This window comes from Martelella mediterranea DSM 17316 (assembly GCF_002043005.1).
GTDB classification, from domain to species: Bacteria; Pseudomonadota; Alphaproteobacteria; order Rhizobiales; family Rhizobiaceae; genus Martelella; species Martelella mediterranea.
Genome location: NZ_CP020331.1, coordinates 400604 through 456919 on the forward strand (window position 1 = coordinate 400604; position 56316 = coordinate 456919).

At 63.0% G+C, this 56316-nt stretch carries 55 protein-coding genes (2 of these 55 only partly in view); 33 read left to right on the forward strand and 22 right to left on the reverse strand.

The features are described 5' to 3' along the window. The 5 genes from Mame_RS23585 to Mame_RS23605 form a co-directional block, all read left to right on the forward strand. On the forward strand, positions 1-158 hold the 3' portion of the coding sequence (locus Mame_RS23585) for a sugar ABC transporter ATP-binding protein (protein ID WP_018064015.1). The gene continues 1354 nt to the left of window position 1, outside the view; only the last 158 of its 1512 coding nucleotides appear in the window; the start codon falls outside the window, past its left edge; its stop codon occupies positions 156-158. Next, complete coding sequence (locus Mame_RS23590) at positions 155-1138, forward strand: ABC transporter permease (protein ID WP_026173346.1); 984 nt, start codon at positions 155-157, stop codon at positions 1136-1138. Before Mame_RS23585 ends, Mame_RS23590 begins: the two co-directional genes overlap by 4 nt. Further along, a complete protein-coding gene (locus tag Mame_RS23595) occupies positions 1135-2145 on the forward strand; it encodes an ABC transporter permease (RefSeq protein WP_018064017.1) in 1011 nt (336 codons plus the stop codon). Before Mame_RS23590 ends, Mame_RS23595 begins: the two co-directional genes overlap by 4 nt. After that, positions 2142-3521 carry an FGGY-family carbohydrate kinase gene (locus Mame_RS23600; protein ID WP_018064018.1) on the forward strand — a complete coding sequence of 460 codons (1380 nt, stop codon included), beginning with the start codon at positions 2142-2144 and terminating at the stop codon, positions 3519-3521. Before Mame_RS23595 ends, Mame_RS23600 begins: the two co-directional genes overlap by 4 nt. 121 nt (positions 3522-3642) lie before the next feature. Continuing rightward, the gene (locus Mame_RS23605) at positions 3643-4605 is read left to right on the forward strand and encodes an aldo/keto reductase (protein ID WP_018064019.1); all 963 of its coding nucleotides are present in this window, start codon (positions 3643-3645) and stop codon (positions 4603-4605) included. A gap of 3 nt (positions 4606-4608) precedes the next feature. On the opposite strand, the gene Mame_RS23610 is transcribed toward Mame_RS23605, so the two are convergent. Beyond that, on the reverse strand, positions 4609-5301 hold the full coding sequence (locus Mame_RS23610) for a GntR family transcriptional regulator (RefSeq protein WP_018064020.1): 693 nt from the start codon (positions 5299-5301) through the stop codon (positions 4609-4611). A 77-nt stretch (positions 5302-5378) separates the two neighbouring features. Between Mame_RS23610 and Mame_RS23615 the strand changes: the two genes are divergently transcribed. The 13 genes from Mame_RS23615 (at position 5379) to Mame_RS23675 (ending at position 19735) form a co-directional block, all read left to right on the forward strand. Continuing rightward, entirely contained in the window at positions 5379-6533 is a 1155-nt protein-coding gene (locus Mame_RS23615; protein WP_033409798.1) for a mandelate racemase/muconate lactonizing enzyme family protein, read from the forward strand. 70 nt (positions 6534-6603) lie between these two features. Continuing rightward, entirely contained in the window at positions 6604-7845 is a 1242-nt protein-coding gene (locus tag Mame_RS23620) for an ABC transporter substrate-binding protein (RefSeq protein WP_210162236.1), read from the forward strand. A gap of 85 nt (positions 7846-7930) precedes the next feature. After that, a complete protein-coding gene (locus Mame_RS23625; protein WP_018064023.1) occupies positions 7931-8830 on the forward strand; it encodes a carbohydrate ABC transporter permease in 900 nt (299 codons plus the stop codon). Between the two features lie 17 nt (positions 8831-8847). After that, a complete protein-coding gene (locus tag Mame_RS23630; RefSeq protein WP_018064024.1) occupies positions 8848-9681 on the forward strand; it encodes a carbohydrate ABC transporter permease in 834 nt (277 codons plus the stop codon). Positions 9682-9685: 4 nt separating this feature from the next. Then, positions 9686-10747 (forward strand): ABC transporter ATP-binding protein, encoded by a 1062-nt coding sequence (locus tag Mame_RS23635; protein WP_018064025.1) that lies wholly within the window; start codon positions 9686-9688, stop codon positions 10745-10747. Between the two features lie 363 nt (positions 10748-11110). Continuing rightward, a complete protein-coding gene (locus Mame_RS23640) occupies positions 11111-12292 on the forward strand; it encodes an aldose 1-epimerase family protein (RefSeq protein ID WP_018064026.1) in 1182 nt (393 codons plus the stop codon). Continuing rightward, positions 12289-13050 (forward strand): SDR family NAD(P)-dependent oxidoreductase, encoded by a 762-nt coding sequence (locus Mame_RS23645; protein ID WP_018064027.1) that lies wholly within the window; start codon positions 12289-12291, stop codon positions 13048-13050. The genes Mame_RS23640 and Mame_RS23645 overlap by 4 nt, the downstream gene beginning before the upstream one ends. 5 nt (positions 13051-13055) lie before the next feature. Then, positions 13056-14249 (forward strand): CaiB/BaiF CoA transferase family protein, encoded by a 1194-nt coding sequence (locus Mame_RS23650; RefSeq protein ID WP_018064028.1) that lies wholly within the window; start codon positions 13056-13058, stop codon positions 14247-14249. A gap of 58 nt (positions 14250-14307) precedes the next feature. After that, the gene (locus tag Mame_RS23655) at positions 14308-15087 is read left to right on the forward strand and encodes an enoyl-CoA hydratase/isomerase family protein (protein ID WP_018064029.1); all 780 of its coding nucleotides are present in this window, start codon (positions 14308-14310) and stop codon (positions 15085-15087) included. Positions 15088-15094: 7 nt separating this feature from the next. Beyond that, on the forward strand, positions 15095-16042 hold the full coding sequence (locus Mame_RS23660; RefSeq protein ID WP_018064030.1) for an ABC transporter permease: 948 nt from the start codon (positions 15095-15097) through the stop codon (positions 16040-16042). 41 nt (positions 16043-16083) lie between these two features. Then, on the forward strand, positions 16084-17049 hold the full coding sequence (locus Mame_RS23665; protein WP_018064031.1) for a sugar ABC transporter substrate-binding protein: 966 nt from the start codon (positions 16084-16086) through the stop codon (positions 17047-17049). After that, a complete protein-coding gene (locus Mame_RS23670) occupies positions 17046-18593 on the forward strand; it encodes a sugar ABC transporter ATP-binding protein (protein ID WP_018064032.1) in 1548 nt (515 codons plus the stop codon). The genes Mame_RS23665 and Mame_RS23670 overlap by 4 nt, the downstream gene beginning before the upstream one ends. Beyond that, a complete protein-coding gene (locus Mame_RS23675; protein WP_018064033.1) occupies positions 18590-19735 on the forward strand; it encodes a fumarylacetoacetate hydrolase family protein in 1146 nt (381 codons plus the stop codon). The genes Mame_RS23670 and Mame_RS23675 overlap by 4 nt, the downstream gene beginning before the upstream one ends. 30 nt (positions 19736-19765) lie before the next feature. Here Mame_RS23675 and Mame_RS23680 read toward each other — a convergent pair whose 3' ends face one another. The 5 genes from Mame_RS23680 to Mame_RS23700 all read right to left on the reverse strand — a co-directional run bounded on the left by Mame_RS23680 (position 19766) and on the right by Mame_RS23700 (position 24740). Beyond that, positions 19766-20773 carry a LacI family DNA-binding transcriptional regulator gene (locus tag Mame_RS23680; protein ID WP_018064034.1) on the reverse strand — a complete coding sequence of 336 codons (1008 nt, stop codon included), beginning with the start codon at positions 20771-20773 and terminating at the stop codon, positions 19766-19768. Between the two features lie 169 nt (positions 20774-20942). After that, complete coding sequence (locus Mame_RS23685; protein WP_018064035.1) at positions 20943-21389, reverse strand: MaoC/PaaZ C-terminal domain-containing protein; 447 nt, start codon at positions 21387-21389, stop codon at positions 20943-20945. Continuing rightward, on the reverse strand, positions 21389-22498 hold the full coding sequence (locus tag Mame_RS23690) for an ABC transporter substrate-binding protein (RefSeq protein WP_018064036.1): 1110 nt from the start codon (positions 22496-22498) through the stop codon (positions 21389-21391). The genes Mame_RS23685 and Mame_RS23690 overlap by 1 nt, the downstream gene beginning before the upstream one ends. Before the next feature lie 17 nt (positions 22499-22515). Next, entirely contained in the window at positions 22516-23679 is a 1164-nt protein-coding gene (locus Mame_RS23695) for a CaiB/BaiF CoA transferase family protein (RefSeq protein WP_018064037.1), read from the reverse strand. Continuing rightward, positions 23676-24740, reverse strand: coding sequence for a Gfo/Idh/MocA family protein (locus Mame_RS23700; protein WP_018064038.1), 1065 nt, complete (start codon positions 24738-24740; stop codon positions 23676-23678). Before Mame_RS23700 ends, Mame_RS23695 begins: the two co-directional genes overlap by 4 nt. Before the next feature lie 261 nt (positions 24741-25001). On the opposite strand from Mame_RS23700, the gene Mame_RS23705 reads away from it, so the two are divergent. After that, positions 25002-25334, forward strand: coding sequence for a zinc ribbon domain-containing protein YjdM (locus Mame_RS23705; protein ID WP_018064039.1), 333 nt, complete (start codon positions 25002-25004; stop codon positions 25332-25334). A gap of 30 nt (positions 25335-25364) precedes the next feature. Here Mame_RS23705 and Mame_RS23710 read toward each other — a convergent pair whose 3' ends face one another. The 3 genes from Mame_RS23710 to Mame_RS23720 are packed head-to-tail and all read right to left on the reverse strand — an operon-like array spanning position 25365 to position 27345. Beyond that, positions 25365-25694, reverse strand: coding sequence for an L-rhamnose mutarotase (locus Mame_RS23710; RefSeq protein WP_026173349.1), 330 nt, complete (start codon positions 25692-25694; stop codon positions 25365-25367). A 24-nt stretch (positions 25695-25718) separates the two neighbouring features. Continuing rightward, positions 25719-26543 carry an amidohydrolase family protein gene (locus Mame_RS23715; protein ID WP_018064041.1) on the reverse strand — a complete coding sequence of 275 codons (825 nt, stop codon included), beginning with the start codon at positions 26541-26543 and terminating at the stop codon, positions 25719-25721. 46 nt (positions 26544-26589) lie between these two features. Next, the gene (locus Mame_RS23720) at positions 26590-27345 is read right to left on the reverse strand and encodes an IclR family transcriptional regulator (protein WP_018064042.1); all 756 of its coding nucleotides are present in this window, start codon (positions 27343-27345) and stop codon (positions 26590-26592) included. A gap of 187 nt (positions 27346-27532) precedes the next feature. On the opposite strand from Mame_RS23720, the gene Mame_RS23725 reads away from it, so the two are divergent. The 8 genes from Mame_RS23725 to Mame_RS23760 all read left to right on the forward strand — a co-directional run bounded on the left by Mame_RS23725 (position 27533) and on the right by Mame_RS23760 (position 35849). Beyond that, positions 27533-28855 (forward strand): extracellular solute-binding protein, encoded by a 1323-nt coding sequence (locus tag Mame_RS23725; protein WP_018064043.1) that lies wholly within the window; start codon positions 27533-27535, stop codon positions 28853-28855. 97 nt (positions 28856-28952) lie between these two features. After that, a complete protein-coding gene (locus Mame_RS23730; RefSeq protein WP_018064044.1) occupies positions 28953-29855 on the forward strand; it encodes a carbohydrate ABC transporter permease in 903 nt (300 codons plus the stop codon). Positions 29856-29872: 17 nt separating this feature from the next. After that, complete coding sequence (locus Mame_RS23735; protein WP_018064045.1) at positions 29873-30727, forward strand: carbohydrate ABC transporter permease; 855 nt, start codon at positions 29873-29875, stop codon at positions 30725-30727. Positions 30728-30731: 4 nt separating this feature from the next. Beyond that, positions 30732-31823: an ABC transporter ATP-binding protein gene (locus Mame_RS23740; RefSeq protein WP_018064046.1), complete on the forward strand. Its 1092-nt coding sequence runs from the start codon at positions 30732-30734 to the stop codon at positions 31821-31823. 1 nt (position 31824) lies between these two features. Then, positions 31825-32931 (forward strand): mandelate racemase/muconate lactonizing enzyme family protein, encoded by a 1107-nt coding sequence (locus tag Mame_RS23745; RefSeq protein ID WP_018064047.1) that lies wholly within the window; start codon positions 31825-31827, stop codon positions 32929-32931. An 11-nt stretch (positions 32932-32942) separates the two neighbouring features. After that, entirely contained in the window at positions 32943-33674 is a 732-nt protein-coding gene (locus Mame_RS23750) for an SDR family oxidoreductase (protein ID WP_018064048.1), read from the forward strand. A gap of 25 nt (positions 33675-33699) precedes the next feature. Beyond that, positions 33700-34977 carry an L-fuconate dehydratase gene (locus tag Mame_RS23755; RefSeq protein WP_018064049.1) on the forward strand — a complete coding sequence of 426 codons (1278 nt, stop codon included), beginning with the start codon at positions 33700-33702 and terminating at the stop codon, positions 34975-34977. Between the two features lie 20 nt (positions 34978-34997). Further along, on the forward strand, positions 34998-35849 hold the full coding sequence (locus tag Mame_RS23760; protein WP_018064050.1) for a fumarylacetoacetate hydrolase family protein: 852 nt from the start codon (positions 34998-35000) through the stop codon (positions 35847-35849). Positions 35850-36192: 343 nt separating this feature from the next. On the opposite strand, the gene Mame_RS23770 is transcribed toward Mame_RS23760, so the two are convergent. Beyond that, the gene (locus Mame_RS23770) at positions 36193-37023 is read right to left on the reverse strand and encodes a phosphogluconate dehydrogenase C-terminal domain-containing protein (protein WP_018064053.1); all 831 of its coding nucleotides are present in this window, start codon (positions 37021-37023) and stop codon (positions 36193-36195) included. Between the two features lie 117 nt (positions 37024-37140). Between Mame_RS23770 and Mame_RS23775 the strand changes: the two genes are divergently transcribed. Then, a complete protein-coding gene (locus Mame_RS23775) occupies positions 37141-38505 on the forward strand; it encodes a four-carbon acid sugar kinase family protein (protein ID WP_026173351.1) in 1365 nt (454 codons plus the stop codon). Between the two features lie 10 nt (positions 38506-38515). On the opposite strand, the gene nanR is transcribed toward Mame_RS23775, so the two are convergent. The 7 genes from nanR to Mame_RS23810 all read right to left on the reverse strand — a co-directional run bounded on the left by nanR (position 38516) and on the right by Mame_RS23810 (position 46384). After that, positions 38516-39232, reverse strand: a complete 717-nt coding sequence (gene nanR, locus Mame_RS23780; RefSeq protein ID WP_018064055.1) for a transcriptional regulator NanR — start codon at positions 39230-39232, stop codon at positions 38516-38518. A gap of 132 nt (positions 39233-39364) precedes the next feature. Then, positions 39365-41098: a D-apionate lactonase family protein gene (locus Mame_RS23785; protein ID WP_018064056.1), complete on the reverse strand. Its 1734-nt coding sequence runs from the start codon at positions 41096-41098 to the stop codon at positions 39365-39367. Beyond that, positions 41095-42114, reverse strand: coding sequence for a Gfo/Idh/MocA family protein (locus Mame_RS23790; protein WP_018064057.1), 1020 nt, complete (start codon positions 42112-42114; stop codon positions 41095-41097). Before Mame_RS23790 ends, Mame_RS23785 begins: the two co-directional genes overlap by 4 nt. Before the next feature lie 11 nt (positions 42115-42125). Beyond that, positions 42126-43187, reverse strand: a complete 1062-nt coding sequence (locus Mame_RS23795; RefSeq protein WP_018064058.1) for an ABC transporter permease — start codon at positions 43185-43187, stop codon at positions 42126-42128. Then, positions 43187-44743 (reverse strand): sugar ABC transporter ATP-binding protein, encoded by a 1557-nt coding sequence (locus tag Mame_RS23800; protein ID WP_018064059.1) that lies wholly within the window; start codon positions 44741-44743, stop codon positions 43187-43189. The genes Mame_RS23795 and Mame_RS23800 overlap by 1 nt, the downstream gene beginning before the upstream one ends. Further along, on the reverse strand, positions 44740-45378 hold the full coding sequence (locus Mame_RS23805; RefSeq protein WP_018064060.1) for a DUF2291 family protein: 639 nt from the start codon (positions 45376-45378) through the stop codon (positions 44740-44742). The genes Mame_RS23800 and Mame_RS23805 overlap by 4 nt, the downstream gene beginning before the upstream one ends. A gap of 70 nt (positions 45379-45448) precedes the next feature. Beyond that, positions 45449-46384, reverse strand: a complete 936-nt coding sequence (locus Mame_RS23810; RefSeq protein ID WP_018064061.1) for a D-ribose ABC transporter substrate-binding protein — start codon at positions 46382-46384, stop codon at positions 45449-45451. A gap of 169 nt (positions 46385-46553) precedes the next feature. Between Mame_RS23810 and oiaX the strand changes: the two genes are divergently transcribed. Further along, positions 46554-47801, forward strand: coding sequence for a 3-oxo-isoapionate-4-phosphate decarboxylase OiaX (gene oiaX, locus Mame_RS23815; protein ID WP_018064062.1), 1248 nt, complete (start codon positions 46554-46556; stop codon positions 47799-47801). 734 nt (positions 47802-48535) lie between these two features. On the opposite strand, the gene Mame_RS23825 is transcribed toward oiaX, so the two are convergent. After that, the gene (locus tag Mame_RS23825) at positions 48536-49432 is read right to left on the reverse strand and encodes a LysR family transcriptional regulator (protein WP_018064064.1); all 897 of its coding nucleotides are present in this window, start codon (positions 49430-49432) and stop codon (positions 48536-48538) included. 103 nt (positions 49433-49535) lie between these two features. Between Mame_RS23825 and Mame_RS23830 the strand changes: the two genes are divergently transcribed. The 3 genes from Mame_RS23830 (at position 49536) to Mame_RS23840 (ending at position 51634) form a co-directional block, all read left to right on the forward strand. Continuing rightward, positions 49536-50399, forward strand: coding sequence for an SDR family oxidoreductase (locus tag Mame_RS23830; RefSeq protein ID WP_018064065.1), 864 nt, complete (start codon positions 49536-49538; stop codon positions 50397-50399). 24 nt (positions 50400-50423) lie between these two features. After that, complete coding sequence (locus Mame_RS23835) at positions 50424-50897, forward strand: AtaL-like protein (protein ID WP_018064066.1); 474 nt, start codon at positions 50424-50426, stop codon at positions 50895-50897. A gap of 68 nt (positions 50898-50965) precedes the next feature. Further along, the gene (locus Mame_RS23840; RefSeq protein WP_018064067.1) at positions 50966-51634 is read left to right on the forward strand and encodes an NAD(P)-dependent oxidoreductase; all 669 of its coding nucleotides are present in this window, start codon (positions 50966-50968) and stop codon (positions 51632-51634) included. A 75-nt stretch (positions 51635-51709) separates the two neighbouring features. On the opposite strand, the gene Mame_RS23845 is transcribed toward Mame_RS23840, so the two are convergent. The 4 genes from Mame_RS23845 to Mame_RS23860 form a co-directional block, all read right to left on the reverse strand. Continuing rightward, positions 51710-52513: a DeoR/GlpR family DNA-binding transcription regulator gene (locus Mame_RS23845; RefSeq protein WP_018064068.1), complete on the reverse strand. Its 804-nt coding sequence runs from the start codon at positions 52511-52513 to the stop codon at positions 51710-51712. 47 nt (positions 52514-52560) lie between these two features. Continuing rightward, positions 52561-53865 (reverse strand): TRAP transporter large permease, encoded by a 1305-nt coding sequence (locus Mame_RS23850; RefSeq protein WP_018064069.1) that lies wholly within the window; start codon positions 53863-53865, stop codon positions 52561-52563. A 16-nt stretch (positions 53866-53881) separates the two neighbouring features. Then, a complete protein-coding gene (locus Mame_RS23855; RefSeq protein WP_018064070.1) occupies positions 53882-54448 on the reverse strand; it encodes a TRAP transporter small permease in 567 nt (188 codons plus the stop codon). A gap of 110 nt (positions 54449-54558) precedes the next feature. Beyond that, the gene (locus tag Mame_RS23860; RefSeq protein WP_018064071.1) at positions 54559-55575 is read right to left on the reverse strand and encodes a TRAP transporter substrate-binding protein; all 1017 of its coding nucleotides are present in this window, start codon (positions 55573-55575) and stop codon (positions 54559-54561) included. A 303-nt stretch (positions 55576-55878) separates the two neighbouring features. Here Mame_RS23860 and Mame_RS23865 point away from each other — a divergent pair, with 303 nt between their 5' ends. Then, positions 55879-56316 carry the 5' portion of an SDR family NAD(P)-dependent oxidoreductase gene (locus tag Mame_RS23865; protein ID WP_018064072.1) on the forward strand. The gene runs 279 nt beyond the window's last position, so the window shows 438 of its 717 coding nt (coding positions 1-438); it begins with the start codon at positions 55879-55881; its stop codon lies beyond the right edge, outside the window.

Consider the following 56316-nt stretch of genomic DNA (forward strand, 5'->3'; position numbering starts at 1 on the left):
CCATCATCATGGTCTCATCTGAAATTCCGGAGATTCTCGGCATGTCCGACCGGGTCATCGTCATGCGCGAGGGGCGGATCGTCGCCGAGTTTCCGCGCGAACACATGTCGGCGGAAAAGCTGGTGCGCGCGGCCGCCGGCATCGGGGCGGCGGCATGATGGCGCGCATTTTCAAACATCGCGAGGCGTTGCTCTTCGTCGCCATCCTGCTGCTTGTCGGCGCCATCGAATTGCGCTTTCCCGGCTTCGTCGCCCCGCGCAATCTCGTCTCGATCTATAACGATACGGCGATCCTGATCATTCTGGCGCTCGGCCAGGCCGCCGTTATCCTCGCGCGCGGTATCGATCTTTCCATCGCCGCCAATCTGGCGCTTTCGGGCACGATTGCCGCCCTTCTGAATGTCGCCTTTCCAGACCTGCCGGTGATCTTTTTGCTGGTGGCCGCTACCTTCAGCGGCGCGGTGCTCGGCGCCATCAACGGGCTTCTGGTCTGGCGCCTGTCGATCCCGCCGATCGTGGTGACGCTCGGCACGATGACGATTTATCGCGGCACGATCTTTCTTCTGACGGGCGGAGCGTGGGTGAACGCCCATGAGATGACCGATGCTTTCAAGGCCGTGCCGCGCGCCGTTTTTCTCGGCATTCCGGTGCTTGCCTGGTTCTCGCTCGCCGTCATCGTGTTGATGATGGTGGTGCTGGTCATGACCCGGCTCGGCCGCGCCTTCTATGCCGTCGGCGGCAATCCCCATGCGGCTGTCTATACCGGCATTTCAGTCGGTCGAACGCATTTCTTCGCCTATCTGATTGCCGGCGCGCTGGCCGGTCTTGCCGGCTATCTCTGGACCGCGCGCTATGCCGTCGCCTATGTCGACATCGCCAACGGCTTCGAGCTTGATGTGGTCGCGGCCTGCGTCATCGGCGGCATTTCGATTGCCGGCGGGGCGGGAACGGCGATCGGCGCGGTGCTGGGCGCGCTGTTCCTCGGCATCATCAAGAATGCGCTGCCGGTCATCGATGTCTCGCCCTTCTGGCAGATGGCGATTTCGGGCACGGTCATCATCATCGCGGTCGCCGTCAATGCGCGTTCCTCGCGCGTCAAGGGCCGCGTCATCCTGAAAAAAGCGGAGCATGCGCGATGAGTGTCAACGACAAGCGCTTTGTACCAGACCGCCTCCACGGCCGAGGCTACCGCATGGCGCGAAGCTGGGAGAGCCTGCTGATCGTGGTGGTCATCGCGATCTTCATCATCAACAGTTTCGCCTCGCCTTACTTCCTGGATGCGTGGAATCTGTCGGACGCGACCTTCAACTTCACCGAAAAGGCGCTGATTGCCTTTGCCATGGCTTTGGTCATCATTTCCGGCGAGATCGACCTTTCGGTTGCCGCCATCATCGCGCTCGCCTCCACCGCCATGGGCTATGCCGCTCAGTTCGGCGCGGGTACGCCGGAACTGGCGGCGATCGGGCTTGGCGTCGGCCTGTTGTGCGGCGCCTTCAACGGCTTCCTGATCACCGGTCTCGGCCTGCCGTCGATCGTCGTCACCATCGGTACGATGAGCCTGTTTCGCGGGCTGTCCTATGTTTTCCTCGGCGACAAGGCCTTTACAGGTTATCCATCGGATTTCGCCTGGTTCGGGCAGGGCTATGTGTTCTGGGTAATCTCCTTCGAATTCGTGCTGTTTGCGGTCATGGCAGTGCTTTTCGGCATCCTGCTGCATCTCACGAGCTTCGGCCGCATGGTCTATGCCGTCGGCAACAATGCCACCGCCGCGCGGTTTTCCGGCATCAGGGTCGGGCGGGTGAAATTCCTGCTTTTCCTGATGACCGGCGTGATGTCGGGCATGGCGGCGATCTGCCTTACCTCGCGGCTCGGTTCGACGCGGCCGTCGATCGCGTTTGGCTGGGAACTCGAGATCGTCACCATGGTGGTGCTGGGCGGGATCAACATTCTCGGCGGCGCCGGCACGATCATCGGCGTCGTGCTGGCAGCCTTCATCATGGGGCTGGTCACCTTCGGTTTCGGGCTGATGAATGTGCCGGGTATCGTCATGTCGATCTTCATCGGCCTGTTGCTGATCGGCGTCATTGCCCTGCCTGTGCTTTATACGCGGATCGTCCGGCGGTTCACGCGGGAACAAGTGCAATGAGCGCAATCCGCAAGGTCGCGGTCATCGACATCGGCAAGACCAATGCCAAGGTCATCCTCTATGATCTGGAGGAAGGCCGCGAAATCGATATGCGCTCGAAACGCAACGAGGTGACGGGGTATTCGCCCTATCCGCATTTTGCGGTGGATGACCTTTTCGATTTCATCCTGGAAGCGCTCGCCGCGTTTCAGCAGGCGCATGGCGTCGACGCGATCTCGGTGACCACGCACGGTGCCACGGCGGCTCTTCTGAAACGGGACGGTACGCTGGCGCTGCCAGTGCTCGACTACGAGTATGCCGGCCCGGACGAGACCCGCGCCGACTATGAAAGCATCCGCCCGTCCTTTGCCGAGACAGGCTCACCGCGGCTTGCCATGGGGCTGAATATCGGCGCGCAGCTTTTCTGGCAGAAGTCCCGGTTTCCCGAGGCATTCGCCGAGATCGATTGCGTGCTGCCCTATCCGCAATATTGGGGCTTCCGGCTGACCGGTCGTCGCGCCAGCGAGGCGACGAGCTGGGGCTGCCACACCGATCTGTGGTCGCCGCGCTCCGGACGTTTTTCCTCGCTGGTGAGTGAACTCGGTCTCTGCGGCAAGATGGGAGAGCTTGTCAAAGCCGATGACAGGCTCGGCGAGGTTCTGCCGGAAATCGCGAAGAAGACGGGGCTTGTACCCGATTGCCCGGTCTTTGCCGGCATTCACGATTCCAATGCCTCGCTGCTGCCGCATCTCTGGTCGCGCGCCCAGCCCTTTTGCGTGGTCTCAACAGGTACATGGGTTGTCGCAATGGCGGTCGGCGGCGATACGCCGGCGCTCGATGAAAGCCGGGACACGCTGATCAACGTCAATGCCTATGGCGATCCGGTGCCCTCGGCCCGGTTCATGGGCGGTCGCGTGTTCGAGTTCGCCGCGCCCGGCGGGGATGTGACCGTCAGCGAGGCGGATCGCAAGGCGATGCTGAAAAACCGGATCATGATGATGCCGTCCGTGTTCGGCGACACCGGGCCTTTCCAGGGCGTCATCGGCGGCTGGACGGTGGACGAGCATCACCTGACGTCCGGCATGCGGCTTCTGGGCGTGTCATGGTATCTGGCGCTGATGACGGCGGTCTGCCTTGACCTGGTGGGCGGTTCGGGACCGGTGATCGTCGAGGGGCCATTTGCCGAAAACCATGATTACCTCTCCATGCTGTCGGCCGCCACCGGCAGGCAGGTGGAAAAAAGTCCCGGCAGCGGCACCAGCGCGGGTGCGGCCGGTCTTGCCGTGGGCGGCGTCAAATTCTCCGCCTTCACGCCTCATCCCGAGCCTCTTGCGGGCCTTGCCGAACTCAACCGCTATGCGCATATCTGGCGGGAGCGACTGCCTGAGGCGGCGTGATCTGGAGCATTTCCGGTGATCCGGTTTTCACCGGAAATGCTTTAACCAGTTCTGCGCGATCCTTGTCATTTTCCCATGATAGATATATCAGATTGGAAAATTGATCTCTAAGGAGGCGACTTTGGCGAAAGAAGGACATAAGGCGCGGATCGCTTTCGGCTGTGCGGCCATTGCCGGACTTTATGAACCGGTTTCAATGGACGATTCCCGCGATGTGCTGGAGGCGGCATGGGACGCCGGGATCCGGCGTTTCGACACCGCGCCGTTCTATGGTCTTGGCCTTTCGGAGCAGCGCGTCGGCGATTTTCTGCGGGAGAAGCCGCGCGTCTCCTTTACCCTTTCCAGCAAGGTTGGCAGGCTGCTCGAACCGCTCGATGACGATGCGCCCGATCCGCCGCTCGGCCATCTCAGGCACAAGGTGCGCTTCGATTACAGTCATGACGGCATTATGCGCTCCTATGAGCGGAGCCTCGCCCGGCTCGGGCTGGACCGGATCGATATCCTTTATGTGCATGACATTGGCGAGTTTGCCCATGGGCCCGAAGAGAACCAGCGCCATATGCGCGATCTCACCGGTTCCGGCCTCAGAGCGCTTGAGCGGCTGAAGGCGGAAGGCGCGATCGCGGGCTTCGGCCTTGGCGTCAACGAGACGGCGGTCTGTCTCGATCTGATGGACCATGCGCATTTCGACGAGATCCTGCTTGCCGGGCGCTACACCTTGCTCGACCGCTCGGCCGAGGCGGCGCTTCTGCCGCGCGCAGAAGCCGCAGGAACGCGGCTTGTCATCGGCGGGGTGTTCAATTCCGGCATTCTGGCGACAGGGCCGGGGCCTGACGCCCATTTCAACTATGAGCCGGCAACGCCCGAAATTCAGGAGAAGGTCGCCGCGATTGGCGAAATTGCCGGGCGCTACGGCCTAGCCCTGCCGGAGGCCGCGATCAATTTTCCGGCGGCGCATCCAACCGTCTCGCACATCCTGATCGGGACCGGGAAACGCAAAAGCCTGTTGCGCAATCTGGAACAGTTCGGCACGACGCTGCCGCGGCAACTCCTCGACGAGGTCCAGCCGCTGACGATCCGCTGACCCTCAGTAGAGCCCCATATGCCGACGGAGCGCGGCATCGAAATGGGCCTTGACCGCCTCTTCGGCGGCATCCGCGTCGCGCGCCTTGCACGCCTTGAGGATCGCCACATGTTCCTGCAGCGAGCGCTGGGCGAGCGGCGGCGTCATTTTCCGTTCGAGCCGCACCAGCCGCAGATAGTGATGCATGCGCTTGTAGCCGGAATTGATCAGCGGATTTCCCAGCGCGCCGATGATGGAATCATGCAGCGCCGCCTCCAGATGCTCGATCTCCGCCAGCGCCTCGGCATCAAGCCCGGTCCGGCCGATCTTCTCCGACAGCGCCTCGTGCTCGGCGAGCAGCGCGGCAATCTCGTCATCGCTCGCCGTTTCGGCAAACACCTTCACCGCCGCGCATTCGAGGATGGTGCGGTACTGATAGGTCGAGCGCGTCAGTTCCAGCCCGGGTTTCACGAATTCGATGCCGGAGCGCGGATGGATCGTCAGCACGCCTTCGACTTCCAGAACCCGCAATGCATCGCGCAGCGGCGCGACCGGTATATCGAGCATCTCGACAAGCTGGTTCTGCGAGACGAACGCGCCGGCCGGCAGCTTCTTCGCGAAAAGATGCTCGAGAATACGCTCATAGGCAACGTCGCTGAGGCGTTTTGCGCCATGCGGCTCGGCAGCGCCGGATCTTGTCTTTTTGGAAGAAACCACTTGTCTGCTTCCCTCTTTGTCTATATTACAACTCCAATCTGATATATCAACTATCGGGAATAGTCTACCAGATGCCCATGCCTATAGCGAGCTTTCGTATCACGCGCTACCAGTTTCGTCGCCATCGTCCGATCGGCGACAGCCAGGTGCGGGCCGATGAGGTGAACGTTGCCGCGCTGGAACTGATCGCCGAGGACGGCACGGTGGGGCTCGGTTTCATGCAGTCGCTGTTCTTCCCGCTGCCATCGGCGGAAGAGCTGACGCGCGTGTTCGCCGCGGAAGTGTTTCCCGCCCTTGAGGGCCAGCAGGCAGGCGCGCTGGTGCATCGCGTTTCCCGGCCGCGCGGCGGCAAGCAGCGCGCTGCCTCCATTCCGGCCTACGAGGCCGTGCAGGTCGCGCTCTGGGACATGTTTGCCAAGCAGCTTGGCATGCCGCTCTACAAATTGCTGGGCGGCGGACACAAGGATCGGGTCCGCGCCTATGCCTCCGGGCTTGATTTCCATCTGAGCGATCACGAGTTCACCGAGCTTTTCGGCGCGGCCGACGCGCAGGGCTTCTCCGCCTTCAAGATCAAGGTCGGGCATCCCGATTTCGAATGGGACCTCAACCGGCTGGCCCTCCTGAAGAAGGCCGTGCGTCCCGACGCCGAGATCATGATCGATGCCAATGAGGCCTGGGGCGCGAAGGAAGCGCTCGTCAAGATCAACGCGATCGAGGCGCTCGGCTATCGCCTTACCTGGGTCGAGGATCCGATTCTGCGTTCGGATTTTCGCGGGCTGAAAATGTTGTGCGAGGCGACCGCCAACACGCTGATCAACTCGGGCGAATATCTCGATGCCTCCGGCAAGCGCGCGCTGATGGCGGCGGGCGCGACCGACATGGTCAATGTTCATGGCCAGATCACCGATGTCATGCATGTCGGTTGGCTTGCCGCCGAGCTTGGCGTTCCGGTCTCGCTGGGCAACACCTTTCTGGAGGTCGGCCTGCATCCCGCGCTGGCGCTGCCGGAAGTCGAATGGGTCGAATATTCGTTCCAGAACTTCGACCACCTGGTCGACGAAACCTTCGAGATTCGCGACGGCTTTTTCGTCGCCCCGGAAAGGCCCGGCCACGGCCTCGTGCTCAACGAGGCCACGCGGGCCGAATGGGCCCGTCCGGAAATCGTCGCGACTGATGCCATCGGTCCGGTGCCGCCGGGCTCGGAGCCGAAAATCCTGGCCGCTTTGGCCTGAACCAGTGACCGGACGGCTGTGCCGAGGATGCGCGAAAGCCGACGGAAACGAAACGAGGGAGGAGAGAATGATGCATATCGTGAAACTGTCCATGGCGGCTGCCGCCTTGACCGCCATTGCGGCGCCTGCATTTTCCGCCGAACTGACGGTCTGGGACTGGAAGTCCGGCGATCCGGCCGCCGCAAGCTATATTCAGGCAGCGAAGGAAAAGTTCGAGGCCGAAAATCCAGGCGATACGGTGAATTTCGTCATGCAGCCGCATGACCAGTATTACACCATTCTCGGAACGGCGCTCGCCTCGGGCAAGGGGCCGGATGTGTTCCTCTTGCATGGCGGCGCGCAGACCCGCGCGCGCATTCCAGCCCTTGTCGACCTGTCCGCGCATAGCGAGAACCTGGTCGGAACGGCTGATTTCGAGGGCGAGGACGGCAAGCTCTACGCACTGCCGATCACCATTCAGGGCTTCGTTGTCTACTATAACAAGGAGCTCTACGCCGATGCCGGCCTTGACCCGGAAAGCCCGCCGCAGACCTGGGACGAGCTTGTCGCCGTCTGCGAGGCGATCAAGGAAAAGGGCGATGTCCCCTGCTTCGCCATGGGCAACAAGGAGGGCTTCGGGGCCGAATTCCTGCTGTCCTCGCTCGCCGCTTCCATGCTGACGGATGAGCAGCAGCAGGCTTTCGCCGACGGCACGCTCAAATGGTCGAGCCCGGAGATCAGCGCCATCCTGCAGACCTGGGTCGATGAAGGCGAGATGGGCTGGTACAACAAGGGCGCCAATTCGCAGGCCAAGTTCATGGACGAGTATGAGCAGTTCATGCGCTCCGATGCCGCCAACGTCATCGGCCTGATCTCCGATGTCGCGCATTGGAAGCAGTTCGACGAATTCCTGGGCGCCGACAATCTTGGCGTCTTTATCCATCCCGCACCCGAGATGGCGTTCGACAAGCTGCGTATGCCGGTCTCGGGCGGCATCGGCTACGGCGTTAACAAGGACAGCGAACATCCAGAGCTGGCGGAGAAGCTGGCGACGACGCTCGCCGATCCGGAGCCGATCGCCGTCTTCGTCAATGATGCGGGCGTCGTTCCGGCCAGCACCGTCGTCGACACGTCGAGCCTTTCAAGCCCTTCGGTGATCGAAATTCTTGGCTATCTGAACGATCAGAGCGCGCCGACGGCGCATTCCAGCGTCACGGCGGAGGAACTGGCCGAATGGCATCGCCAGAGCCAGCTTCTGCTGAACGGCGACACCACGGTCGAAGAAGCGGCCAGCCGCATGGACGACGTGCAGGCGAAGGCCCACGGCGGCTGAGCGCGGCCTCTCATTTCAACGATCGACCTGCGGGGCTTTTCTGAGGCCCCGCAGTCATGACCAAAACAACCGGGACCGAGACTATATGGCCAAGGACCAGACAGCACCACGTCGCCGAAACCGCCTCGGGGCGGAGCGGCGCTTTGCCTATTTCTGCATCCTGCCGCCGATCATTCTGGTGCTGGTTTTCCGCATCCTGCCGCTGATCTGGGGCTTCTTCCTGTCGCTGACGGATTCCACCGGCTTCAATGATGCGTCCTTCATCGGTCTCGCAAACTATCGCGAGATGGCGGCTGACCCGAATGTCCATGCGGCGGCCCGCAATACCGGCATTCTGATCCTGTCGCTGCCGGTCTGGATCATGCTGCCCATGCTGCTGGCAACCCTCATTCACGTCGGGGTGCCGGGGGGCAAACTCTACCGCTCCGTCTATTTCTTTCCCGCCGTGCTTTCGAGCGTCATCGTCGGTTCGATCTTCAACATCGTGCTGCGCTATGATGGCGGCCTCAATGCGCTTCTCGGCATGTTCGGCATCGAGGGCGTCGACTGGCTCGGCAGCGGCTCGACAGCGCTTCTGTCGCTCTTCACCGTGCAGCTCTGGGCAACCTTCGGCATGAGCCTGCTGATCTTTCTGGCCGGCCTTTCGACGCTGTCCTCGGAAATGCTGGAGGCCGCAAGGCTCGACGGCGCCAAGCTCTGGCAGACCTGGGTCTATGTCATCATACCGGCGATGATGCCGATCATCGAATTCGTTGCGGTGGTGACCACGATCGGGGTTCTGACCAATATGTTCGGCCTGATCTATGTGCTGACGGCCGGCGGACCGGGCACGGCGACGACGCTGCCGGAATTCCTGATCTGGCTCGAGCAGGGGCAGATGAACAGGCCGGGCTATGCCGCCTCGCTTTCCATGGTGCTGTTCGCGCTGATGGGCGGGATCGCCTATCTGCAGATCCGCATCATGAACCGCAACGCCAACGTCTGAGGAAGGGGCCAACGAGAATGGCACAGGCCGGCAACAAGCAGAAACGGCTGCTCTGGGTGTTTTCCGTGCCCATGGCGCTTCTGGCGCTCAGTTGCGTCTATCCGGTTTTCTTCGCGATCAACAACGCGCTGAAGACCAACAAGGGCTATATCCTCGACCGGTTCGGGATCGTCACCGAGCCGACATTGATGAATTTCGTCGATGTCTGGAACCGTTCGGGCCTGTCGGCCTATTTCTTCAACTCCGTCGTCGTCACGCTCGGCGCGGTGCTCGTGCTGCTGGTGATCTCGTCGCTTGCCGGCTTTGCCTTCGCGGTGCTGCGCTTTCCGCTGCGCAAGCTGATCTTCGTCGTCATCCTCGCCTCGCTGATGATCCCGGTGCAGGTGGTGCTGGTGCCGTTCTACCAGACGATCATCGGCCTCAACCTGCTGAATACCAGGATCGGGCTGATCATCTCCTACACCGCGTTCTTCCTGCCGTTTTCGGTCTATCTGATGACCTCGTTCTACGCCGGCCTGCCGCGCGAACTGGTGGAGGCGGCCCGCATTGACGGGGCGAAGCTGATCCAGATCTGGTGGCATGTGATGGTGCCCATGGGCAAGCCGGCCCTGATCACGCTCGGCATCCTCAACACGCTCTACTGCTGGAACGACGTGCTGATCTCGCTGCTCGTGCTGCAGGACAAGCGCACGCTGATGGTCGGCATTGCGGCGCTGCGCGGCGAATACACCACCAATGTGCCGCTTTTGTCGGCCGGCATCGTGCTGGCGGCCGCGCCCATCGTCATTCTCTATATCATTTTCCAGCGCCAGATTGTCAGCGGCATCGCCGTCGGCGCGGTGAAAGGCTAATTCAATGGCTCAGCTTGCTCTGCGCGATATCCGCAAGTCCTATGGTTCGGTCGATGTCATCCACGGCGTTTCGCTGGAGGTGGAAGAGGGCGAACTGGTCGTCTTCGTCGGCCCGTCCGGCTGCGGCAAGTCCACGCTTCTGCGGATGATCGCAGGCCTCGAGGACATCACCGGCGGGGAGCTTACGATCGGCGGCGAGCGCATGAACGATGTCGAGCCGGCCGATCGCGGCGTGGCGATGGTGTTCCAGTCCTATGCGCTCTACCCGCATATGACCGTCGCCGACAATATGAGCTTCGGCCTCAGGATGACACGCCACCCGAAAGCCGAGATCGAGGAAAAGGTCAGGCACGCCGCCGACATCCTGCAACTGACGCCACTTCTGGAACGCAAGCCATCGCAGCTTTCCGGCGGCCAGCGCCAGCGCGTGGCGATCGGCCGGGCGATCGTGCGCAATCCGGAGGTGTTCCTGTTCGACGAGCCGCTCTCCAACCTCGATGCCGAGTTGAGGGTGCAGACCCGCGTCGAGATCGCCAAGCTGCATGCGGCGCTCGGCAATACCATGATCTACGTGACCCACGACCAGACCGAGGCGATGACGCTTGCCGACAGGATCGTGGTGCTGCGCGGCGGCCGGGTCGAGCAGATCGGCGCGCCGGTCTCGCTCTATCATGATCCCGACAATCTCTTCGTCGCGGGCTTCATCGGTTCGCCGCGCATGAACTTCCTGAAGGCCGTCGCGAATGGCGATGGCACCGTGAGTGTTGCCGGCGGCAATGTCAGGCTGCCCGACTTGCAGCATCCCCCTGCCGCCGGCCAGGAGGTCACCTTCGGCATTCGCCCCGAGCATCTCGACGCGGAGTCCGGCAATGAATTGCCGATCACCGTCGATGTGTCGGAGGAACTCGGCGCCACGACCTATGTCTATGGCACGGTCGAGGGCGGAGAGCCCGTCATCGCCGAGCGCCGCAACCGTGAAGCGCCGCGCCACGGCGAGACCATCACGCTCCGCTTCGATCCGGCCCACGCGCGGCTGTTCGACCGGGATGGCCTCAGGATAAGGTAGCGCTCGGATCGCGCTTTCACGCGACAAAGAACGCGGCGCGCCGGTGACCCCAAGCAACCACGGTGCTTCCTCCTCAAGACCCGGGGTCAAGGCGCGCTGCGAACCCGAGGGTGCGCCGCTGGAAGCCTTTTGTTAAAAAGAGGGGCGCGGCCGCCGGAATGATGTCGGCGAGGCCGGCCACATACCATCATCAATTCCCCACTGCTCCGCCCGCATGCATAGAGTGGCGCTTCAGTCTTTGATTTAAAATGATGGGTTTTGATGACTAATGTTGATTTATAACGCCTCCCCAAACCCATAGTTTCCGTCGTGAGGCATCACGGCCGCGCCGCCGTGCGGAAATTGCAAGAGAAGGGGAGGAGGATGGTCCAGCTTTATGGAAAGTCCTTGTCGCGCGCCGAACTGGCCGCGCTCAGCGGAAATGTGAGCCATGCGGCGGGCGTGCGGCTGATGCAGCTCAATGACGGGCTCGAGCGCGGCATCCGTATGCTGGAATTCCGTTCCGGCACGGGGCTTCGGTTTACCGTCCTGATCGATCGCGCCTTGGATATCGCGGACTGCGACTATCGCGGTCAGGCGATCGGCTGGCACAGCCCGGCGGGCTTCCGCCACCCGGCGCTGCATGAATATGAGGGCGAAGGCGGTCTTGGATTCATGCGGAGTTTCTCCGGCCTGATGATCACCTGCGGTCTAGACCATATCCTGTTCATGAACGACACCGAGACCAGCTCCTATGTCTACGGCCCGCGCCAAAAGGCCTCTCATTCGCTGCATGGACGGGTCGGCACCATCCCGGCGCGGCTGAGCGGATATGGCGAGCGCTGGGAGGGCGACAGGCTGATCCTGTGGGCCGAGGGCGTGGTGACGCAGGCGGCGGTCTTCGGCGAGCATCTCGAACTGCACCGGCGGATCGAGATCGAGGCCGGCACAAGCGACATCCGTCTCAGCGACCGGGTGGTCAATGCCGGCTTCTACCGCACGCCGCACATGTTCTGCTATCACATCAATGTCGGCCATCCGGTGCTGGAAGAGGGCGCGCGCTATCTCGCGCCGATCCGCGATGTGGTCAACGTGGCGCATGCCGACAGCTATGAGAAGCAAGGCGTTGGCTACCGCACGCTGTCCGGCCCGCAGATGAATTTCCATGAGCAGGTCTGGCAGCATGAGATGGCGGCCGACGACAATGGCGCGGTTCCGGTCGCGCTCGTCAACGATCGGCTCGGTCTTGGCCTCATGGTCACGACCAAAAAGCATCAATTTCCCTGCCAGTATGAATGGCAGAACCTGCAGGCGGGCCAGTATGCGCTGGGGATCGAGCCCGCGACCCATCATGTTCTCGGCAATAATGCGGCGCGCGAGCGCCGCGAGATGATCTGGCTCGAACATGGCGACGAGCGCCGTTACGACACGGTGTTCTCCGTCCTCCCCGATGCGCAGGCGATTGCGGCAGCGGAAGCCGGAATCCGCGCGATCGCGATCCAGCCGGAGAGCGATTACCCCGCCGCCAGCGGCAATTTCCGGCCGATTGAGGGGCGCGGGGCATGAGCGTCCGTTTCGTCATGACCGGCCGGCGGGTGCTCTATACCGGCGGGGCCGGCGGGCTTGGCGCGGAGACGACCCGAGCGCTGCTTTCCGCCGGCGCGGAGGTGCATGTGCTGGATTTCGACGCGGAGAAGATCGCGGCGCTTGAAGGTGCCGCGTCCGAAGCCACGGCGGATCGCCTTCATCTCCACCGCATCGACCTTCTGGACAAGCCGGCGTTGGCCGGGCTTCTCGGGACGCTTGCGGCCGAGCGCGCGATCGATGTCGTGATCAACAATGCGGCGATCTACCCCTCCAAGCCGTTCGAGGATTATTCCGATGCCGAACTGGCGGCGGTTCATGGGGTCAATGTCGAGGCGGCGCAGCTATGCACCCGTGCGGCGCTTCCCGGTATGCGGGCGCAGAACTGGGGTCGCATCCTGAACGTCACCTCGATCACGCTTTCCGGCCAATGGGAAAATCTCGTGCCTTACGTCCAGTCGAAGGGATCGCTCCTGGGTCTGACGCGGGCCTGGGCGCGGGAATTCGGCAAATGGGGCGTGACCGTGAATGCGATCGCGCCGGGCGCCTTTCCGACGGATGCGGAGAAGATCCACCCCGATCCCGAAGGCTACAACGCCATGGTGCTGGACCGGCAGGCCGTCAAGCGGCGCGGCAGCGCGAACGATATCGCGGCCGCCGTCATGTTTCTGGCCTCCGAAGAGGCCGGCTTCATCACCGGACAATCGCTGGCCGTCAATGGCGGCTGGGTCATGGAGTGAATGAAATGGGAATTCTGAGCGGATATACGGTGCTGGACTGCTCGATCGCCATGGCGGGCCCGTTCGCGGCCCAGCGTCTCGGCGATCTCGGCGCCGATGTGATCAAGATCGAGCCGGTGACCGGCGAATGGCAGCGTCATGCGCCTGCCGGCGGCGTGACCGGAAACGAGGTCAATGTCTCTTTCCTGTCGCTCAACCGCAACAAGCGCTCTCTGGCGGTGGATCTCAAATCCGATGAGGGCCGCAAGATCATCCGGCGGCTGGTGAAGACGGCTGATGTCTTCATCCAGAACTACCGCGCCGGCGTCGCCGGGCGTCTGGGTGTGGATTACGAGACGCTGTCGGCCATCAATCCCGGCCTGATCTATGTGTCGATGACCGGCTTCGGCGAGGATGGCCCCTATGCGAAGCGACCGGGGCAGGACCTGCTGCTGCAGGCCATTTCCGGCGCGATGATGTCGACCGGGCGCGCTGGCGAGCCGCCGCAGGCCTCAGGCCAGTACATCGTCGATGCGGTCACCGCCTACACCGCCTTCGAGGGCGCGCTCGCAGCGCTCTTGCACCGGGAGCGGACCGGCGAGGGGCAGAAGGTCGAGGTCAACATGCTTGACGCGATCACCACCATCCAGATGCAGGAATTGTCGGTCTTCACCGTCGGCCACAAGCCGCAGACCCGCAGCGCCGAGCCGCACGCCCATGTCTATATCCGCTCGCCCTATGGCACCTTTGCGACGACCGACGGCTATATCGCGCTCGCCATGCCGCAGTTCGAGGCGATGGCCAAGGCGCTGGACGAGCCGCGCCTTGCCGATCTCGACGAGATGAAGGCCGGTTGGGAAGACCGCGACGACGTCTTCGCGCTGACTCGCGAGGCGATCGGCAAATTCTCCACCGCCGACGCGCTGGAACGCCTGAATGCGCACGGCATCTGGGCCGGGCCGGTCTACACCTATGCCGATCTCGTGGCCGACCCCCAGATCGCCCATAACGGCACATTCGTCGAATATGACCATGCGACGGAAGGCCGGGTGAAGACGCCGGGCTTCCCGATCCGCTTCTCGCGCACACCGTCCGAGGTCCGCTATGGCGCGCCGCGCGTCGGCGAACACACAAACGAGGTTTTGACCGCCGCCGGGTTCTCCGATGACGAGATCGTCGAAATGGCGAAGTCCGGCGCGATCAAGAGCCTGGACGCATAGGATTTCGTGGCCTGGCTTGGCCCGGCCGCAGAAAAAATAAACTGGAGGAGGCCAGGATATGAACGCGCCCGATACACGGGAACTGACGCTGGACGTGTCGGGGCATGTCGCCACGATCACGTATAACCGGCCCGCGAAACTGAACGCGATGACCCCGGAAATGGCGCGCCTGCTCGAAGAAGCCGTTGCTGCCTGCAACGACGCCGACGATGTGCGCGTGGTGATCCTGACGGGCACCGGCAAGGCGTTTTGCGCGGGCTCCGATATCGCGCTGCTGGAGACCTATGAAACGCCCTGGGCGTTTCGCAATCGCACCGAATATTGCGACATTCTGCGCGCTTTGCGCAAACCCTCGATCGCGGCGATCAACGGCTATGCCTTTGGCGGAGGGCTGGAAATGGCGATGTCCTGCGATATCCGCCTCGCCTCGGACAATGCGAAACTGGGCGCGCCGGAGATCAAGCTCGGTTGGATCGGCGGCGGCGGCATGACCGCGCATCTGGCGCAGTCGATCGGCCCGTCCAATGCGGCGCTGATGGTGATGACCGGCGAGCCGGTCACGGCGCAGCAGGCCCTTTCCTGGGGGCTGGTCAGTGACGTGACGGCGCCGGAGGCGCTGATGGACCGCGCCCACGAAATCGCCGGGCAGATCGCCGCCCGCGCGCCGATTGCCGCGGAAACCGCCAAGGCCAATCTGAAGGCGGCCTTCAACATGCCGCTGGAACAGGCCGTCGCCTATGAACGCGACCTGCAGACGATCTGCTTTGCGACCGAAGACGCGCATGAAGGCCGCGCCGCCTTCGCTGAAAAGCGCGCCGCGACGTTTGCGAAGAGGTGATGCCACGATGACCCGTCTCAAAACACTGGTGAAACACCGCGAATTTTCCGTCTTTGCGATGTTGATCCTGGTCGCGCTCTACTTAAGCTTCTCCAACGACTACTTTCTTTCGCAGCGAAATCTCATGAATGTCGGCCGTCAGGGCTCGGTGGTCGCCATCGTCGCGCTAGGCCAGGCGCTGGTCATTATCGCGCGCGGGATCGATCTTTCCGTCGGCTCGGTGGTCGGGCTTTCGGCGGTCTGCGCGGCCATCGTGCTGCAGACGACGGATTCGAACATTCTCGCGCTGGCCGCAGGCCTCGGCGCCGGCCTCTCCGCCGGCGTGCTCAACGGTCTGATGGTCACCCGGTTCCGCATCAACCCGTTCATCGCGACGCTCGGCATGCTGTCGATCGCGCGCGGCGTGGCGCTTCTGATGACGGGCGGCATTCCCGTCACCTTCATGGGCTGGGCCGAAGTGCTGGGCGCGGGCCGTGTGTTCGATATCCCGGTCTCGGTGATCCTCATGATCGGGCTTGCGATCCTTGTGCATCTGATCGCCACCCGCACCGTCACGGGGCGGGAAATCTATGCCGTCGGCGACAATCCCAAGGCCGCGCGTCTGGCGGGTATCGATACCGGGCGCATCCGCATGGTGGTCTTTGCCTTCTGCGGCCTGCTTGCAGGTCTCGGCGGCATCATTCTCGCCGGCAACCTTGCAAGCGCCGACCCCAATCTGGGCATGGGCTACGAGCTTGACGTCATTGCCGCCGTCATTCTCGGCGGCACCGCGCTCAGCGGCGGGCGCGGCTCGATCATCGGCGTCTTTATCGGCGCCATGCTCATGGCGCTCTTGAACAACGCATTCGTCCTGCTGGGCATTTCGGCCTACTGGCAGGTCGTGACCAAGGGGCTCATCATCATCCTCGCCGTGGGGGTGGACGGGCTTCACCGAGGAGACGAGGCCGAGGACTGATCCGATCCGGATCGCACCTGCTGAAACTAGGAGGAAGCAACATGAAACTGCGTGGTTTCGCTGCGGCGCTTGTGGCCGCGACAATCTGGAGCGGGGCGGCAATGGCCCAGAGCCTGCCTGAAGGCGGCACCGTCGAGGCGGTGGAGAAGGCCGGGGACAATGTCCGGATCGCCTTCCTGTCGTTCCAGAACAACCCGTTCTGGATCCCGGTCACCGAGGGCGCGATGGCGGCGAAGGACTATCTGGCCGAATTCAACGGCACGCTCGACTATGTCGATCTCGGCGACGACCTGTCGGCGGAAGCGGTGGTTTCGGGCATCGAGGCGGCCCTTGCCCAGCAATATGACGGCATCGTCGTCGTGCCGATCTTCGATGGCACCGCCCGCATCATCAACGAGGCAACGGAAGAAGGCGTTCCGGTGTTCTCCATCATCGCCGAGGGCGCTGTTCCGTCCAAGCGTCTTTCCTTCATGGGGCAGGACGCCACCGCCGCCGGCCAGCAGATCGGCGAATTCATCAACGAAAAGATGGACGGCGACGGCAAGCTCGGGGTGATCACCGGCTATTTCGGCGCGACCCAGCACCAGATGCGCATGAACGGCGCGCTCGACTATCTGAAGGAAAACGCGCCCGACATCGAGATCATCGGCCCGTTCGAAAACCGCGACAAGGCCGAGAGCGCCTATTCGCTGGTGCAGGACATGTATACCGCCAATCCCGATCTCGAAATGGTCTATGTGACGGCCGGTGGGCCTTATGGCGCTGCAAAGGCCGTCCAGGACCTCGGTCTGACGGGCAAGGTCGGCGTCGTCGGTTTCGACCATACGCCGGAAAACATGGCTTATCTGGAAACCGGCGAAATGGTCGGCCTGCTTGACCAGGCACCTTTCCAGCAGGCGTTTGACAGTTCGGTCATGCTTTTCAACCATCTGGTTGCCGGCACCGAAGTGCCGGAACTGATCGAGGCCGACGGCAATCTCATCACGCCGGCGGACGTCGCGAAATGAACCCGGAAACGGGCCATAAACCCGAAGGGGGCGGCGGCAATGCCGCCCCCAGGATCAGGCTGACCGGGATTTCCAAGAGCTTCGGTCCGGTCAAGGTGCTTGAGGATGTCTCGCTCTCGCTTGCGCCGGGCGAGGTCATCGGGCTTCTCGGCGAAAACGGCGCGGGCAAATCGACGATGATGAACATCGTCTCCGGCGGATTGAAGCCGGATACCGGCGAAATTCTTTACGACGGCGCGGAGGTCCGGTTCTCCTCCTTCGCCGAGGGGATCGAGGCGGGCATCGCCTTCGTCCATCAGGAACTCTCCGTCGTCGGCGCGCTCAGCGTCGCGGAAAACCTGTTTCTGGGGCGCATGCCCCGCAACGCCATCGGCCTTGTCGACCGGGACAAGATGCGCCGCGAGGCGCAGGGCATGCTGGACGCCGTGGGCGCCGGCGGCATAGATGCCGCGCGCCTCGCCGGAAACCTGCGCGCCGGCGAGCAGCAGCTTGTCGAGATTGCCCGCGCCGCCGCGCGCGATCCGCGCCTTCTGATCCTTGACGAGCCGACCTCGTCGCTGACGCCGCACGAGGTCGAGGGCTTCCTCGATTTCGTCCGCCGCGCGCGCGATGCCGGCACGGCGATCATCTTCATCACCCACCGTCTGGACGAGGCGATGTCCATCTGTGACCGCCTGCTCGTGCTGCGCAATGGCTGCGTCGTTTCCGACCGCCGGCCGGCGGAGACGACCAAGGACCGGATTATTGCCGACATGACCGGCAAGACGGCGCTGTTTTCCCACGCGGACCGAGCGATCACATCGACAAAGATTGCGCTGGAGCTATCAGGCGTCAGCGTACCGGGCGTGCTGGAGGATGTCAGCTTCTCGGTGCGCAAGGGCGAGATTTTCGGCCTTTTCGGCCTTGTCGGTGCCGGGCGGACGGAGCTTCTGGAAACCATATGCGGCGCACGCCGCAAGGCGGCCGGCGCGATCACGCTCGATGGCGCGCCGCTTGCGCCGCGTAATCCCGCCGAGGCGCTGCAGCGCGGCATCGCCCTGGTGCCGGAGGGCCGCAAGACGGCGGGTATCCTGCCGCAGCATTCGGTTCGACGCAACGCATCGGCGTCGTCGCTCAGAAGCTTCGCCCGCCTCGGTGTTGTTTCGGGTGGACGCGAGGCCGGCGCGGTTGCCGATGAGCTTTCGGCGCTCTCCGTTCGGATGGAGCACGACGGTCGGCCGATCACCACGCTTTCCGGCGGCAATCAGCAGAAGGTGATTTTTGCCCGCGCGCTTCTGTCTGGCCCCACGCTTCTTTTGCTGGACGAACCGACCCATGGGGTTGATGTTGGGGCCAAGGCCGAAATCTACGATATCATACGCGCTGCCGCGGACGAGGGGCTGACGGTGATCGTCGCTTCCTCCGAGCTCCCGGAGATCACTGGCCTTTGCGATCGCGTCGGGGTCTTGTCAAAAGGCCGGTTGGCTGGCGTACTGGCGCGGGATGAGATGGACGAGGCCGAGATCCTGCGCCTTGCCTTCAGTGAACATGAAAGAGAGACATGACGCATTTTGACCTGGACGAAAACGGCATCTGGCTTGGGCGCGTTTGGCTGCCCGAGGCGGAAGGGCCTGCCGTGGTCACCTGCCGCGAGGGCCGGGTGATCGATATCACCGCAAAGGCTGGCGCAACTGTGCGCGACATCTGCGAGATGGACGACCCTGCCGGCTATGTCGCGGCGGCAGAGGGCCGCGATCTCGGCGCGCTCGCCGACCTTCTTGGCGCTGATCCGGCTGATCGGACGACGATGCACTTCCTGGCCCCGACCGATCTTCAGGCGATCAAGGCCTGCGGGGTGACCTTCGCGCGCTCCATGGTCGAGCGCGTGATCGAGGAACAGGCCGCCGGCGATCCGAAACGCGCCGAGACGATCCGCGCGCGCATCGGCACGCTGATCGGCGACAGCCTGCGCAATATCAAGGCCGGCTCCGACGAGGCGCAGAAGGTCAAGGCGGCGCTTCACGCCGAGGGGCTGTGGAGCCAGTATCTGGAAGTCGGCATCGGCCCGGATGCCGAGGTCTTCACCAAGTCGCAGCCGATGTCCGCCGTCGGCTACGGCGCGGAGATCGGCATTCTGCAGATATCGCAGTGGAACAATCCCGAGCCGGAAGTCGTGCTGCTGGTGAACAGCCGCGGCGACATTCTCGGCGCGACGCTCGGCAATGACGTCAACCTGCGGGATATCGAGGGCCGGTCGGCGCTGCTGCTCGGCAAGGCCAAGGACAACAACGCCTCCTGCGCCATCGGCCCGATGTTCCGCCTGTTCGGCAAGGGCTTCGGGATGGATGATGTGCGGGCGATGCAGCTTGACCTGCGCGTCGACGGCCCGGAGGGCTATGTGCTCCACGGCCAGTCCTCGATGTCGGAGATCAGCCGCGATCCGGCTGATCTCGTCCGCCAGACCGTCGGCGCGCATCACCAGTATCCGGATGGTTTCGTGCTTTTCCTCGGAACGCTGTTCGCGCCGACCGAGGACCGCGACGTGCCGGGCGAGGGCTTTACCCACAAGACCGGCGACCGGGTGACCATCTCCAACCCCGCCCTTGGCGCGCTTGCCAACACGGTGCGCTACGCCTCCGATTGCGCGCCGTGGAGCTTTGGGGCCGGCACGCTGATGAAAAACCTCGCCGCGCGAAATCTGCTTTGAAAACCTGCTTTCGATCCGCCTTCTCCAGGCTCATCGCATCGGAATGTTTTCGCGAAAGATGACCTGGAGCCGGGGCGGGTATTCCGGCTCCATCTCGCCGCGAACGGCGGCTGACAGCATGCGCAGGATCTCGCGCGCCTCGATGCGGGGGTTCTGGTCGATCACGGCGTCCATGGTCCGGTCCAGAAGGGCGGTGCGGGTGGTATCGGTCAGGTCGTGGCCGATGAACACGACATCGCGGCTCTTGCGCGTTTCCTTCAGCGCCTGGACGATGCCCTGATTGCCCGCGCCGATGCTGTATATTCCATCGATATCGGCACGCTCCAGCAATTGCCGCGTTTGTTGATAGGCCTTGGAGCGGTCATCGCCCACTTCGCCGAAATGGACGATCTCGAGTTCGGGGAAATCCTCCGCCAGCAGCGAGCGGAAGCCCATTTCGCGCTCCTCATGCCCGCGATAGGCGAGCGAGCCGATGAACACGGCGATCTTGTGGCGCTTTCCATGGTTGAGAAACCGCCCCAGCAGAAGCCCGGCCAGACGGCCGGCGGCGCGATTGTCGATGCCGACATAGCCGACCTTTGATATCGCCGAAATGTCGGAGACGAGGGTGGCGATGCGAATGCCTTTCCTTGAAAGCTGCGTCAGTTCCTCGCGCAGCATCGGGTGATCGGGCGCGACGATCCCGATGGCGTCGCATTTTCCCTCGACGGCGCGCAGCGCGGCGACATAGGCGTCAGGACCGGGATTGACGACCTCTTCCACCTGAACCGAGACCTCCGGACGGGCCTGAGCCTCCTCCAGAAGCTGGGTGCGCAGCCCGCGCATGAAGCTGTTGGGCCCTTCGGGCAGAAAGAACACGATGCGGACGGCCTTGCCCTTCTGGGTTTCGGTGAGGCCGAAATAGCCGAGCTGGCGCGCGGCCTCCATCACGATCGAGCGGGTACGCCCGCGCACGCCGGCCCGGTCGTTCAGCACGCGATCCACGGTCGCCGGTGAAACGCCCGCGAGCCGTGCGATCTCCGACATGGTGACGCGCATGGTGAAACCCTCATGAGAACATCAGAAAACAAATCATTTTCAATCATCATGAGGCCGTGATCAATGGCCCGCGACACAAGAAATCCAGCGATAGATACGGAACGACCCCGGCGATCACGGATCGATTGCCGTCACCGCCGGGGCCTCCGGGAGGAGCCCTGTGATGTGCTCAGGCCGACCGGCGCTGCACCAGATAGACGTGGTCGCAGGCCATCACCACTTCGTCGCGCTGGTTCTTCACGCGCACTTCTTCGATGACGCGGCCGTAATCGGGTCGCTTCGGGTCGTCCTCGCAGCGCGCGATCGTCAGCACGGTATGGATGGTGTCGCCGATGAAGACGGGTTTCGGAAAGCGCAGCCGCTCATAGCCATAGGTGAAGGAGAGCGGGTTGATTTCCGAGGCCGAAAGCCCGATGCCGATCGCGAACGTCATCGTGCCATGGGCGATGCGCTGGCCGAAGGGCGTCGATTTCATGTGTTCGGCATCCATGTGATGCGGAAAGAAATCGCCGGTATGGCCGGCATGGACCACGAAATCGGTCTCGGTGATCGTGCGGCCATAGGTGCGGCGTTCCTCGCCGACGGCAATATCCTCGAAATGGCGGGGACGCTCCATCAGAAACTCTCCTCGAAAAGCCGGTTGATCCGACCGATTGTTGCGTGAGGGGTGGCGCCGTCCCTGAGCGCTTCGTTGAGCGCCTCGGAAGCCTCTGCCTGGAAGCGCATATAGCCGTTATGGCGCGGTCGCAGATAGGCGGTCTCCAGCGTTTTGCGGGTATTGCGATAGAAATCATGGGTCCTGGCGTTGACGGCGTCGTCGGTCCAGCCGGCGTCGTGGCCGGGCTGACCGCCCGCTTCGGGGTAGAGCCCGGACTGAACCGCGCCGCCCGCCACCCAATAGGCATAGTCGACGGCGGCCTGTTTGTTTTGCGAAAAGGCCGAAACGGCAATGCCGGTGCCGCCGAGCGCGGAGCCGCGAGGGCCATTGTCCCCAAGCGCCGGAATATCGGTAAAGGTCAGGCGGTGCGGGCGGAAGCCGTCCATCGCATAGTTCACATAGCCGTAGATATAGGGCGAGAGAACGGCTTTCGATCCGGGTGCGGCCAGCGCCTCGAGCACCGCGATCGGGTCCATCGCGAAATTGTCCGCGGGCACGAGGCTCGCAAGCTCCGCCAGCATCTCGTAGACGGCAATGCCGTCCGCCTCGCCGATCAGCGGCCCGGGGCCATCATTGCGGCAGGGCGTGCCGATATTGGCGGCGAGCGTATAGAATGTCATCAGGCTGTGGGGCGGGCGCAGCGGCAGCAGGACGCGGCCCTCGCGGGCGAGGCCGATCAGGCTCTCCCAATCGTTGGGAACGGATGAAAGCAGGTCTTCCCGGTAAGCCATCACCTGGCTTGCGGCATCCAGCGGAAACGCCCATTGGCGGCCATTATAGTTGTAGCTCGGATAGGAAGCGCCGACGGAGCCTTCCGCAAGCGCCTTGCGCTCATCCTCGCGACCTTCGACATCAAGCGGCGCCAGGCAGTTTTCCGCTGTGATCTGGCCCACATGCGGGTGGTCGATGACGATCATATCGTATTGCCGGGCCAGTTCCTCGACGGGAAAGCTTTCGAAATCCTGCAGGCTGCGCTTGTCCCACTCGATCGATACGCCGGTTTTTTCCTGCCACAGCCGGGCGCTCGCCACCATCGGATCGTAGCCGCGGGGATGGTTCCAGGTCATGCCTTTCAGTCTAATCGTCACAGTCCGAACTCCTCGCGGATGGCCGCGCTCTGTTCGCCGATCCTCGGCGCCGCGCGGCGGGTTTGCATGCGTTTGCCGTCGACCCTGAGCGGCGAGCGCGTGGTCTGGATCTCGATGCCATCGTCGCGCGTCACGGTCTGCAGCATGTCGAGCACCTTGAAACCGGCATGATCCATCAGTTCCGGCCAGTCCAGCACCCTGGCGCACCAGACGTCGGCCGGTTCCAGGATGGAGAGCCAGTGGTCGGTGGTCTGCTCCTTCAGCACGTCGGCGATGATCCGCTTGATGTCGTCGCGTGCGGAGAACCAGAGATCGGGCTTGCTGCGGTAGGGATCGAGCGCGTCGATGCCGAGCACGTCGGCAAGCTGGTCGATCGGCATCATCGCCAGCGCCAGATAGCCGTCGGCCGTCGGATAAACCCCGTAAGGCGCGGAGAGATAGGCATGCGCGGAGCGATAGGCCGAGCGCTTCGGCGGTCGCCTGCCGTCGTTGAGATGCGTGGTCAGCACCTCGAACTGGAAATCGATCAGCGCTTCGAGCAGGCTGGTCTCGACATGGGCGCCCTTGCCGGTGCGGCCCTGCTTCACCAGCGCGGCAAGCACGCCCTGGCAGAGCGCCGCGCCCGCCAGCATGTCGGCGATGGCGAGGCCGAAGGGGACGGGACCCTGATCCTCGTCGCCGTTCAGCCACATCACGCCGGAACGCGCCTGGGCGAGCAGGTCCTGCCCCGGCCGGCTGACCCACGGACCCTCGTCGCCATAGCCGGTGATCGAGCCGTAGACAACGCCCGGATGGAATGCCTTGACCGTCTCGTAATCGAGGCCGAGCCGGGAAATCACGCCGGGGCGGAAATTCTGCAGCACGACGTCGGCCTTGCCGATCAGCTTTCTGAGCGCCGCCAGGTCGGCCTCGTCCTTCATGTCGATGGCGAGGCTCTCCTTGGAACGGTTGATGGCGTGGAAGATGGTCGAATCGCCGCCGATCTCGGTGTCGGAGAGGTAGAGCCGGCGCGACAGGTCGCCGAGGCCGGGGCGCTCGATCTTGATCACCCGGGCGCCGAGGTCCTGAAGGCGCAGAGAACAGTAGGGGCCGGAAAGGAACTGGCACATGTCCAGCACCAGCACGCCGGCAAGCGGCAGGTCGTCAGTCTCAGCAGTCATGGTTTTTCCTTGATGGGCGTCGCGGGCGAGGCGCTCGACTGGTAGGCGGCCTCGACCAGCGCCATGGTGTTCCAGGCGTCTTCGACCGAGGTGACCAGTTCGGCATCATCGCCGGCGACGAAGCGCTGGAGATTGTTCATCACGCCGATAAAGGCATGCGGGAACCAGGTTCCGGAAAGCGGAATCTGCTGCCACTCGCCGCCTTTCTCGCAGAACCACAATTCGTCCGGCACGCCTTTCGGATAGTTCAGGTTGACCCCGAGCGTTGTCGTCGCGACGCCCTTCGTGCCCTCGAAGCGGAAGTAGCAGTCCTGGAATTTCGGGCCGAAATCGTGATTGTGGTTGATCGAAAGCACGGCGCGGACGGGTTCGGGATAGTCGAGGATCGCCGAGGTCCGGGTCTGGGCCATGGTCGAAAGCGGGTGGCCCATGGTGCGGGCGTGAACGCCGGCAGGATTGCCGAGGAAATGGCGGATCAGGTCGAGATAGTGGATCGAGTGCAGCAGGATCTCGACGCGGTCCATGGACTTCAGGAAAGGCCAGAGGTCCCAGGGCGTCATCATGTTGGCATGCATTTCGACATCGACCAGTTCGCCGAGCGCGCCGCTTTTGTAAAGGTCGTGGATGGCGAGCATCATCGGCGAGAAGCGAAGCTGGAAGTTCACCGCGGCCGTCAGCTTCTTCGCCCGGCAGATTTCCAGAATGGCCGTCGCCTCGTCGAGATTGCGGCCCATCGGTTTCTGTATCAACACGGCCGCGCCATCGGGCAGGCGGTTCAGCACATCTACATGGGCAACCGGCGGCAGAGCGAGGTCGAAGATCGCGCCGGGCACAGCCGCCGCCTCCTCAACGCTTGCGAACGGGGTGATATCCCACTCGCCGGCGACCTTGGCGGTGCGCTCGGGATCAATATCGTAGAGGCCGGCGACCGGGAGGCCGGCCATGCGGTAGGCGGGCATATGGGCATCGCCTACGATCGAGCCGCCGCCGAAGATCACGATGGGGCGCGGGGCGCGAACCGCCGCCCAGCTTTGCGCCGGATTGCGAGCATTCTCTGACACCTGCTCCTCCTTCAGGTTAAAGCATCATTCTTATCTGAATAGATTATTCAAATTTGGATGGAATGCAAGGGGCGCTGATGGCGTTGCGTGTTTTCCAATCCGGCTGCCGGCTTTCATCCCGCAGCCGTGAATGTCCTGGCGTACTCGACAAGCCTTCCGTTTCGCACTACGACGCTCGGGTTTTCCGATCACCGGAATATGCGCCGCCCGGTCTTCCCGGTGCTATCCCGCTCATCGCAGCGCCAACACCATGAGGATGTCATGAGCGAATTGCCGCCCTGTCCCAAATGCCAGTCGACGTACACCTATGAGGACGGGGCGCTGTTGATCTGCCCCGAATGCGGCAATGAATGGTCGCCCGGAGCCGACCAAAGCGACGAACCGCAATTTACCGACGCCAACGGCAATCTCCTGACCGATGGCGATACGGTGACCGTGATCAAGGACCTGAAGCTCAAGGGCTCGAGCCAGGTTCTCAAGGTCGGCACCAAGGTGAAGAACATCCGCCTCGTGGAAGGCGATCACAATATCGACTGCAAGATCGATGGTTTCGGCGCGATGAAGCTGAAATCGGAATTCGTGAAGAAGATCTGAGGCGCGCTCAGCGAGGCGCCTCAAAGCCCTTCAATCGAGGTGGAACACGTCTTCCATCTCGATCCACCATTCGCCGTCCTTTGCCGTATCAAGCGGCTTCTGGCACGGCATGCAGACCGACCACCATTCCTGCGTCTTGGGGTGCGCCGCCATCTTCGCCTGATCGGCCGCGTAGTCGTCGCCGGTATATTCGTAATAGGAAAACAGCAGGTTTTCCGGCTCGCGCAGAAAGATGGTGTAGTTCCGGATATTGCACTGCTTGATCATGTCCAGCACTTCCGGCCAGACATCGGCATGCAGCCTCTTATATTCGGCAACCTTGTCGGCGTTGAGCTTGATGACCATTCCTATGCGTTGCATGGGATTTCTCCGTGGTGATGTTTTCTAAAGGCGGTAGACGCGGGTGGCGTTGACGGAGAACAGCTTTTCCTGCTCCTCCGGCGTCGCCTCCGCGACAATGTCCTTGATGCTCGCCACCCAGTCCTCAAGGCTTGCATGGATCGTGCAGACCGGAAAGTCCGAGCCCCAAACGACGCGGTCGAAGGTGAAGGCGTCGATGACGTGGGAGATATAGGGGCGCAGTTTCTCCGTGCTCCAGTCCGCGCCGGCATAGGCGATCACGCCGGAAATCTTGGCGGTGACGTTTTCCAGTCGCGCGCATTCGGAAACATGCGCCGCCCATGGCGAAAAGGCATCGTTTTCGATATCCGGCACGCCGCAATGATCAAGCACGAACTGAACGTCCGGGCACTTCTTCGCAAGGTCGATCGCAAGCGGAAGCTGACGGGCGGAAACGCAGAGATCGAAGGTCAGGTCGTGGGCGGAAAGCCGGCGGATATTTTCAACGAAGAGCGGGGCTTCGGAGATTTCATCCGGCACGATGTGCAGCACCCGGCGCAGGCCGCGCACGCCGGGGATCGCGGCAATGCGCTCGAGATAGGCGGGAAAATCCGGGCTCTCCGGCCGGCAGGCGGCGATTGCGCCGGCGATCCTGTCGTGAGCGCCGACCATGAAGGCGGTCTCGGCCTCCATGTCGCTCTCGGCGACGTCCACCTCCATATGCAGCGCCGTGTCGATGCCGAGCTTTTCGGCGCGGGCGAAGTAGTCCTCCGCGGTCACTTGGCGATCGAGCGCGGGGGCGTCCTTCAGCCAGGGATAGGAGAACCGCTCCTTGTAGACGAGGTGAAGATGGGTATCGATGATGCGCATTGTTCCTCCCTTGCCCTTGCGGGCGATCGATTTGTAGCCACCGCGCTTACGGGGCGGGGCGGCCCTTGGACAGGCTGGCCGCGGCCGCGCGCACGAGTTTCAGCGTGCGTTCCCGGTCGTCCGTGGTCGTGCGGTCGAGGCGCTCGGTATAGGGCGAGGTGACGACCGCCATCACCGAGCCTAGCGGACCCATGACCGGGGCCGAAAGATTGGTGACGCCGGCGATCTGCTCGCTCGGCATCATGGTGTAGCCTGCCTTGCGGATCGGCTCGAGACGGGCCTCCGTTTCAGGCGTCATCGTCTCGCCCGCGCCCTTCAACATCAGCGCCCGGTTTTCCGGCGTGGAGAAGGCGAGGAAGACGAGGCCGGAGCCGGTCGAGGTCAGCTTCAGCCGCGTTCCGACGCGAACGGCGAGGCTCCAGTAGCTCGGCGCATCGACCTGCGCGACCACGACGGCGGCGTTCCTGTCGAAGACCACGATGTGGCAGGATTGGCCGGCCTCCTGCGCCACCTCTTGGAGCAGCGGCATCGCCTGGTTGACGAGCCGGCGCAGCGGCGGGCGGGCATGCACCAGCTCGAACATCTTCAGCGTGATCTCGTAGCGATCCTCCGGCGTGCGGCGGATATATTCGCGCCGCACCAGCCGGTCGAGCATGCGGTAGATCTCGTTCGGCGTCCGCCCCAGCGATTTTGCGATTTCCGCCTGGCTCAAGGAGCCGTCGGTCTCGGCCAGAAGCTCGAAAATGTCGAGGCCCTTGTCGAGGGCGGGCGCGCGGTAGCGGTCGGACTCATCTGTTGCCATGGTCGATCCTTCGGTGACGGGTGAAGTTTTCACCCTGAAATCGCTGCGAAACTGCCGCTGTTCCTGTCCAATATCAAGAGCGCCGTTGACGCCCCCGTCGAAATGGTGCTTATATACGAATAGACTTTTCAAATATGGAGGATCAAGTCTTTTCTGGGCTTGAACGGATAGGAGGAGAATGATGCGAATGAAACTTCTGAAAGCGACCCTCGTCGCTTGCTGCGCCGTTGGCGGCCTCGCCGCTTCGGCGCAGGCCGATGATTTCGACTATGGCAGCTTTCCAGACTATACGCTGAAGGTGAAGCTGATCGGCGGCACCCAGTATGAAAAGCTCTACACCCGCATTCCCGAATGGGAGGAGATGACCGGCGCCAAGGTCGAGATCGTTTCGTCGAAGAATCACTTCGACCTCGACCGCGAGATCAAGCAGGACATCGCCGCCGGCGACATTACCTGGTGCGTCGGCTCCAACCACACCAGCTTCGCCCCGCAATATGGCGACCTCTATATCGACCTCTCCGAGCATATCCCGCAGTCCGAACTCGACAAATATGTTCCGGGCACGCTGGAATCGGCCAAGGTCGACGGCCGTCTGGTCCAGCTGCCGCGCGTCACCGACGTTTCCAACCTCTATTATCGCAAGAGCCTCTATGCCGATCCGGCCAACCAGCAGGCATGGAAGGAAAAATACGGCACCGACCTCGCGCCGCCGAAGACCTATGACGAGTTCCGCGACCAGGTGATCTTCTTCGCCGATCCGCCGAACCTCTATGGCACTGCTTTCGCCGGCAAGGACGAGGGCATGTCGGGCCGGTTCATGGAGATCCTGCGCGCCAATGGCGGCGACATGTTCGACGATGAATTCCGCCCGACCTTCAATTCGCCGGAAGGCGTGGCCGCGCTGCAGTGGTTCATCGACGTCTATGACGCTGGCGCGGTTCCGGCAGGCACGGTCAACTATACCTGGGACGATATCGGTCAGGCGATGGCTGCCGGCCAGCTTGCGCTTGATCTCGACTGGCCGGGCTTTGCGGCCTTCTTCGCCGATCCGTCGTCCTCGAAGATCGCGGATGACCTCGGCTACGCTGTCGCGCCGGCCGGTACGTCGGGCCATGGCGGTGGCTGGTCTGGCTCGCATTCGTTCTCGGTCACTCAGGACTGCGACAACAAGGATGCCGCCGTCTCGTTTGCCGTGTTCATGACCAATGACGAGAGCGAATTGATGGAAGCCATGGCCGGCAACCTGCCGACCCGCACCGCGACCTATGACGAGGTGATTGCCTGGTTCAACGAGAACGGCAAGGAGAACCTCGCCGAGATGTTCCAGGTCTGGCAGGAATCGCTCGCTGACGCCCGCACCCCGCCGCTGATCCCGGAATGGATCCAGGTCTCGAACGTGCTGTGGCCCGAGCTGCAGGCCGCGATCGTCGGCGAGAAGACCCCGCAGGACGCGCTCGATGATGCCGCCGAGCAGGCGACCATGATCATGGAAGATGCCGGCTACTACTGAGTGGCCTCTCATATCGTCGCCGGCTTCAAGGCCGGCGACGACATCGGCTCAGGCCGCACAGAATTTCCGTTTTTCTTGAAATTTCCGAAGGCGCGACATGAAGTTCTTCAGGTCTCCGCAGGCGACGCCCTATCTTCTGCTGCTGCCGGCCATCATCGTCATTCTGGCGGTCGTGCTGGTGCCGCTTCTGGTGTCGTTCTGGACGAGCTTCACCAGCTACAATCTGGTGCGGCCGGACTCGCTCTATAATTTCGTCGGCCTGCGCAATTACAGGCGCCTGATCGGCAATGACGATTTCTGGTGGGCCTTCGGTCGCACCGTGGTGTTCATCACCATCGCGCTCAATCTGGAAATGTTGCTGGGGCTCGGGCTGGCGCTGCTCGTCAACCGCATCACCTGGGGCCAGCGCACGCTCCGCACCATCATGATGTTCCCGATGATGTTTTCGCCGATCCTTGTCGGTTTCCAGTTCAAATATCTGTTCAACGATTCCGTCGGCCTGGTGAACAATGCGCTGTTCGCGCTGAACCTGATCGACAAGCCGATCCCGTGGCTGGTCAATGGCTGGCTCGCCAATTTCTCGATCATCGTCGCGGAAATGTGGATGTCGACCTCGATCTTCGCGATCCTGCTGATGGCCGGTCTGCTCGCCATGCCGAAGGAGCCGATCGAAGCCGCCAAGGTCGACGGCTGCAACGCCATTCAGGTGTTCCGCCACATCACGCTGCCCTTCCTGATGCCGTTCATCTGGATCGCGATGACGATCCGCTCGCTCGATGTCGCGCGCGCCTATGACATGGTCAAGATCATGACCAATGGCGGCCCCGCCGGCCGTACCGAGTTGATCTGGACGCTGATGACCCGCACCGGCTACCAGAACGCGCAGATGGGGATGGCGAACGCCATGGGCTACATCTCCATCCTGCTCTCGATCGCCTTCACCATCATGTTCTACCGCAACCTGACGAAGGCGCGCGTCTTCATGGGAGGCGCACAATGAGTGCTGCGAAAAGTGCAATGACCATCGAGAAGCCCTGGCAGCGCTGGCTGCTCCGGATCACGCTGTTCATCGCGATGATGATCCTGGTCGTGCCCGGCGCCTGGGTGGTGCTGACCGCCTTTCGTCCCAATGTCGAGGTCATGGCCCGCCCGCCGGTCTGGATCCCCGAGGTCTGGACGCTCGACAACTTCCTCGGCATTTTCGGCCTTTTGCCGGATCGCCAGCAGGGCTTGCCGGTCGAGCGCTATTTCATCAATTCGCTGGTGATCTCGCTGACCTCCACCGTGGTCGCGATCCTGGTCGGCATGATGGGCGGCTATGCCTTCGCCCGCTACCGGTTCAAGGGCAAGGGCGCGCTGTTCCTGTCCTTCATGCTGTCGCGCACCGTGCCGGGCGTGGCGCTGTCGCTGCCGCTCTTCATCCTGTGGAGCAAGGTCGGGCTGATCGACACCAAGTTCGGGCTGATCCTCGTCTATATGGCGATCAACATCCCGTTCACGATCTGGCTGACGGATGGCTTCTTCCGCCAAATCCCGGCGGATCTTTCCGAGGCTGCCCAGATCGACGGCTGCACCCGCTGGCAGGCGTTCTGGAAGGTCGAGTTTCCGCTCGCCCGTTCGGGGCTCGCGTCTGCCGGCATCTTTGCCTTTCTGACGGCATGGAACGAGTTCGCGCTCGCAAGCCAGCTTACCCGCACCACCGCCTCGAAGACCATGCCGGTCGGGCTGATGGACTTTACCGCCCAGTTCACCGTCGACTGGACCGGGATGAGCGCCATGGCCGTGCTGATCATCATCCCGGCGCTGATCCTCACCTTCATCGTACAAAAGCATCTGATTGCCGGACTGACGTTCGGCGGCGTGAAAGGATAATCCCGTGGCCGAAGTGCACCTTTCCAAAATCGTCAAGCGCTACGGTTCGCTTGAAGTCGTCCACGGCATCGATCTCGACGTGGCCCATAACGAGTTCGTCGTCCTCGTCGGCCCGTCCGGTTGCGGCAAGTCGACGACGCTGAGGATGATCGCCGGGCTGGAGGAAATCTCCGGCGGCGAACTCCGGATCGGCGACCGCGTGGTCAACGCGCTGCCGCCCAGATCGCGCAACATTTCGATGGTGTTCCAGTCGTATGCGCTCTACCCGCATATGACCGTGCGGGACAATCTCGGCTTCGGCCTGAAGATCGCCGGCATGTCGCCGGAGGATATCAAGCCCCGTGTCGACGAGGCCGCCGGCATTCTCGGCCTCGAACCGTTCATGGATCGGCTGCCGGCCAATCTGTCGGGCGGCCAGCGCCAGCGCGTTGCCATGGGCCGCGCCATCGTGCGCCATCCGGATGTGTTCCTGTTCGACGAGCCGCTTTCGAACCTTGACGCCAAGCTTCGCGGACAGATGCGCGTCGAGATCAAGAAGCTGCATCAGCGGGTGAAGACCACGGTCATCTACGTCACCCACGACCAGGTCGAGGCGATGACGCTTGCCGACCGGATCGTGATCATGCGCGACGGCTATGTCGAGCAGGTCGGCACGCCGACCGAGGTGTTCGAACACCCGGCCAACACCTTCGTTGCCGGTTTCATCGGCTCGCCGCCGATGAACCAGCTCGACGCAATCGTCGAGGAGGGCGGCGCAAGGCTTTCCGATGGCACGCTGGTGCCGCTGCCGGCCGATATCGGGCCGAAGGTCGCCGCCGGCGCGAAGGTCGTTATCGGCTTCCGTCCGGATGCCTTCGCGCCGAAGGGCCATTCGCTGCATGCCGAGGACCGCTGGCTGGAAGTGAACCTGCCGGTGATGATCTCGGAGCCGCTGGGCACCGAGACCATCATCTACACCGAACTCGGCGGCAAGGAAGTGCAGGCGAAGATGCTCGATCCGCGCCCGCTGACCGATGGCGAGAACCTGACCTTCACCCTCGATCTCGACCGTCTGCACGTCTTCGACGGCACAAGCGGCAAGAGCCTGAGGACCTGACATGGCGAAGATCGTCCGCGCCGAAATCGTGATGGTGGACCTGAAGCCGAAGGTGAAAAGGGTCGATGCGATCCAGTCCTTCGTCTCCCAGGAAACGCCGATCGTGCGGATCACCGATGCAGACGGCGTCACCGGCACGGGCTATTCCTACACCATCGGAACCGGTGGACCTTCCGTGATGGCGCTTCTGGAAAAGACGCTGCTGCCGGCGATCATCGGCCGCGATGCCTTCGAGATCGAACGCATCTGGCGCGACCTCACCTTCCTCACCCATGCGACCACGGTCGGCGCGATCACCGCGATCGCGCTTGCCGCCATCGATACCGCGCTCTGGGACCTGAAGGCGGTGAAGCTCGGCCTTCCCCTGCACAAGCTTGCCGGCGGTGCGCAGGCGGACATCCCGCTCTACACCACCGAGGGTGGCTGGCTGCATCTGGAGACCGAAGCCCTTGTTGATGATGCGCTGAAGGCGCAGGCGGACGGCTTCTCTGGCTGCAAGCTCAAGGTCGGGCGCCCGCTATTTGAAGACGCCGCCCGCATCGGCGCGGTGCGCGAGGCCGTCGGCCCGGCCTTCGAGATTTTCACCGATGCCAACCAGGCCTTCAATGTCGATGAGGCGGTGCGCCGCGCCGCCGTCTACCAGCGGCTCGATATTGGCTGGCTGGAGGAGCCGCTGCCGGCTGACGATATCGAGGGCCATGTCGTGCTCTCCCGGCACACCTCGGTGCCGGTCGCGGTTGGCGAAAGCCTCTATTCGGCCTCGCATTTCCGCGAATATCTGGAACGCCGCGCCGCATCGATCATTCAGGTCGATGTCGGCCGGATCGGCGGCATCACGCCGTGGCTCAAGGTCGCACATATGGCGGAGTGCTTCAACGTCGCGGTCGCGCCGCATTTCCTGATGGAGTTGCATGTGTCACTCTGTGCCGCGGTGCCGAATGCGCGTTGGGTCGAGTATATTCCGCAACTCGACGCGATCACGGTCCACGGCATGACCATACGCGCCGGCCGCGCCGTCCCCTCCGACGAGCCCGGCCTCGGCATCGCCTGGGATTTCGAGGCGATCGCCCGCATGGCGGTCGAAGGCTCGCGAAAGACAATCACCTGAAGGATACACCCATGACCGATCTCACCGGCAAGACCTGCCTCATCACCGCCGCAGCCCAAGGCATCGGTGCTGCCTCCGTCAAGGCTTTCGCCAAGGCCGGCGCCAAGGTGATCGCGACCGATATCAACGCCGAAAAACTCGCCGAACTGGAAGGTGTCGCTGGCGTCACGACCCGGCGTCTGGACGTGCTGTCGGATGAGGCGGTTGCCAATGCCGTGTCTGAAATCGGCGCTGTCGATATCCTGTTCAATTGCGCCGGCGTGGTTCACAACGGCTCGGTGCTGGACATGAAGGACGGCGATCTCGACTTTGCCTACGATCTCAACGTCAAGGCCATGGTGCGCACGGTGCGGGCGTTCCTGCCGGGCATGATCGAACGCGAATACGGCGTTATCATCAATATGTCCTCGGTTGCTTCGTCGCTGAAGGGCGTGCCGAACCGGTTCGCCTATTCGACCACCAAGGCCGCAGTTCTCGGCCTGACCAAGTCGATCGCCGCCGATTACGTGACCAAGGGCATCCGCTGCACCGCGATCTGCCCTGGCACGGTCGACAGCCCCTCGCTGCAGGACCGGCTGAAGGCGACCGGCGATTACGAGAAGGCCCGCGCCGACTTCATCGCCCGCCAGCCGATCGGCCGGATCGGAACGCCGGAGGAGATCGCCGACCTCGCCGTCTATCTCGCCGGTGCCACCTACACCACCGGCCAGGCCCATATCATCGACGGCGGCTGGACCGCCTGATCCGCTACAAGACCGAGTGCACGCCATGACCACCATCACCGGACTGTCCGTCCACGACCTGCGTTTCCCGACCTCGGCCAAGCTCGATGGTTCGGATGCGATGAACCCCGATCCGGATTATTCCGCGGCTTATGTCATCCTGAAAACGGACGGCGGTTTGGAGGGCCACGGCCTGACCTTCACCATCGGCCGCGGCAACGAGGTCGTCTGCGCCGCGATCCGCGCGCTTGAAGCACGGATGACCGGGCTTTCGCTCGATTGGATCACTGAGAACCCCGGCCGCTTCTGGCGGCATGTGACCGGCGACAGCCAGTTGCGCTGGATCGGCCCGGACAAGGGGGCGATGCATCTTGCGACCGGCGCCGTCGTCAACGCTGCCTGGGACCTGATGGCGAAGGCAGCGGGCAAACCGGTCTGGCAGCTCGTCGCCGACATGACGCCGGAACAGCTCGTATCGATCATCGATTTCCGCTACCTGACCGACGCGATTACGCCTGACGAGGCGCTTGCGATCTTCCGCAAGGCGGAGGCCGGCAAGGCGGAGCGCATGGCGGAGCTGAAGGCAAATGGCTATCCCTGCTACACCACGTCCGCCGGCTGGCTCGGCTACAGCCACGACAAGCTCCGCCGTCTCGCGCAGGAGGCCGTCGATGCCGGCTTCACCCATATCAAGATGAAGGTCGGGCAGGACCGTGACGAGGATGTCGCGCGGCTGAAGATCGTGCGCGAGGTGATCGGCGAGGACCGCACGCTGATGATCGATGCCAACCAGGTCTGGGAGGTCGATCAGGCGATCGACTGGGTGAGGGCGCTCTCGCCCTTCCGCCCCTTCTTCATCGAGGAGCCGACCAGCCCCGACGATGTCGCCGGCCACCGGAAAATCCGCGAGGCGGTGGCGCCGGTGAAGGTCGCGACCGGCGAGATGTGCCAGAACCGCATCCTGTTCAAGCAGTTCATCGCTGGCGGCGCGATCGATATCGTGCAGATCGACGCCTGCCGCATTGGTGGGCTGAACGAGGTGCTGTCGGTGCTGCTGATGGCAGCGAAATTCGGGCTGCCGGTCTGGCCGCATGCCGGTGGCGTCGGGCTTTGCGAATATGTTCAGCACCTGTCGATGATCGACTATCTGGCGGTCTCCGGCTCCAAGGATGGCCGGGTGATCGAATATGTCGATCACCTGCACGAGCACTTCGTCGATCCCTGCCGGATCGAACGCGCGGCCTACATGCCGCCGGAAAAGCCGGGCTTTTCCATTGAGATGAAGCGGGAAACGCTTCATAACTTCGCGTATTCGGCGGCTTGAGCCGCAAAAAGGAGTAGAACATGAAACTGTTACGCGTTGGCGCCAAGGGCGCCGAACGTCCCGCCATCCTCCACACCAACGGCAGCTATCGCGATATTTCCTCGGTCGTTGACGATATTGCCGGTGACGTGCTTTCCGAAAGCGGTCTGGCGAAGATCGCAGCGGCCGATATCGACAGCCTGCCTGTGCTGCCGGCCGACTCCCGCATCGGTGCCTGCGTCGGCAAGGTCGGCAAGTTCATCTGCATCGGCCTCAACTATGCCGACCATGCCGCAGAAACAGGCGCCGCGATCCCCGAGGAGCCGATCATCTTCATGAAGGCGACCAGCGCGATCGTCGGCCCGAACGACGATGTCCGCATTCCCCGCAATTCGAAGAAGAGCGACTGGGAAGTCGAACTCGGAGTCGTCATCGGCAAGGAAGCCCGTTATGTCGACGAGGCCGACGCCATGGACTATGTCGCCGGCTATTGCGTCGTCAACGACATGTCCGAGCGCGAATTCCAGATCGAGCGTTCCGGCCAGTGGGTCAAGGGCAAGAGCGCCGACACCTTCGGCCCGATCGGTCCTTATCTCGTCACCCGCGACGAGGTTGCCGATCCGCAGAACCTTGCCATGTGGCTGGAAGTCGATGGCCATCGCTACCAGGACGGTTCGACCAGGACGATGATCTTCGGCGTCCAGCACATCGTCAGCTACCTGTCGCAGTTCATGAGCCTGCAGCCCGGCGACATCATCTCCACCGGCACCCCGCCCGGCGTCGGCATGGGCCAGAAGCCGGAGCCGGTCTATCTGAAGGAAGGCCAGACCATGCGGCTTGGCATCGAGGGCCTTGGCGAACAGACCCAGAAAACGATCGCCTGGAACGCGTAAGCATTCTTGCGCGCTCTCGGGCGTGGAATATCGCGAGGCGATGCGCCAAGCTGCGCGCGATCCTTTCCTGGAGGATGCGTCGTGAGCGGTGCGCCGGTCGAGGTCGCCTTCGCGGACGGGGTAGAGCTCGCGAGCGACGCGTCGAGCTTCACGACCGGGACGATTTATATCGTTGATGGCGGTTACACGCTGTGGTGTTCGAACCGGCTGTCTGTTCGCAGCTTCCTGCGAACAGACGCGGTTTTCCGTGATGACCTATGCAAAGGCAGATGATCGAACGCGAATTCGACCATTCAAACCTGAAGGGCGCTAATCCGGACAAGGCGACCCTAGGCTTGCGCGATCACGTGATGCGCTGAATGCTAGCGGCGATCTCGTCGGGTTCGAACACTTTTTTCCAGTCGTCGCGCATCAGGGCCGGCTTGCCGAATTCGATCGCCTTGTTGCAGGCGTCGGAGAACTGCCCGCCCTTGACCTCGTCGAAGATGACGGCGCCGAGAATGTTCATGTGGCCGAGCAGGAAGTCGCGGGCGCAATCATAGCTGACGCCGCGGGCGACCACCTCGTCCATGGCCTCGCGCATCACGACCAGTAGCGAGGCGCAGACGGTTTCCGAAAGGCCGGGCTCCAAAAGCGCCATCTGCTCCACGGTCACGCGGTAGGTGCGGGCCACCGGCGCGTAGATCGCCTTGGCGATGGCATCGCCCAGCGCATAATGTTCTTCCGGACCCTGCATCAGCGCGTTGACGACGCCCTGTTCTGCGGCAACGCCGCCGAAATGGTCGTTGCGGCCGGCTTCCGTTGCCTCATTGTTGAAGATCGGCGGATGGCAGGGATGCGAGACGAAATAGGTGATGTCGTCGCGTTCCGGCAGGTGGCCGGCAAAGGGGGCAGCCGCATCGAGAATCACCACCATGGTGCCCGGCGCGAGATCCTTGACGAAACCCGCAGCCACCTTGCCGATCACGGTATCCGGCACGGCCAGGATGACAACCTCTGCGCCGGAAAGCCCGGTCGCAGCGTCCACGGCCTCGACGCCCACTTCCGCTTTCAGCCGTGCCTTGCCCGCTTCGCTGACCTCAATATGGCGCACCTCGAAATCGGTTTTCGCGAGATTGCGTGACAGGCGGACGCCCATTTTACCGCCAGCGCCGAACAATGCGACTTTCGTCATTTTCAGTCTTCCTCCCATGGAGTCATGTCTTGTTTATCTGGTATGATCAGATAATATGTAGGTGATAATGTCAATCGATGATTGAGCCAAATTTTGCAAGCAGGAGCGCATGACGGCATGACAGGCAGCGCGAGACCCAGACTGGCCTGGTTTGGGGATGATTTCACAGGCTCGGCTGCGGTCATGGAGGTGCTCACCTTCGCCGGACTGAACGCGGTCCTGTTTTCCGATGTGCCGAGCCCGGCGCTCGCGAAGCGCTTCGCCAATGCCGATGCGCTCGGCATTGCCTCCACCGCCCGCAGCCATGGGCCGGACTGGATGGCGGCCAATCTGCCGGGTCCGCTTGCCTGGCTCGATGCCACCGGCGCGGAGATCCTGCACTACAAGATCTGCTCGACCTTCGATTCCTCGCCGACCGCCGGCAATATCGGCCGCGCCATCGAGATCGCGCTCGAAATCCGCGATTCTGAGGCCGTGCCGCTGGTGACGGCGGCCCCGCAGATGCGTCGCTATCAGTCTTTCGGCCATCTCTATGCCGGGGTTTTCGAAGGCGTCTTCCGCCTTGACCGTCACCCGGTCATGGCCCGCCATCCAGTCACGCCGATGGACGAGGCCGACCTTCTGCGCCACCTCGCCCGCCAGACAGATCTTCCCTCCGCGCTGATCGATCTGGAGGCGCTGTGGTCCGGCTCCGCCCACCGCGCGCTCGATGAAGCGATTGCCACCGGCGCGCGGATCATCTCGCTCGATGACATGGAGCCCGTCAGCGAACTGGCTGTCGGCCGGCTGATCTGGGAAAACCGCGACCGGCTTCGACTGGCGGTCGGCTCCCAGGGTCTCGAATATGCGCTGGTTCGGCACTGGCAGGAAACCGGCGAGATTGCGCCGGCGCCGCTGGCAAAAAGCGCGGGGCCGGTGGAACAGATTGCCGCGATCTCCGGCTCGGTCTCGCCGAGCACTGCCCGTCAGATCGCCTGGTCGGCGGAGAACGGGTTTGAAATCATCGGTTTCGATACCGCAAGCGTGGTCGGCGATGAAGCCGGCGTCGAGGCCGAAATAGCGCGCGCGACGACAGCCGCCTTGCGCGCGCTTGAAACCGGGGCCAGCGTTCTGGTGACATCCGCCGCGGGCCCCGACGATCCGCGCGTCGCCGCCTTCAGGGCAGCGCTTTCGGCATCATCGCTCGATTTCGAAACCGCCAATGCCCGGATCGGCAAGGCGCTCGGCCGCGTTCTCGACCGCGTCTTGCAGCAATCCGGCCTGCGCCGCGCCGTCATTTCCGGCGGCGATACGTCTGGCCACGGCATGCGCGCGCTCGGCATCGAGGCGCTCACGGCGCTGGCCCCGACGATCCCGGGTGCTGCGCTCTGCCTCGGCCATAGCGAGGGCCGTCATGACGGGCTCCAGATCGCGCTGAAGGGCGGACAGATGGGGTCTGAGGACTTTTTCGGCTGGATCCGCGACGGCGGCGGGCCGCGCTGATCAGAGCCCTTCAGCTCTTCATCTGAAACACGTCGCGGGTGCGCTCCAGATGATGGCGCATTTCCTCGATCGCGCCGTCCACGTCATGATCGGCGATGTGATCGACGATCTTGTCGTGTTCGGCCAGCGTCAGCTCCTCGCCGCCGGAGCGGTGCAGCAGACTGACGTGATATTCGAACAGCCAGCCGAGCATGGCATCGGAGACCGAGACGATGATCGGATTATCGGTGAGCGCGGCGAGCTTGCGGTGGAACTTCATGTCCGTGCCGATGAAGGCGGTGGCATCGCCGAGTTGGCTGCGCTGCAGCGCCACGAGCGCGCGAAGCTCGGCGACATCGGCCGCGCTCGCCTTTTCGGCCGCCACCCGCACCATGCCGAGCTCGAACATCTGGCGGGCATGCTTGAGGTGGTCGAGATTGGCGGGCGCGGCACTCAGCACCAGCCGGGCAAGCTCGTCGGATTGGGTCAGGATCGTCGCCGGGTTGATCTCCTTCACCCGCGAGCGTTCGCCGTGATTGATAGTGATCAGGCCGCTGTTGTGCAGTGATTGCAGCGCCTCGCGCACCGCCGGCCGGCCCACGCCGAAGCGTTCCATCAGGGCGCGCTCGGACGGCATGTAGTCGCCCGGCTTCAACTCGCCGCTGCGGATCATGTCGTGCATCCGTTCCAGCACCTGGTCTGATAGCTTGCGGCGAACGATCCTGTCGCCTGCCTGTGCCCTGTTCATCGCGCCCTGCTCTCCGGTGTTGTCGCTGCCGTCCTTTTAGAAAGATAGTTCTTCCGCCGCAATTAGTTGAGTCCCGTCACGGTCAGCTTTGCCCTTATACCCAGCTCTGCCGCCGCCGTGACAGAAATCGCTTCAGCGCCAGTCGAAAGGCTGCAATCCGTCAAGCATCCGATCGGTGAGGTTGGCCGTGAATTCATGGCCGTCTTCAAAGGCAAGCCGTGCCAGACCACCCTTGATTGTCGCGGCGATCACCTTTTTTCCTGCGCATCCGGCAAGCGCTTCCAGCACCCATGCCAGCGGCGAGGGCGTGCCATCCTCGTGCAAAAGCCCGCGTGGGCCGTAAAGTGCGGCCGGCGTCCAGACCGCGACATCGAAGGGCGCGAGCGCTGTCGCGAGCCCCAGCGCATAGGCCGCGCCGAAGGCGGCGAAATGGCGGGGATCGAAATCGGCCATGCAGACCCGACCCTGTTCCGGATTGGGAATGGTGCGCGCGCCGTAAGGGTTCTGACGCATGGCGATCGTCGCAGGCCCGATGCGATAGGCGCGGTCGCCGATGATCGCCCTTGCCGAGCGGGCAATGTGCGGGATGGTCTCCAGCGTCTCAAGCACGGAGATATCGTCGGCCGCGTGCACGATCGGACACAGGCCATGGCTGACGAAAGCGAGGTGTTGCAGCGGCGGACGCTTGCGATTCAGCTCTGGAAAGAAGCTCGCCATGCCGCCGCCGCGTAGAATGCCGGGAAAGGCTTCGACCGCCGCCGCATGGATCTCGTCCAGCGGCGGGCAGGGCGGCCATTTCGATCCCGGCGGAGTCGACTGGCGATCGACGGACGGGCATACGAAAGCCGAGGCCGGAACCAGTCCCGATGCGGCCACGACGGCCGCGTGGGCCGCGAGTTCATCTGCCGGACTTTCACCGGCGGCGAAACGGCAGATCAGCTCCAGATCATAGGCAGGCTCCGTCAGCGCTGCCTGAAGCGCCGCGAAGGCGTCGATCTGCGGACCGGCCGGTGCGGCTGCGGCATCGACATGGCAGAGCAGCCGCTGCGGGCGAACGATATCGTAATCTCTCGGATTTGCGGCAAGCCGCAGCGCATCGCTCGCCGTCAGCACCAGCGCCATTTCGGGAAAACGGGCGGTCCGGTGATCGGGATCGGGAGCCGGCGCAACGGCTGCTGCATCCGCCTTCCACGTGATCTCGACGGATTGCGACAGGGTTTCGCCATCGCCGATCTCATAGGGCCATGGCAGCGCCAGCGGGCGATTATAGGTCTTGTATGAGGCATCGCCCCATTGCCGCTGGTCCTCCATTTCGAAGACATCGCCGGAAAAGACGGTGCGCACCGCAAAGCCGTTGGCGTGGTGTTCCAGCGCGGCGATATCCATGAACGGTTGCCAGGGTTCGATCAGCGCCGGAAAGGTCCCGTCCTCGACGCTGCCATTGGCATGGGTTACGCGGGCCGGCGCGCCGGCGACGCCCTCGATCGGGTGCAGGACGGTAAAGCCGGCGCGGTTGGTTTCGAAATTGCCGGTGGCGCGACCTTCGGCTTCAACCCTCAGACTGTCCCCGGCAAGTGTAATACGGACGGTGACGTCGAGCCGGGCATCGCCCGAGCGGAACACCATCGGGATTGCGAGACGAAGCGCATCATCCTGCTCGCGGCTGATCGTGCCAATCTCCGGCACGATCGTGCCCCAGTCGCGATCGCGCGCCAGGAAGGCGACCGAGCGGATGACTTCTGTTCCCCGAACGGCAAGGTGGCGGAGCGCGCCGTCCTGCAAGCCCACCGTCACGCCGCCGTGGCTGAGGCGTTCGACCGGAGCCGGTTGCTGGATCGTGCCGTAAAGGGAAACGGGATCGGTCACATTTCCTCCAGGCTGACGCTGCGCCCTTCGGCCGCGGAAAGATAGGCCGCCTCGACCAGCGCCAGAGTGTTGAGATTGTCGGCCCCGGAGGTTTCGGGAACGAGGCCCTCGCGAAGACAATCGACGAAATGCTGCTGAATGATCGCCACGCTTTCCTGGATGTTATGCCAGGGGCGCTCCGCCCAGGGGAGCACCGGTGGGGCAACGTCGCGGGTCTCGCTTTTGCCGCCGGCCTGGATCGTCAGCCGGTAGCCCGCATCCAGCCTCAACGTACCCTCCGTTCCATCGATCTCCAGCAGCGTTTCCGGGAAGGTCTCCGGGTCGCGTTTTGTGGCATAGGAGCAATCGACCACGCTGGTGACGCCGCCGTGATGGGCAAGCAACATGGTGGCGACGTCCTCGCCGTTGATCTTCGGGTTGACCCGTTTCGTGCTGGCGGTGATGGCCGAAACCTCGCCGAACAGCGCCCGGGCGATATCGAGGATATGGATGCCGAGATCCTCGATGATGAAGCGCTTGCCTTCAGCCAGATAGGGCTGGCCGGCATAGACGTCATAGCCGGAGCGGAACGAGACGCGCCCGAAGAACGGCGTGCCGATCGCGCCGGATCGCAGCGCATCGATCGCCGCGCGCACCGCCGATTGCCAGCGGAAATTCTCGTGCACCATCAGCACCTTGCCGGCGGCTTCAGCGGCGGCGACCATGGCGCGGGCATCGGCCATGTTCTCGGCGAACGGCTTCTGGCAGATGATATGGACGCCGGCCTTGGCGGCGGCCTCCACCAGCGGGCGGTGCGAGGGCGCGGTGGTGGCGATATCGACGAAATCGAAACCGCCATCGGCAAACATCGCGTTCGCATCGCTGTAGCGGTGTTCGGTCCCGAACTGATCGCCGGCTTCGTTGAGCCGTCCGGCATCGCGGTCGCAGATCGCCACGATCTCGACGCCGTCGATATCGCGCCAGGCGTGGAGCTGATTGCGGGCAAAGAAGCCGCAGCCGATGAGAGCGCCCTTCATGACAACCTCTTTTACTTGCCGACAGCGGCCTGCGCCTGCAGCGCGACCCGTGCCTGAACCCGCTGCTGGGCCTGATCGATGACCACGGCGGCGATGATGACCACGCCCTTGATCACGGTCTGCCAGAAGGCCGAGACGCCCATCATCACCAGCCCGTCGGAAAGCACCCCGATGACGAAGGCGCCGATGATGGTGCCGCCGATCCGCCCGCGCCCGCCGGACATCGAGGTGCCGCCGAGAACGGCGGCCGCGATCGCGTTCAGCTCGAAAGTATCGCCGGTTGCCGGATGGGCCGCAACAAGCTGTGAGGAAATAATGATGCCGACCAGCGCCGCGCAGAAGCCGGAGAACATGTAGACGAAATATTTGACATGGGTGACCTTCACGCCCGAAAGCCCGGCCGCGCGCTCATTGCCGCCAACGGCATAGATGAACCGGCCGAGCGGCGTGCGCTTGGCGATATAGGCGGCCAGCAACCCGACGGCGATCAGCATCCAGATCGAGACCGGAATGCCGAGGACGGAACCGGAGCCAATGAAGCGATAGCTCGCCGAGCCGTATTCGACGCTGCCGGTGAGGTTTGGAAAGGTCTCGCCGCCGCTCGACAGCATGGCAGCACCGCGCGCGATATAGAGCGTGCCGAGCGTGGCGATGAAGGGTGCGACATTGAGTTTTGTTATCAAAAACCCGTTCAGCGCCCCGATGGCGATGCCGACCAATGCCACGATCAGGCAGATTTCCAGCGTGTTGAACTGCACCGTCCAGCCGATGCCGAGATCGATGCCGTTTAGGAGCAGGTAGCCGGCCACCATGCCGCAAAGCCCGACGATCGAGCCGACGGACAGGTCGATGCCGCCGGAAATGATGACGAAGGTCATGCCGATCGCGAGAAACGCGTTGAGCGCCACATGTTTCGACATGATCACGAAATTCGCGGTCGACAGGAAGTTCGGCGCGAAGATGGAGAAGAAGACGAACACAAGGATCAGCGCGATGAAGGTTCTGGCCTTCATCAACATCAGCAATGCGCTGCTCTGGCCCTGGCCGACGCCGTTTGCGGTCATGTCAGTCATTATGCGGTCTTTCTGTTCAACTGATCGGCATCCGGGTTGTGACCCGCGGCCGATGCCTGGACGAGCTTGGTATCGGTTGCCTCGTCGCGATTGAATGTTCCGGTGATCCTGCCGTTCGACATCACGATGATCCGGTCGGAAAGGCTCAGCACCTCTTCCAGATCCGAGGTGACGAAGACAATGCCGAGGCCTTCGGCTGCGAGCTGGCGCATGACGCGGAAGACTTCCGCCTTGGCGCCGATATCGATGCCGCGCGAGGGTTCGTCCATCAACAGCACCTTGGGGCCGGTCATCAGCGCCTTGGAGATCACCACCTTCTGCTGGTTGCCGCCCGAAAGAGACGAGACCGGGTTTTCCGGCGAGGCGATCTTGATCACCATGCGCTTGACGAATTCCGCCACCCGGCTTTTCTCGGCCGCAAGGTTCATGTGGAAGCCGCGTGTGACCGCGCCGAGCGAACTCAACGTCATGTTCTCGCGGATCGAGAGGATCTGCACCAGTCCGTCATGCTTGCGGTCTTCCGGGATCAGCGCCAGCCCGTGGGAGATACGGTCGGAGACGCTGGGCTTGCCCATCTTCTTGCCGTTGACCCAGACCTCGCCGTCGGCCAGGTGATGGCGGCCGATGATGGTTTCCAGAAGCTCGGTGCGGCCGGCGCCCATCAGCCCGTAAATGCCGAGGATTTCGCCCTGGCGCAGACTGAAGGAAACCCCGTCGACCACGAAGCCGCCCCCGGAATCCGGGAGCCGTATCTCCTCGACGCGCAGCGCCTCTTCGCCATAAGGATGTTCGATCTCCTTGGCGAAATCCTTCGAGCTTTCGCCGATCATGCTCCGCACGATCCAGGGCACATCGACGCCCTCCATCGAACGCGCGCCGGTGATCGCGCCATCGCGAAGCACGGTGATGTAGTCGCCGACGCGGATCAGTTCGTCCATGCGATGGGAGATATAGACCAGCCCGACGCCCTCGGTCTTCAGCTCGGCGATCACCTTGAACAGGATTTCCACCTCGGTCGCCGACAGCGCCGAGGTCGGCTCGTCGAGGATCAGGATCTTCGCCTTGCGGGCGAGAGACTTGGCGATCTCGACGATCTGCTGCTGACCGACCTTGAGATCGCCGACCAGCGTGTCGGGATCGATATTGTGCTCCAGCCGCTTCATCAGCCTGCGGGTTTCCGCGCGCTGGCCCTCGGCATCGATATCGAAGCCGTATCGGGTCTTCTCATGCGCCATGAAGATGTTCTCGGCGACGGTGAGATTGGGGAACAGGTTGAGTTCCTGGAAGATCATGCCGATGCCGTGGCGCTCGGCATCGTCGGTGGAGGTGAACCGGACTTCCTCCCCCTCCATCTCGATCCGGCCTTCGGTCAGTTGCTCGACGCCGGCGATGACCTTCATCATCGTCGACTTGCCGGCGCCGTTTTCGCCGACCAGCACGTTGACGGCGCCCATGCGCAGTTCGAAATCGACCGATTTCAGCGCCACCGTGCCCGGATAGATCTTGGTGCCGCCGATGATCCTCAACCCGACCGGATGCTCTGCGGCCGCCGTCATGGCGAAACCTCGATAACGGTGGGCACGATTTCCGGCTCTTCGTCCAGGCTTCGCAGGGTGAATACGCCGGTGAAGGCGACCGTCTTGCCGACGACATCGCCCTCGGGAATGTCGAGGCCGGCATGGGCCTTCTCGTTCATCGCGCGGGCAAGCTTGGCGAACTCGATCTGGTCGCGGAAATCCGTGAATGTAATGAACGGCATGGCATCGCGCAGCGCCGTGCCGCGGATGATCGGGCCGATCTGCAGCGTGACATCGGGCTCGCCGTCGCCTGTCATGTCGACCTGCATCTTGGCGGCGCGGCTGTCGAGCTTGGCCTCGGTCACCGTGCCTTCGCCTTCAACCACGAAATTCCAGGGATTGGCTTCGCCATCGGGCCTGAGGCCATATTCAGCGCCTGCGGAATCGACGCCGGCTGCAAGCGCCTGCTGCAGGGTTGTATAATCAACGGTGTTTTCCGCAATGACCGGCAAGACCTTGTCTGCCCAGTTCTCGTCGGCATAGGCGGCCATCCGGGCCTCATCAGTCTGCGCCTCGGCCTGCTCGGCATCGGGCTTGTCGGTCGGCACCAGCTTGCAGCCGCCAAGAGGCAGCAGGAGCGCAAGGATCGCCGCCGACAGTTTCATCGCGTGCATGTCACACCCAGCATTTATTCAGGATTTCGGTGATGGCCGGGCCCGGCGCAATGCGCCGGACCCGCTTCGATCAGTTCGAAAGCGCGAATGTTTCGAGCTTGTCGGCGTTCTCGCCATTGATCAGGACGCAATCCATCAGCTGCTTTTCAGGTTGGCCGGTGGAGCCGGTTTTGATGTACTGGTCGGCCTGCTCGACGGCGAGCTGTGCCTGGCGGTAGGCCGGCTGCAAGACGGTCGCCTTGATGCCGCCCTTCATGATCGAATCGCGCACATCGTTGGAACCGTCGAAGCCGACGACGATGACGTCGGTGCGGCCTGCTGCTTCCAGCGCGGCCCATGCGCCCATGGCCATGGTGTCGTTGCCGGAGATCACGCCCTTGATGTCGGGATTGGCCTGGAGGATGGTTTCCATCTTCTCATAGGCTTCGGTCTGCGACCAGTTAGCCGATTGCTGGGCCACCATTTCGAGATCCGGATACTGGTCGATGATGTCGTGATAGCCCGAGGAGCGGATGCCGGCATTGGTATCGGCTTCGCGGCCGAGCAGTTCGACATAGGGGCCTTCCTCGCCCATCAGCCTGACGAATTCCTCGGCGCCGAGCTGCGCGCCCTGATAGTTGTTGGAGACGATCTGGCTGACGGCGATGCCGCTTTCCTTGATCTCGCGGTCGATCAGGAAGGACGGGATGCCCGCATCCTTGGCGCGCTGCACCGGCGCGACCGAGGCATCGGCGCCGGCATTGTCGAGGATGATGGCGGATGCGCCGCGGGCGATCGCGGTATCGAACATTTCCGACTGCTTGTTCGGATCATCGTCATGGACCAGGATCAGCGTGTCATAGCCAAGCTCCTTGGCGCGCGCTTCGGCGCCCACGGCCTCAGCCTTGAAGAACGGGTTGTCGTGGCTTGGCGTTATGATCGCGATCAGGCCTTCGGCATGGGCAAAGGCGGGAAGGGCCGTCGACAAGGCGAAGGCCGCCAGAAACAGGCGTCTCTTGATATTCATAGGTTTTCTCCTCCATCAGTCCATCCCCCATGGATGGCTATCTCCCTGGATCGGACAAACCCTGTGGTATGATAAATCATTTGTCAACAGGTATGATGAGCATTACAGATGAAAACCTGTAAGCGGCCGTTTTCGGTGTTCGGGCCGGCGGAGCGTGATGGAGGAACACATGAACGAAGACTTTATCCGGGTTACCTATCGCATCGAATGCGCCGGTAGCATCGAGGCGATGGCCGCCAAGATCGCCTCCGATCAGTCGACCGGCACCTTCACCGAATTGCCGGGCGAGACCGATGCGGTGCGCAAGCGCTGCGCCGCCCGCGTCGAGACAATCGCGCCGCTCTGCGATACCGAGACGCCCGGCTTCCCCGACAATGAGGGAAAAGGGCCATACCACCGCGCGGACGTGACGATCGCCTATCCGCTGGAGGCGATCGGCACCGATATCGCCGCGCTGATGACGATCGCGATCGGCGGCGTGTTTGCAGCGCGCGGACTGTCGGGCATCCGGGTCATGGATATCGATCTGCCTCAGGCGTGGTCCTGCCACCCCGGTCCGCAATTCGGCATTGCCGGATCGCGCCGGCTGATGGGGGTCGAGAGCGGCCCGATGATCGCCTCGATCATCAAGCCCTCGCTGGGGCTTACCCCGGAGGACACTGCTGCGGTGGTGAAGACGCTCTGCGAAGCCGGCGTCGATTTCATCAAGGACGACGAGAAGATGATGAACCCCGGCTACGCGCCGCTCACGGCGCGGGTCGACGCGATCATGCCTGTCATCAAGGCGCATGCCGAGCGTACCGGCAAGCAGGTCATGTACGCCTTCGGCATCTCGTCCGCCGACCCGGACACGATGATGGAAAACCACGACTATGTGGTGAAGAACGGCGGCAATGCCGCGGTCGTCAACATCAACTCGATCGGCCATGGCGGCATGTCGTTCCTGCGAAAGCGCTCCGCGCTTTGCCTGCACGCCCACCGCAATGGCTGGGATATCCTGACCCGCCACCCTGCGCTCGGCATGGAATTCAGGGCCTATCAGAAGATCTGGCGGCTGCTTGGAGTCGACCAGTTCCAGATCAACGGCATCCGCGCCAAATATTGGGAACCCGACGAAAGCTTCGTCAAATCCTTCCATGACGTGATGACGCCGATCTTCTCCAAGGATGACCGACCGCTGCCCGTGGTCTGCTCGGGACAGTGGGGCGGACAGGCGGTCGAGACCTATGAGCGCACCGGCCGCACGCTCGACCTGATGTATCTCGGCGGCGGCGGCATTCACGGTCATCCGGGCGGCCCGGCCGCCGGCGTGCGCGCCATCCGCCAGGCCTGGGAAGCGGCGGCGTCGGGACAATCACTGGAAGCCTATGCCGCCAGCCATCCGGACCTCGCCGCCTCGCTTGAAAAATGGGGCTAGAGCCCTTCAGGCTTAAATGGAATCCGTTCTGTTTGCCCAAACCGGTCATTCCACGCGAAGAAGTCCGCGCGGCATGGCCATAGCTATGGCGAAGGGCTTCGACAAAGTGGAGGGCCGGTTTGGGCAAACCCGCAAGGGCGGCATTCCATGATCTTCTGATCATGGAATGAACACGCCCGCGATTGAGTCGGTTCAGCGCGTCAAGCGCGCTGAACTGGGCGGCATGAATTTGCGCCATTACCGGCGGTCTTCGGCTTGGACATAGCGACGGCTATGCCCTGCGCCAAAGCCCTTGGTCCTGGCGCAAATTCCTTGCCGCAGAACGCTTCCATTTCAGCCTGAAGGGCTCTAGGCCTCGGCGACGCGCGCGGGGTAAATCTCGAACGCTTCGTGGGTGTCCGCAGGCCCTGAACCTCAGATATTGAGGAAGAGTCCGCTTTTTTGTCCAAAGCTTGGGAGCGCGAGCCCGTTAGATTTGACGAGCCCGCTGGCACGAACCGAACCGATGGAGGCGCTTTCACCTTGGTAATGGCGCTCTCTTCACGCCGTTCATGCCGATGCGGACCTCTCCGAGCGCGGTCAGAGGGAAAGCTGCGGCGTGATGACGAACTATCTCTACGATCTGGCGCGCATCGAGCAGAACCGCGAGCGTTTTGCCAATCAGAGGCGCTGGCGCGCAACAAGGACGCAGGCCGAACCTGGTTTATCCCTTCCGTCAAAATCGTGCGGCCTCGCTATCCGTTTCCGACATAGCGCGCGAGCTCTTCGGGGGATCCGTCCGGAAAGGCCTCCCGCAGATGGTCGAGGAAGGCGGAGACGCGGGCGCTGAGAAGCCGGCGGCTGGGATAGAGCGCCCAGAGCGCGATCTCCGATCCCTCCACGTCGCCCCAATGGTCAAGCCGCCCGGCGGCAAGATCGTGGCTGACAAGGGAAATCGGCAGGCGTGCGACCCCGGCCCCCATCCGCACGGCGTCGCGGACCATGGGGAGCGAGGACAGGCTCAGGACGGGCCGGACGGCGATCGCGGATGGTCCCCCCGCCGTCGCCACATGCCAGGTTTCGCTTTCTTCGGCCCGACCGCGCACCACGGCCGGAGCGGGAGCGCCCTCGGTTGACGGCTTCACCTCCGGGCTTGCCACGACCACAAGCCGGTCGCGGAGGAAGGCCCGGCCGACAAGGCTCTCGTCCGGATCGGGATTGACCCGGATCACAAGGTCGTAGGCTTCCTCGACCATGTCGACGGGCCGGTCTTCGGTGGTGACCTCGAGCCGCACCTCCGGGTGCTTCAGCGCGAAATCCGCGGCAAGCTTTCCCATGGCGGTTTGCGAGAACAAAAGCGGCGCGCTGATCCTGAGGCGCCCGCGCGGCGTCTGGCCGCGCGATGCAATGGCCGAGGCCGTTTCTTCGAGATCGGTGAGGAGGGCGGAGGTTCGTTCGAACAGCGCGCGCCCCTCTTCGGTGAGTTTCAGGGCGCGGCCGCCGCGCTCGAACAGGCGAAGATCCAGGCTCGCCTCCAGTTCCGAGACCCGGCGCGACAGCGTCGCCTTGGGGCGGCCGCTCGCCCGCGCGGCCCGGCCAAATCCTTCATGCCGGGCGACAAGATTGAAATCGGCAAGGGCGAGAAGATCCATCTGTTCCACCTGTGAGACAGTGCGTCCAAAATTGATGTCTATCAGAATGAATTCGGATCACCGATCTTGCAAGTGTCTTCAACACCAAACCGGAGTTTCTCTCATGACCATTCTTGTAACCGGTGCGACCGGCAATGTCGGGCACAATGTCGTCGATCAACTCGTGAAACGGGGCGCGGATGTGCGCGTCCTGGTGCGCGATCCCGCCAAGGCAGACTTTCCGGCGGGCGTCGCCGTCGTCAAGGGCGACCTGCTCGACGTCGGCTCGCTGCGCGAGGCCTTTTCCGGCGTCACCTCGCTGTTCCTGCTCAATGCCGTGGTGCCGGACGAATTCACCCAGGCGCTGATCGCTCTCAACATCGCCCGCGAAGCCGGGATCGAGCGCATCGTCTATCTCTCGGTGATCCACAGCGACCTCTATGTGAACGTGCCGCATTTTGCCGGCAAGTTCGGTGTCGAGCGGATGATCGAGGCAATGGGAATGCACGCGACCATCCTGCGCCCGGCCTATTTCATCGACAATGAAGTGATGATCAAGGACGTAGTGACCGGCTACGGCATCTACCCGATGCCGATCGGCACCAAGGGGCTCGCGATGGTCGATGCCCGCGACATCGGCGAAGTCGCCGCGATCGAGCTTATCCGCCGCGAAAACGCACCCGACCCGCTGCCTCTCAACCGCATCAACCTGGTCGGCCCGGAAACGCTGACCGGTCCCGACGTTGCGGCGATCTGGAGCGAGGTGCTCGGCCGCGAGATCGCCTATCCGGGCGAGGATTTCGCCGGTTTCGAGCAGAACATGCAGCAGGCCATGCCAAGCTGGATGGCCCTCGACATGCGCGTCATGGCCGAGCGCTTCGTCTCCGACGGCATGGTGCCGGAAGAGGGCGACGTCGAGCGGCTGACGACCATGCTCGGCCGCCCGCTCCGCACCTATCGCGACTTCGCCGCGCAGATCGCCGGCTGACCCCTCACACTCAGGAGACGTATCATGATCTATTCGACCGCCACCGTTCCGGTAAACCCGGCCGGCGAAATCAGGCTCACCCGCGAACAGGCCTGGAAGGGCCTGGAACTGAAGGCCCGCGATGCGCGCCTGTTCCTGCCGGAGGGCCTTTGCACACGCTGCGACGTCAGCGCGGAAAGCGCAACCCACTTCGTGCGCGACGCAACGATCGCCGGAGCGGACCTGCGCGAGATCATCGTGCTCGAGCCTCTGACCAAAGTCACCTTCTTCCAGGCGACCGGCCCGCGCGAAGGCGCGATCATCAACGAGCTGTTCGAGGATGAGGCGGGCACGTTGTGGCTCAAGTTCTACTGCTATCTCGGCCTGCGCGACAAGGCGCCGGACGGCCCCGAGGAACAGGCCGAGCAGGCGCAGTTCGACAGCGACAAGGGCTACAAGGCCGCGCTGCTGTCGACGCTCAAGCGCACCCGCGAACTCCTCGCCGAAGGCCGGCTCTGACCCTGGCAACAACCATCAACCGCGGGAGCGCCGCAAGCAAGGCGTCCCGCTTTTCGAAAGAAAACGTCATGGAAAACTCAATATCGACCCAAAGAGTTGCGTCCCATCCGAAACTGCTCGTCCTCGGCGCCACCGGAGGCACCGGCCGGCTGATCGTCGCCCAGGCCATTTCGCGCGGATACGACGTCACCATTCTCGCCCGCAATGCCGAAAGGGCCAAGGGGCTGGAAGGCGCGAAGCTCGTCATCGGCGACGCCCTCGATGAGACCGCGCTGCGGTCGGCGCTTGAAGGGCAGGATGCCGTGATCAGCGCGCTCGGCACGCCGGCAAGCCCGTTTCGCGCGGTGACGCTGCTCTCCGCCGCGAGCAAGGTGCTGGTCGCGGCGATGCAGGATCAGGGCGTCAAAAAGCTCGTCGCCATCACCGGAATGGGCGCGGGCAAAAGCCGGGGGCATGGCGGCTTTGTCTTCGACCGCCTCATCATGCCGCTCCTGTTGCGGAAGGTCTATGCCGACAAGAACCGGCAGGAAGACGTCATCCGCACGAGCGGCCTGGACTGGGTGATCGTGCGCCCCTCGGTCCTGAACGACAAGCCGCCGCGCGGTAGCGTCCGCGCCCTGCTCGATCTTGAAGGCTTCAACGGCGGAACGATCGCCCGCGCCGATGTCGCCGACTTCGTCCTCGATCAGGTGGAAAGCGATGCCTTCAAGGGAAAGACGCCGCTTGTGACATGGTGATGCGTGAGAGGGGCGCGGAAGTCGCGTGTGAGCGCCGGTTTCAGACATAAATCGACATCAACTGAAAGCGCACATCTAGGACATCAGCGCCGTGATGAACTGCGGGCCGGGGGAGGGGAACTTGTCGATCTGTTCGCGTGCGAGGCCTTCATCGGTGATGATGGTGTCGATGGCATCGATTGCGGCGGTCTTGTGCAGGGCGCGTTCCATGAAACGGCTGGAATCGGCCATCAGGATGACCCGGTTTGCAGCCGCGATCATGGCGCGCTTCAACTGGACCAGTTCCAGCAGGGTTTCCGAAACGCATTGCTCGTCAATTGCAGCTGCGGACATGAAGAACAGGTCGCAGCGAATGTCGGCAAGGAAACTCAGGCCCGGCTCGCCGAGAAGGCTGAAGGAGCCGAACCGGCATGCCCCGCCGGGGACGATCAGCTTGATGTTCGGCTTGTAGGTCAGCACCTGGGCGACATGGAGGTCGTTGGTGATGATGGTCAGCGGTATATCGAGGCTGGCGATTTCTTCCGCCAGCAGGTGACAGATGACGGCGCCGGTGTCGATCAGCAGGGCCTGATCGGGCTCGATAAAGCGCAAGGCCTCGCGCACGATCCCCTGCTTTTCCTCAAGCGCGGTGCGGCGTGCGAGATCCGTTGAAGGCTCGTAGGTCGCGCGCGAGCGGATGCTGACGGCGCCGCCATGGGTGCGCTTCACCAGCCCTTCGGAGGCCAGAAGGTCGAGGTCGCGCCGGATCGTCGACACGGAGATGCCGAACATGCGGGCCAGATCCTGGCTGGTGCCGGCCTGGTTGCTCTTGAACCAGTCCACCAGTTGCTGGCGGCGCTCGGCCGGCAGGAGTTCTTCCGTGTTGTTGTCGTCGTCCAAGTTCCAGCCTTCAGGTCGAGTGTCTTCAAGGTTCCGCAGAGGCGGTGTCACAGGGTATTGGGCAACCAAAGCACAATCTGCGGGAAAACCGCAAGCAGGGCGGTACCGATACACAACAGCAGAAAAAACGGCAAGGCGGCGCGCACGGTCTTGCCGATGGTCTCCCCGGTCAGCGCCTGCAGAATGAAGAGGTTGAGGCCCACCGGCGGGGTAAGCGCGCTCATCTCGATCATGATGACGAGGTAGACGCCGAACCAGAGCGGATCGAAACCGGCATGCACGATCAGGGGCACGGCGATCGGGACGGTCATCACGGTCATCGACGTGCCGTCGAGGAACATGCCGAGCACGATATAGAGAACGGCGAGGATCAGCAGAACGCCATAGGGCGACAGGTTCATCGCGGCGATGCTTTCGGTGATCATCGTCGGCAGGTGCATGTAGGCGATCGCAGACGACAGGAAGGCCGAGGCCGCGATCAGCATCAGGATCATCGACGAGACGCGGATCGTGCTTTTCAGGCTGTCAATCATCAGCTGCCAGGCGAACTGCCCGGTTACGAGCGTGATCACGATCGCGCCGAAGACCCCCACCGCGGCCGCCTCCGAGGGCGTGGCGACGCCGGTGTAGATCGCGCCCAGCACGATCGTCATCAGCACCAGGATGGGGACCAGATCCAGCAATCCTCTCAAGACCACGCTCCACGATACCGGCTCGCCATGGGGCGGTGCCACCGAAGGGCGGATGAGCGAGACGAGGGCGATGTAGCCGGAGTAAAGCGCCGCCATCATCACGCCGGGCAGGAGGCCGGCGGCAAACAGCTTGGCGATCGAGACCTGGGCCAAAACGCCATAAACGATCATCGCGATGGAAGGCGGAATGAGCAGCCCGAAGCTTCCGGCGCCAGCCAGCGAACCGGAGGCGAGCGAAACGTCATAACCGCGCGCCTTCAGTTCCGGAATGGTGATCTTGCCGACCGTGGCGGTTGTCGCCGTCGACGAACCCGAGATCGCGGCGAAGATGGTGCAGCCGATGACATTGGTGTGCAGCAGGCCGCCGGGAATGCGCGAAACCAGCGGCGAAAGGCCGCGGAACAGGCGGTTCGAGATATCCGTGCGGAAGATGATATCGCCCATCCAGATGAAGATCGGGATGGCGGCAAGCTCCCACGACACGGCAGAGGACGATACGACCTTGGTGGCGATCGAGCCGATCCGGACCCAGCTGAAATCGAGCGCGAAATACATCGCGCCGGCGCCGACCAGCATCAGGCCGGCGAAGATCCACGTGCCGGCGCCGAGGAAGAGGACGAGCAGCAACAGCAGCGTCAGGACGGACATTGAAACGGACATGGCTTGCGTTCCTCGGCTAGAGCGTCAGCGCGCGCTCGTCGGCATGACCGACGGCGAGAAGCCTGAGGATGCGCACGAAAACCTGAAAGGCCATCAGAGACAGGCCGATCAGAAAGAAGCTTTCGGGGATCCACATGGGGATGGGAAGATAGGTTTCGGAAACGGTGCCCCGGCTCCAGTTCTTGAACACGGACTTCCACTGGTACCAGGCCATGAACAGCATCAGCGCCTCGACAGCGACGAGCGTGAAGAACTCGCACATCCATGCCAGTTTCGGTCCGGCCCGATCGGTCAGCACCTTGACGCGGATCATGAAGCCTTCCTCCAGCGCCCAGGCCGCGGACAGGAAGCCGACGGCGGCAACGCCGTTGCCGACCAGCGAGTCGGCCATGAAGGTCGATTTCGAAAACAGCCTCAGGCAGATCTCCAGAAGCGTGAATGCGGTCATCAGGACCAGGATGCAGGCGGCAATGACCGCCGCCGTCCGATTGAGGATCGTCGAGGCGTGCGCAATCAGCCGCAACCATGTCGGATCATCGCTCGCCTCGCTCATGTGATGTGAATGCGGTTCTTCAAGCGCCATGATCGTCTCCGCTGCAGCGGGCAATCACAGTCTTCGTGCTGCAAGCCCGCTGATTGAAATGCATCAGACAGCCCGCCCCATAGCAGGAGCGGGCCGCAGGAGGAGAGATATCAGCCTGCCTTCAGCGCATCAAACCTGGCCAGCACATCAGCGCCGCGGGATCCGGTTTTCGCCACCCAGTCCTCGCGCACGGCAGCGCCGGCGGCATTCAGCGTCGCGAAGACGTCGTCCGGCACATCGGCCGCCGTGGTGACGGTCATGCCGTGGTCGCGCAGGATCGTGTAGGAAGCCTCGATGCTGTCGGTCATGATCTGCCAGTTATAGGCGTCGCAGCTTTCCGTGATGCCGAGCATGGCGTCCTGGACATCCTTCGGCAGGGCGTCGAACGCATCCTTGTTCACATGGCACATGAACAGGCCCATGGCATAGTTCAACTCGGTGAAATCGCTGAGATAGTCCCAGAGCGAAAGCTGCACGCCGCCATCGGCCGAGGTGAGCACAGCGTCGATCGCGCCGGTCGAAAGCTGGGGGATCAGATCGGACCATGCGATCTGCAGCGGCGCCGCGCCCGCCTTCATCAGCGTCTGCGTGCCGTTGACGTCGTAGGTGCGGATGCGCAGGCCGTTGAGCGCGTCCATGGATGTGATCGGCCGGTCGGCGAAAATGCCGGATGGCGGGTTCGGCATCGCCCACAGCAGGACCATGTTATTGTCGGCGAAGATCTTTTCATATTCCGGCCGGGCCGCCTGCCACAGCAGATAGGCTTCCTTTGGCGTCTTGGCGATGAAGGGCAGGGAGGACAGGTTGAACAGCGGATCGATGCCGCCGAGCTGGGTCATCAGGGTCACGGCGGTCTGCACCGCGCCATCCTGCACGGCGTCGAACTGGTCCGCCGACTTGTAGCCGAGCGCGCCGCCGCCCTGATAGGTGATGGCGATCTGGTCGCCGACCTTCTTCTGCAGCTCGGTCAGGAAATATTTCGACGCCTTGCCCGAAAGGGCGTCGGCATTGTACTCGTCCGCCATATCCCAGCGAATGGTCGAGGCGGCGAAGGCGCGATTGCCAAGGGCGCCAATCGCACCGGCCAGGGCGGCATTGCGCATCAGCGTACGTCTTGTGATGGTCATTCGGTTCCCCTTTCGTAAGGCTTTGCGCCCGCCCGCTGTTCGGCCGGGCACCGAGACGTTTTCGTTCTTCGGATTTGGCAAGGTAAGCAGCCTTGGCAAAAACTGTCAATCAAAAACGCATAAAAGATCATCTTTTCTGAAGAATAGCGCGTTTTGGTGCGCGGTTTGATGCATTTTTGCCCGATATTTTGATCTCTCTGTCGATTGACGGTTGCTATCTCACCGTAAATCGACCATAAAACGCCATATAAGCGCATAAAGCGGCGAACGACCTTCTGATAACGTTTCAAGAGAATTCGATACATGCATACTTCACCACAGGACGCGCCGGTTATCCTGATATCCGGCGCCAATCGCGGCATCGGCGCGGCGATCGTCCGGGATCTGCTTCAGCATGGCTACCGGCTTTCGCTCGGCGCGCGCGATGTTGCCAAGCTCGAGGCCCAGTTCGGTGCGCCCGGCGACAGGCTGGGCTATCACCGCTTCGATGCCTTCGAGCCGGAGACGGCGAAAGCGTGGGTCGACGAAACGGTTGCCCATTTCGGCCGCATCGACGGCCTCGTCAACAATGCCGGGAGCGGCGAGCAGGTGCAGCTTACCGATGACAATGAGGAGGCGCTGGACCGGCTCTGGGCCGTGAATGTCAAGGCGCCGCTCCGGCTGACGCGGCTGTGTCTACCGCATCTGGAAGAAACCGGTCGCGGCCGGATCGTCAACATCGTTTCGATGTCCGGCAAGCGG

Excerpts from the sequence above, each read along its gene's own strand:
- Mame_RS23590 (WP_026173346.1), top strand. The coding sequence starts at position 155 with ATGATGGCGCGCATTTTCAAACATCGCGAGGCGTTGCTCTTCGTCGCC.
- Mame_RS23595 (WP_018064017.1), top strand. The coding sequence starts at position 1,135 with ATGAGTGTCAACGACAAGCGCTTTGTACCAGACCGCCTCCACGGCCGA.
- Mame_RS23600 (WP_018064018.1), top strand. The coding sequence starts at position 2,142 with ATGAGCGCAATCCGCAAGGTCGCGGTCATCGACATCGGCAAGACCAAT.
- Mame_RS23615 (WP_033409798.1), top strand. The coding sequence starts at position 5,379 with ATGCCTATAGCGAGCTTTCGTATCACGCGCTACCAGTTTCGTCGCCAT.
- Mame_RS23620 (WP_210162236.1), top strand. The coding sequence starts at position 6,604 with ATGCATATCGTGAAACTGTCCATGGCGGCTGCCGCCTTGACCGCCATT.
- Mame_RS23625 (WP_018064023.1), top strand. The coding sequence starts at position 7,931 with ATGGCCAAGGACCAGACAGCACCACGTCGCCGAAACCGCCTCGGGGCG.
- Mame_RS23630 (WP_018064024.1), top strand. The coding sequence starts at position 8,848 with ATGGCACAGGCCGGCAACAAGCAGAAACGGCTGCTCTGGGTGTTTTCC.
- Mame_RS23635 (WP_018064025.1), top strand. The coding sequence starts at position 9,686 with ATGGCTCAGCTTGCTCTGCGCGATATCCGCAAGTCCTATGGTTCGGTC.
- Mame_RS23640 (WP_018064026.1), top strand. The coding sequence starts at position 11,111 with ATGGTCCAGCTTTATGGAAAGTCCTTGTCGCGCGCCGAACTGGCCGCG.
- Mame_RS23645 (WP_018064027.1), top strand. The coding sequence starts at position 12,289 with ATGAGCGTCCGTTTCGTCATGACCGGCCGGCGGGTGCTCTATACCGGC.
- Mame_RS23650 (WP_018064028.1), top strand. The coding sequence starts at position 13,056 with ATGGGAATTCTGAGCGGATATACGGTGCTGGACTGCTCGATCGCCATG.
- Mame_RS23655 (WP_018064029.1), top strand. The coding sequence starts at position 14,308 with ATGAACGCGCCCGATACACGGGAACTGACGCTGGACGTGTCGGGGCAT.
- Mame_RS23660 (WP_018064030.1), top strand. The coding sequence starts at position 15,095 with ATGACCCGTCTCAAAACACTGGTGAAACACCGCGAATTTTCCGTCTTT.
- Mame_RS23665 (WP_018064031.1), top strand. The coding sequence starts at position 16,084 with ATGAAACTGCGTGGTTTCGCTGCGGCGCTTGTGGCCGCGACAATCTGG.
- Mame_RS23670 (WP_018064032.1), top strand. The coding sequence starts at position 17,046 with ATGAACCCGGAAACGGGCCATAAACCCGAAGGGGGCGGCGGCAATGCC.
- Mame_RS23675 (WP_018064033.1), top strand. The coding sequence starts at position 18,590 with ATGACGCATTTTGACCTGGACGAAAACGGCATCTGGCTTGGGCGCGTT.
- Mame_RS23680 (WP_018064034.1), bottom strand. The coding sequence starts at position 20,773 with ATGCGCGTCACCATGTCGGAGATCGCACGGCTCGCGGGCGTTTCACCG.
- Mame_RS23685 (WP_018064035.1), bottom strand. The coding sequence starts at position 21,389 with ATGGAGCGTCCCCGCCATTTCGAGGATATTGCCGTCGGCGAGGAACGC.
- Mame_RS23690 (WP_018064036.1), bottom strand. The coding sequence starts at position 22,498 with ATGACCTGGAACCATCCCCGCGGCTACGATCCGATGGTGGCGAGCGCC.
- Mame_RS23695 (WP_018064037.1), bottom strand. The coding sequence starts at position 23,679 with ATGACTGCTGAGACTGACGACCTGCCGCTTGCCGGCGTGCTGGTGCTG.
- Mame_RS23705 (WP_018064039.1), top strand. The coding sequence starts at position 25,002 with ATGAGCGAATTGCCGCCCTGTCCCAAATGCCAGTCGACGTACACCTAT.
- Mame_RS23710 (WP_026173349.1), bottom strand. The coding sequence starts at position 25,694 with ATGCAACGCATAGGAATGGTCATCAAGCTCAACGCCGACAAGGTTGCC.
- Mame_RS23715 (WP_018064041.1), bottom strand. The coding sequence starts at position 26,543 with ATGCGCATCATCGATACCCATCTTCACCTCGTCTACAAGGAGCGGTTC.
- Mame_RS23720 (WP_018064042.1), bottom strand. The coding sequence starts at position 27,345 with ATGGCAACAGATGAGTCCGACCGCTACCGCGCGCCCGCCCTCGACAAG.
- Mame_RS23725 (WP_018064043.1), top strand. The coding sequence starts at position 27,533 with ATGAAACTTCTGAAAGCGACCCTCGTCGCTTGCTGCGCCGTTGGCGGC.
- Mame_RS23730 (WP_018064044.1), top strand. The coding sequence starts at position 28,953 with ATGAAGTTCTTCAGGTCTCCGCAGGCGACGCCCTATCTTCTGCTGCTG.
- Mame_RS23735 (WP_018064045.1), top strand. The coding sequence starts at position 29,873 with ATGACCATCGAGAAGCCCTGGCAGCGCTGGCTGCTCCGGATCACGCTG.
- Mame_RS23745 (WP_018064047.1), top strand. The coding sequence starts at position 31,825 with ATGGCGAAGATCGTCCGCGCCGAAATCGTGATGGTGGACCTGAAGCCG.
- Mame_RS23750 (WP_018064048.1), top strand. The coding sequence starts at position 32,943 with ATGACCGATCTCACCGGCAAGACCTGCCTCATCACCGCCGCAGCCCAA.
- Mame_RS23755 (WP_018064049.1), top strand. The coding sequence starts at position 33,700 with ATGACCACCATCACCGGACTGTCCGTCCACGACCTGCGTTTCCCGACC.
- Mame_RS23760 (WP_018064050.1), top strand. The coding sequence starts at position 34,998 with ATGAAACTGTTACGCGTTGGCGCCAAGGGCGCCGAACGTCCCGCCATC.
- Mame_RS23770 (WP_018064053.1), bottom strand. The coding sequence starts at position 37,023 with ATGACGAAAGTCGCATTGTTCGGCGCTGGCGGTAAAATGGGCGTCCGC.
- Mame_RS23775 (WP_026173351.1), top strand. The coding sequence starts at position 37,141 with ATGACAGGCAGCGCGAGACCCAGACTGGCCTGGTTTGGGGATGATTTC.
- nanR (WP_018064055.1), bottom strand. The coding sequence starts at position 39,232 with ATGAACAGGGCACAGGCAGGCGACAGGATCGTTCGCCGCAAGCTATCA.
- Mame_RS23790 (WP_018064057.1), bottom strand. The coding sequence starts at position 42,114 with ATGAAGGGCGCTCTCATCGGCTGCGGCTTCTTTGCCCGCAATCAGCTC.
- Mame_RS23795 (WP_018064058.1), bottom strand. The coding sequence starts at position 43,187 with ATGACTGACATGACCGCAAACGGCGTCGGCCAGGGCCAGAGCAGCGCA.
- Mame_RS23800 (WP_018064059.1), bottom strand. The coding sequence starts at position 44,743 with ATGACGGCGGCCGCAGAGCATCCGGTCGGGTTGAGGATCATCGGCGGC.
- Mame_RS23805 (WP_018064060.1), bottom strand. The coding sequence starts at position 45,378 with ATGCACGCGATGAAACTGTCGGCGGCGATCCTTGCGCTCCTGCTGCCT.
- Mame_RS23810 (WP_018064061.1), bottom strand. The coding sequence starts at position 46,384 with ATGAATATCAAGAGACGCCTGTTTCTGGCGGCCTTCGCCTTGTCGACG.
- oiaX (WP_018064062.1), top strand. The coding sequence starts at position 46,554 with ATGAACGAAGACTTTATCCGGGTTACCTATCGCATCGAATGCGCCGGT.
- Mame_RS23825 (WP_018064064.1), bottom strand. The coding sequence starts at position 49,432 with ATGGATCTTCTCGCCCTTGCCGATTTCAATCTTGTCGCCCGGCATGAA.
- Mame_RS23830 (WP_018064065.1), top strand. The coding sequence starts at position 49,536 with ATGACCATTCTTGTAACCGGTGCGACCGGCAATGTCGGGCACAATGTC.
- Mame_RS23835 (WP_018064066.1), top strand. The coding sequence starts at position 50,424 with ATGATCTATTCGACCGCCACCGTTCCGGTAAACCCGGCCGGCGAAATC.
- Mame_RS23840 (WP_018064067.1), top strand. The coding sequence starts at position 50,966 with ATGGAAAACTCAATATCGACCCAAAGAGTTGCGTCCCATCCGAAACTG.
- Mame_RS23850 (WP_018064069.1), bottom strand. The coding sequence starts at position 53,865 with ATGTCCGTTTCAATGTCCGTCCTGACGCTGCTGTTGCTGCTCGTCCTC.
- Mame_RS23855 (WP_018064070.1), bottom strand. The coding sequence starts at position 54,448 with ATGGCGCTTGAAGAACCGCATTCACATCACATGAGCGAGGCGAGCGAT.
- Mame_RS23860 (WP_018064071.1), bottom strand. The coding sequence starts at position 55,575 with ATGACCATCACAAGACGTACGCTGATGCGCAATGCCGCCCTGGCCGGT.